Origin of the sequence: Pseudomonas sp. NFACC05-1 (assembly GCF_900100135.1) — a bacterium.
GTDB lineage: Bacteria > Pseudomonadota > Gammaproteobacteria > Pseudomonadales > Pseudomonadaceae > Aquipseudomonas > Aquipseudomonas fluorescens_Q.
Genome location: NZ_FMTR01000006.1, coordinates 1 through 57,671 on the forward strand (window position 1 = coordinate 1; position 57,671 = coordinate 57,671).

The 57,671-nt window shown below is 61.5% G+C and carries 52 protein-coding genes (1 of these 52 running past the window's edge); 25 read left to right on the top strand and 27 right to left on the bottom strand.

What is annotated here, in order from left to right:
* Positions 1-253: 253 nt before the first annotated feature.
* Positions 254-2,668, bottom strand: coding sequence for a glucose/quinate/shikimate family membrane-bound PQQ-dependent dehydrogenase (locus BLO97_RS11425; RefSeq protein ID WP_092345935.1), 2,415 nt, complete (start codon positions 2,666-2,668; stop codon positions 254-256).
* Between the two features lie 495 nt (positions 2,669-3,163).
* Between BLO97_RS11425 and BLO97_RS11430 the strand changes: the two genes are divergently transcribed.
* Together BLO97_RS11430 and BLO97_RS11435 are read left to right on the top strand one after the other, a co-directional pair.
* On the top strand, positions 3,164-3,394 hold the full coding sequence (locus BLO97_RS11430) for a VF530 family protein (protein ID WP_003205228.1): 231 nt from the start codon (positions 3,164-3,166) through the stop codon (positions 3,392-3,394).
* A 3-nt stretch (positions 3,395-3,397) separates the two neighbouring features.
* Positions 3,398-4,066: a Pr6Pr family membrane protein gene (locus BLO97_RS11435; RefSeq protein WP_092345937.1), complete on the top strand. Its 669-nt coding sequence runs from the start codon at positions 3,398-3,400 to the stop codon at positions 4,064-4,066.
* Between the two features lie 159 nt (positions 4,067-4,225).
* Here the strand turns inward: BLO97_RS11435 and BLO97_RS11440 are convergent, their stop codons facing one another.
* The 3 genes from BLO97_RS11440 to BLO97_RS11450 are packed head-to-tail and all read right to left on the bottom strand — an operon-like array spanning position 4,226 to position 5,572.
* Positions 4,226-4,435, bottom strand: coding sequence for a DUF1289 domain-containing protein (locus BLO97_RS11440; protein WP_092345939.1), 210 nt, complete (start codon positions 4,433-4,435; stop codon positions 4,226-4,228).
* On the bottom strand, positions 4,432-4,956 hold the full coding sequence (locus BLO97_RS11445; RefSeq protein ID WP_092345941.1) for a gamma carbonic anhydrase family protein: 525 nt from the start codon (positions 4,954-4,956) through the stop codon (positions 4,432-4,434). The genes BLO97_RS11440 and BLO97_RS11445 overlap by 4 nt, the downstream gene beginning before the upstream one ends.
* A gap of 16 nt (positions 4,957-4,972) precedes the next feature.
* Positions 4,973-5,572 carry a CoA pyrophosphatase gene (locus tag BLO97_RS11450; RefSeq protein ID WP_092146908.1) on the bottom strand — a complete coding sequence of 200 codons (600 nt, stop codon included), beginning with the start codon at positions 5,570-5,572 and terminating at the stop codon, positions 4,973-4,975.
* 145 nt (positions 5,573-5,717) lie between these two features.
* Between BLO97_RS11450 and BLO97_RS11455 the strand changes: the two genes are divergently transcribed.
* The 3 genes from BLO97_RS11455 to BLO97_RS11465 all read left to right on the top strand — a co-directional run bounded on the left by BLO97_RS11455 (position 5,718) and on the right by BLO97_RS11465 (position 8,253).
* Positions 5,718-6,269 carry an NUDIX hydrolase gene (locus tag BLO97_RS11455; RefSeq protein ID WP_092146906.1) on the top strand — a complete coding sequence of 184 codons (552 nt, stop codon included), beginning with the start codon at positions 5,718-5,720 and terminating at the stop codon, positions 6,267-6,269.
* 43 nt (positions 6,270-6,312) lie between these two features.
* A complete protein-coding gene (locus BLO97_RS11460) occupies positions 6,313-6,819 on the top strand; it encodes a L,D-transpeptidase family protein (RefSeq protein ID WP_092345943.1) in 507 nt (168 codons plus the stop codon).
* Between the two features lie 297 nt (positions 6,820-7,116).
* Positions 7,117-8,253 carry a scabin-related ADP-ribosyltransferase gene (locus BLO97_RS11465; RefSeq protein ID WP_139197677.1) on the top strand — a complete coding sequence of 379 codons (1,137 nt, stop codon included), beginning with the start codon at positions 7,117-7,119 and terminating at the stop codon, positions 8,251-8,253.
* A gap of 415 nt (positions 8,254-8,668) precedes the next feature.
* Here the strand turns inward: BLO97_RS11465 and BLO97_RS11470 are convergent, their stop codons facing one another.
* From BLO97_RS11470 to BLO97_RS11480, 3 genes are all read right to left on the bottom strand, one after another.
* The gene (locus BLO97_RS11470; protein ID WP_092345947.1) at positions 8,669-9,022 is read right to left on the bottom strand and encodes a DUF6124 family protein; all 354 of its coding nucleotides are present in this window, start codon (positions 9,020-9,022) and stop codon (positions 8,669-8,671) included.
* A gap of 249 nt (positions 9,023-9,271) precedes the next feature.
* Positions 9,272-9,724: a hypothetical protein gene (locus BLO97_RS11475; protein WP_092345949.1), complete on the bottom strand. Its 453-nt coding sequence runs from the start codon at positions 9,722-9,724 to the stop codon at positions 9,272-9,274.
* Positions 9,708-10,331: a DUF6036 family nucleotidyltransferase gene (locus tag BLO97_RS11480; protein ID WP_256571812.1), complete on the bottom strand. Its 624-nt coding sequence runs from the start codon at positions 10,329-10,331 to the stop codon at positions 9,708-9,710. Before BLO97_RS11480 ends, BLO97_RS11475 begins: the two co-directional genes overlap by 17 nt.
* Before the next feature lie 656 nt (positions 10,332-10,987).
* Here BLO97_RS11480 and BLO97_RS11485 point away from each other — a divergent pair.
* Genes BLO97_RS11485 through nagE form a run of 5 tightly spaced genes read left to right on the top strand, consistent with a single transcriptional unit; the run spans position 10,988 to position 18,152 of the window.
* Entirely contained in the window at positions 10,988-11,719 is a 732-nt protein-coding gene (locus BLO97_RS11485; protein WP_092146894.1) for a GntR family transcriptional regulator, read from the top strand.
* 17 nt (positions 11,720-11,736) lie between these two features.
* Positions 11,737-12,843 (top strand): N-acetylglucosamine-6-phosphate deacetylase, encoded by a 1,107-nt coding sequence (nagA, locus tag BLO97_RS11490; protein WP_092345951.1) that lies wholly within the window; start codon positions 11,737-11,739, stop codon positions 12,841-12,843.
* Complete coding sequence (locus tag BLO97_RS11495) at positions 12,824-13,846, top strand: SIS domain-containing protein (RefSeq protein ID WP_092223645.1); 1,023 nt, start codon at positions 12,824-12,826, stop codon at positions 13,844-13,846. The genes nagA and BLO97_RS11495 overlap by 20 nt, the downstream gene beginning before the upstream one ends.
* A gap of 43 nt (positions 13,847-13,889) precedes the next feature.
* The gene (gene ptsP / locus BLO97_RS11500; protein WP_092345953.1) at positions 13,890-16,403 is read left to right on the top strand and encodes a phosphoenolpyruvate--protein phosphotransferase; all 2,514 of its coding nucleotides are present in this window, start codon (positions 13,890-13,892) and stop codon (positions 16,401-16,403) included.
* A gap of 33 nt (positions 16,404-16,436) precedes the next feature.
* The gene (gene nagE / locus BLO97_RS11505) at positions 16,437-18,152 is read left to right on the top strand and encodes an N-acetylglucosamine-specific PTS transporter subunit IIBC (RefSeq protein WP_092146886.1); all 1,716 of its coding nucleotides are present in this window, start codon (positions 16,437-16,439) and stop codon (positions 18,150-18,152) included.
* Positions 18,153-18,488: 336 nt separating this feature from the next.
* Here the strand turns inward: nagE and BLO97_RS11510 are convergent, their stop codons facing one another.
* Together BLO97_RS11510 and purL are read right to left on the bottom strand one after the other, a co-directional pair.
* Positions 18,489-18,800, bottom strand: coding sequence for a YqfO family protein (locus BLO97_RS11510; protein ID WP_092345955.1), 312 nt, complete (start codon positions 18,798-18,800; stop codon positions 18,489-18,491).
* A gap of 4 nt (positions 18,801-18,804) precedes the next feature.
* Positions 18,805-22,701, bottom strand: a complete 3,897-nt coding sequence (gene purL, locus BLO97_RS11515; RefSeq protein WP_092345957.1) for a phosphoribosylformylglycinamidine synthase — start codon at positions 22,699-22,701, stop codon at positions 18,805-18,807.
* A gap of 288 nt (positions 22,702-22,989) precedes the next feature.
* Between purL and mltF the strand changes: the two genes are divergently transcribed.
* Positions 22,990-24,450 (top strand): membrane-bound lytic murein transglycosylase MltF, encoded by a 1,461-nt coding sequence (gene mltF / locus BLO97_RS11520; protein ID WP_092146880.1) that lies wholly within the window; start codon positions 22,990-22,992, stop codon positions 24,448-24,450.
* Positions 24,451-24,773: 323 nt separating this feature from the next.
* Here the strand turns inward: mltF and pdxJ are convergent, their stop codons facing one another.
* The 8 genes from pdxJ to lptF form a co-directional block, all read right to left on the bottom strand.
* A complete protein-coding gene (gene pdxJ / locus BLO97_RS11525; RefSeq protein ID WP_063324536.1) occupies positions 24,774-25,517 on the bottom strand; it encodes a pyridoxine 5'-phosphate synthase in 744 nt (247 codons plus the stop codon).
* Between the two features lie 49 nt (positions 25,518-25,566).
* The gene (recO, locus tag BLO97_RS11530; protein ID WP_063324535.1) at positions 25,567-26,256 is read right to left on the bottom strand and encodes a DNA repair protein RecO; all 690 of its coding nucleotides are present in this window, start codon (positions 26,254-26,256) and stop codon (positions 25,567-25,569) included.
* A 191-nt stretch (positions 26,257-26,447) separates the two neighbouring features.
* Positions 26,448-27,350, bottom strand: coding sequence for a GTPase Era (gene era / locus BLO97_RS11535; protein WP_063324534.1), 903 nt, complete (start codon positions 27,348-27,350; stop codon positions 26,448-26,450).
* Positions 27,343-28,032 carry a ribonuclease III gene (gene rnc, locus BLO97_RS11540; RefSeq protein ID WP_057448995.1) on the bottom strand — a complete coding sequence of 230 codons (690 nt, stop codon included), beginning with the start codon at positions 28,030-28,032 and terminating at the stop codon, positions 27,343-27,345. Before rnc ends, era begins: the two co-directional genes overlap by 8 nt.
* A 183-nt stretch (positions 28,033-28,215) precedes the next feature.
* Positions 28,216-29,070 carry a signal peptidase I gene (lepB, locus tag BLO97_RS11545; protein WP_063324533.1) on the bottom strand — a complete coding sequence of 285 codons (855 nt, stop codon included), beginning with the start codon at positions 29,068-29,070 and terminating at the stop codon, positions 28,216-28,218.
* 5 nt (positions 29,071-29,075) lie between these two features.
* The gene (lepA, locus tag BLO97_RS11550; RefSeq protein ID WP_063324532.1) at positions 29,076-30,875 is read right to left on the bottom strand and encodes a translation elongation factor 4; all 1,800 of its coding nucleotides are present in this window, start codon (positions 30,873-30,875) and stop codon (positions 29,076-29,078) included.
* 246 nt (positions 30,876-31,121) lie between these two features.
* Complete coding sequence (gene lptG, locus BLO97_RS11555) at positions 31,122-32,183, bottom strand: LPS export ABC transporter permease LptG (RefSeq protein WP_092146878.1); 1,062 nt, start codon at positions 32,181-32,183, stop codon at positions 31,122-31,124.
* Complete coding sequence (lptF, locus tag BLO97_RS11560; RefSeq protein WP_063324530.1) at positions 32,176-33,297, bottom strand: LPS export ABC transporter permease LptF; 1,122 nt, start codon at positions 33,295-33,297, stop codon at positions 32,176-32,178. The genes lptG and lptF overlap by 8 nt, the downstream gene beginning before the upstream one ends.
* Positions 33,298-33,827: 530 nt before the next feature.
* Between lptF and BLO97_RS11565 the strand changes: the two genes are divergently transcribed.
* The 5 genes from BLO97_RS11565 (at position 33,828) to rlmF (ending at position 40,567) form a co-directional block, all read left to right on the top strand.
* Positions 33,828-35,318 (top strand): leucyl aminopeptidase, encoded by a 1,491-nt coding sequence (locus tag BLO97_RS11565; RefSeq protein WP_092146875.1) that lies wholly within the window; start codon positions 33,828-33,830, stop codon positions 35,316-35,318.
* Positions 35,319-35,378: 60 nt separating this feature from the next.
* Complete coding sequence (locus tag BLO97_RS11570) at positions 35,379-35,807, top strand: DNA polymerase III subunit chi (protein WP_092345959.1); 429 nt, start codon at positions 35,379-35,381, stop codon at positions 35,805-35,807.
* An 8-nt stretch (positions 35,808-35,815) separates the two neighbouring features.
* Entirely contained in the window at positions 35,816-36,181 is a 366-nt protein-coding gene (locus tag BLO97_RS11575; RefSeq protein WP_092345961.1) for a DNA polymerase III subunit chi, read from the top strand.
* Positions 36,182-36,442: 261 nt separating this feature from the next.
* Complete coding sequence (locus BLO97_RS11580) at positions 36,443-39,289, top strand: valine--tRNA ligase (RefSeq protein WP_092223654.1); 2,847 nt, start codon at positions 36,443-36,445, stop codon at positions 39,287-39,289.
* 252 nt (positions 39,290-39,541) lie between these two features.
* A complete protein-coding gene (gene rlmF / locus BLO97_RS11585; protein WP_063324526.1) occupies positions 39,542-40,567 on the top strand; it encodes a 23S rRNA (adenine(1618)-N(6))-methyltransferase RlmF in 1,026 nt (341 codons plus the stop codon).
* Positions 40,568-41,172: 605 nt separating this feature from the next.
* On the opposite strand, the gene BLO97_RS11590 is transcribed toward rlmF, so the two are convergent.
* Complete coding sequence (locus BLO97_RS11590; protein WP_003205289.1) at positions 41,173-41,454, bottom strand: HU family DNA-binding protein; 282 nt, start codon at positions 41,452-41,454, stop codon at positions 41,173-41,175.
* A 396-nt stretch (positions 41,455-41,850) separates the two neighbouring features.
* Between BLO97_RS11590 and yejK the strand changes: the two genes are divergently transcribed.
* Positions 41,851-42,855 (top strand): nucleoid-associated protein YejK, encoded by a 1,005-nt coding sequence (gene yejK, locus BLO97_RS11595; protein ID WP_014340016.1) that lies wholly within the window; start codon positions 41,851-41,853, stop codon positions 42,853-42,855.
* Positions 42,855-43,211, top strand: coding sequence for a glutaredoxin family protein (locus BLO97_RS11600; protein ID WP_063324525.1), 357 nt, complete (start codon positions 42,855-42,857; stop codon positions 43,209-43,211). The genes yejK and BLO97_RS11600 overlap by 1 nt, the downstream gene beginning before the upstream one ends.
* Before the next feature lie 121 nt (positions 43,212-43,332).
* Here the strand turns inward: BLO97_RS11600 and BLO97_RS11605 are convergent, their stop codons facing one another.
* The 5 genes from BLO97_RS11605 to BLO97_RS11625 all read right to left on the bottom strand — a co-directional run bounded on the left by BLO97_RS11605 (position 43,333) and on the right by BLO97_RS11625 (position 47,270).
* Positions 43,333-44,268 (bottom strand): glutathione S-transferase family protein, encoded by a 936-nt coding sequence (locus BLO97_RS11605; RefSeq protein ID WP_063324524.1) that lies wholly within the window; start codon positions 44,266-44,268, stop codon positions 43,333-43,335.
* A 79-nt stretch (positions 44,269-44,347) separates the two neighbouring features.
* A complete protein-coding gene (locus BLO97_RS11610; protein WP_092345963.1) occupies positions 44,348-44,671 on the bottom strand; it encodes a GIY-YIG nuclease family protein in 324 nt (107 codons plus the stop codon).
* A gap of 40 nt (positions 44,672-44,711) precedes the next feature.
* The gene (locus tag BLO97_RS11615; protein ID WP_092345965.1) at positions 44,712-45,182 is read right to left on the bottom strand and encodes a nuclear transport factor 2 family protein; all 471 of its coding nucleotides are present in this window, start codon (positions 45,180-45,182) and stop codon (positions 44,712-44,714) included.
* 87 nt (positions 45,183-45,269) lie between these two features.
* The gene (locus tag BLO97_RS11620; RefSeq protein ID WP_092146871.1) at positions 45,270-46,574 is read right to left on the bottom strand and encodes a CynX/NimT family MFS transporter; all 1,305 of its coding nucleotides are present in this window, start codon (positions 46,572-46,574) and stop codon (positions 45,270-45,272) included.
* 36 nt (positions 46,575-46,610) lie between these two features.
* Positions 46,611-47,270 carry a FadR/GntR family transcriptional regulator gene (locus BLO97_RS11625; protein ID WP_092146869.1) on the bottom strand — a complete coding sequence of 220 codons (660 nt, stop codon included), beginning with the start codon at positions 47,268-47,270 and terminating at the stop codon, positions 46,611-46,613.
* Positions 47,271-47,434: 164 nt separating this feature from the next.
* Here BLO97_RS11625 and BLO97_RS11630 point away from each other — a divergent pair, with 164 nt between their 5' ends.
* Together BLO97_RS11630 and BLO97_RS11635 are read left to right on the top strand one after the other, a co-directional pair.
* Positions 47,435-47,746, top strand: coding sequence for a type II toxin-antitoxin system MqsR family toxin (locus tag BLO97_RS11630; RefSeq protein WP_092146868.1), 312 nt, complete (start codon positions 47,435-47,437; stop codon positions 47,744-47,746).
* Positions 47,743-48,225, top strand: a complete 483-nt coding sequence (locus tag BLO97_RS11635) for a type II toxin-antitoxin system MqsA family antitoxin (RefSeq protein WP_003178333.1) — start codon at positions 47,743-47,745, stop codon at positions 48,223-48,225. The genes BLO97_RS11630 and BLO97_RS11635 overlap by 4 nt, the downstream gene beginning before the upstream one ends.
* A gap of 59 nt (positions 48,226-48,284) precedes the next feature.
* On the opposite strand, the gene BLO97_RS11640 is transcribed toward BLO97_RS11635, so the two are convergent.
* The 4 genes from BLO97_RS11640 to BLO97_RS11655 all read right to left on the bottom strand — a co-directional run bounded on the left by BLO97_RS11640 (position 48,285) and on the right by BLO97_RS11655 (position 52,447).
* Positions 48,285-49,049, bottom strand: coding sequence for an amino acid ABC transporter ATP-binding protein (locus tag BLO97_RS11640; protein WP_003178331.1), 765 nt, complete (start codon positions 49,047-49,049; stop codon positions 48,285-48,287).
* An 11-nt stretch (positions 49,050-49,060) separates the two neighbouring features.
* Entirely contained in the window at positions 49,061-50,158 is a 1,098-nt protein-coding gene (locus BLO97_RS11645) for an amino acid ABC transporter permease (protein WP_063324519.1), read from the bottom strand.
* A gap of 10 nt (positions 50,159-50,168) precedes the next feature.
* On the bottom strand, positions 50,169-51,350 hold the full coding sequence (locus BLO97_RS11650; RefSeq protein WP_063324518.1) for an amino acid ABC transporter permease: 1,182 nt from the start codon (positions 51,348-51,350) through the stop codon (positions 50,169-50,171).
* Positions 51,351-51,415: 65 nt separating this feature from the next.
* Complete coding sequence (locus tag BLO97_RS11655) at positions 51,416-52,447, bottom strand: amino acid ABC transporter substrate-binding protein (RefSeq protein WP_092146866.1); 1,032 nt, start codon at positions 52,445-52,447, stop codon at positions 51,416-51,418.
* Between the two features lie 473 nt (positions 52,448-52,920).
* On the opposite strand from BLO97_RS11655, the gene BLO97_RS11660 reads away from it, so the two are divergent.
* From BLO97_RS11660 to BLO97_RS11680, 5 genes are all read left to right on the top strand, one after another.
* Positions 52,921-53,577, top strand: a complete 657-nt coding sequence (locus BLO97_RS11660) for an alpha/beta hydrolase (RefSeq protein WP_063324517.1) — start codon at positions 52,921-52,923, stop codon at positions 53,575-53,577.
* Between the two features lie 97 nt (positions 53,578-53,674).
* Complete coding sequence (gene rhlB, locus BLO97_RS11665) at positions 53,675-55,150, top strand: ATP-dependent RNA helicase RhlB (protein ID WP_063324516.1); 1,476 nt, start codon at positions 53,675-53,677, stop codon at positions 55,148-55,150.
* A 137-nt stretch (positions 55,151-55,287) separates the two neighbouring features.
* Positions 55,288-56,238 (top strand): ornithine cyclodeaminase family protein, encoded by a 951-nt coding sequence (locus BLO97_RS11670; protein ID WP_092345967.1) that lies wholly within the window; start codon positions 55,288-55,290, stop codon positions 56,236-56,238.
* Between the two features lie 60 nt (positions 56,239-56,298).
* Positions 56,299-57,426 carry an NAD(P)/FAD-dependent oxidoreductase gene (locus BLO97_RS11675; protein WP_092345969.1) on the top strand — a complete coding sequence of 376 codons (1,128 nt, stop codon included), beginning with the start codon at positions 56,299-56,301 and terminating at the stop codon, positions 57,424-57,426.
* A gap of 89 nt (positions 57,427-57,515) precedes the next feature.
* Positions 57,516-57,671 carry the start of a helix-turn-helix transcriptional regulator gene (locus BLO97_RS11680; RefSeq protein ID WP_003205307.1) on the top strand. It continues 471 nt past the right edge of the window, so 156 of the gene's 627 nt are visible here — the first part of the coding sequence; it begins with the start codon at positions 57,516-57,518; the stop codon falls past the right edge of the window.

Below are 57,671 nucleotides of genomic sequence, written 5' to 3' on the forward strand. Positions count from 1 at the left end.
AAAACCCGGCGACACGGTAGATCAGGTTGATTGAGTGAGCTTGAGAGGGGGCTGCTGCGCAGCCCAGCGGGAGCAAGCTCCCTCGCCACAAAAGCCCAAAAACTCAAAAGCCCAAAAGCTCAAAAGCCCAAAAGCCCAAAAGCCCAAAAGCCCAAAAGCTCAAAAGCTCAAAAGCTCAAAAAGGCCTGTGTTCAAGCTACAAAAAAGGCGACACCCGCCAAGGTGTCGCCTTTTTCATTGCCGCCGGTTGGGCTTAATCCGGCAGCTTGTAGGCAATCACATAATCACCCTGCTTGGTCCCCAGGGAGCCATGACCACCCGCAACGACCAGCACATATTGCTTGCCGTCCTTGCCAGTGTAGGTCATCGGCGTGGTCTGGGCCCCCGCTGGCAGGCGACCTTCCCACAGTTGCTTGCCGTTTTTCACGTCATAGGCACGCAGGTACTGGTCGAGGGTGCCGCTGAGGAACGCCAGGCCGCTGGCAGTGGTGAAGGTGCCGCCCAGGCTCGGTACGCCCATGCTCAGCGGGATCGGTACCGGCGAGCTGTCACGCACGGTGCCGTTCTTGTGTTTCCACAAGGTCTTGTTGTTGGTCAGGTCCACCGCCGCCACATAACCCCAGGCCGGCGCCTGGCAAGGCAGGCCCATCGGCGAGAGCAGCGCTTCGAGGATCACCCCATACGGCGCGCCTTTGTTCGGCTGTACGCCTTCGGTTTCGCTCTTGCGCCCCGGACCGCCAGCCACTTCGGCTGCCGGCACCAATTTGGACTTGAACGCCATGTAGCTCGGGTTGACGAAGGCGATCTGGCGCACCGGGTCCACCGAAATACCGCCCCAGTCGAACACACCAAAGTTACCCGGGTAAACGATTGAGCCTTGCAGCGACGGCGGCGTGAACATGCCCTCATAACGCAGCGACTTGAAGTCGATCCGGCAGAGCATCTGGTCGAACGGGGTCACGCCCCACATGTCGCGTTCCTTGAGGACCGGCGGCACGAAGTTCAGGTCGGACATCGGTTGGGTCGGCGAGGTGTGGTCACCTTCCACCGCGCCTTGGGGCACCGGGATTTCCTTGATCGGGATGATCGGCTGGCCATTGCTGCGGTCCAGCACGTAGATGCTGCCCTGCTTGGTCGACGCCAATACAGCGGGTTTCACACCATCGGCGGTCTTCATGTCCATCAGGGTCGGTTGACCGCCGACGTCCATGTCCCATAGGTCGTGGTGGGTGAACTGGAAGTACCAGCGCACCTTGCCGGTGGCGATGTCCAGGGCGGTCAGTCCAGCTGAATATTTTTCCGATTCCGGCGTACGGAAACCACCAAACTGGTCGGGGGTCTGGTTGCCCATCGGCAGGTAGAGCATGCCGAGTTTTTCATCGACGCTGAACATGGACCACATGTTCGGCGAATTGCGGGTGTAGGTCTTGCCCTCGGCAATCGGCGCGGTGTCGTCCGGGTTGCCGCTGTCCCAGTTCCACACCAGCTTGCCGGTGTGCACGTCGTAGGCACGGATCACACCGCTTGGCTCGTCGGTGGAGACGTTATCGGTGACGTGGCCGCCGATCACCACCAGGTTCTGGGTGACCGCCGGTGGCGACGTGGAGTAGTAACCGCCGGCCGTGAAACCGCCGATGTTGGCAGTCAGGTCAACCTGGCCCTTGTCGCCGAAGTCTTCGCACATCTTGCCGGTGTCGGCGTTGAGGGCGATGAGGCGGGTGTCGGCGGTCGGCAGGAAGATCCGCCGCGGGCAGACGGTGCTGACGGGCGTGGTGCTGGCGGCGCCGGTCGGGCTCTGCTCGGCAGAGGCGTACGCGGCGTCATCGTGATAGGTCACGCCACGGCAGGTCATGTGGGCCCAACCCTTGAAGTTCTCCGCTTTTTGCGTGGAAAGCTTCGGATCGAAACGCCAGATTTCCTTGCCGGTTTCAGGTTCCAGGGCAATCACCTGGCTGTGGGGCGTGCACACATAAAGCATGCCGTTGACCTTCAGCGGGGTGTTTTCAGCGGTGGTCTCGCCAGGGTCGTTCGGCCCTGGCAGGTCGCCGGTACGATAGGTCCAGGCCGGCACCAGTTTGCTGACGTTCTCGGGGGTGATCTGCGCCAGCGGCGAATAGCGATCGCCATGGGCACTGCGCCCGTAGGAGTTCCAGTCGCCGTCCGGCATGGCCGGTGCGGTGTTGGCCATACCCGGCACGCTGTCACGATCCAGTTGGCCCTTGATCTCACCTGGGTTGGTGAACTGGCTGGCGAGGGCGGCGACACCGGCGATGACCACGGCGGCGCCCAATGCGCGGGTTCCGGTGGCCGAGGCATCGGCGGTCAACAGCGGGCGGCGGAACCACGGCAGCAACATGACGATGCCCAGGGCAAACAACAGCGCCAGGCGCGGCACCAGTTGCCACCAATCCAGGCCCACTTCCCACAACGCCCACACGGTGCTGGCGAACAGCACCAGCGCGTACAGGCCCAGGGCCGCGCGGCGGGCCATGATCAGCAGCACGCCAGTCAACGCCAGGCCGATACCGGCCAGCAGGTAATACCACGAGCCGCCAAGCGTGCTCAGCTTGACTCCCCCGGCCAACAGGGCCAGGCCCATCAATAGAAGCAGAATGCCGAGCAAACTCGGTAGCAGACGGCTTCGACTCAAAGCACCCTCAGTGCTCATAGTGTGTTTCTCCGTGACGTTTTAAGGAGTTCCGCGCAAGTAGTCACTGTAGATGACGATCTTGCAGGGGCATGGTTCAGTTGAAAAAAGGCAAATTCGGTTGCCGCGATCCCTTGTGGGAGCGAGCTTGCTCGCGATGCGGTGTGTCAGCCGGCTTCAATGTTGAATGTGCAATCGTTATCGCGAGCAAGCTCGCTCCTACAGAAATCCTGAAAGACAGCGCTGTCTTTCAAAATCTGAACACTGGGCGTTCTTTGATCTTTCAGCAGGATTGAGCTGGACGCAGAGACTTCGGCACGCCAGAAGAAGCGTTTCAGCAAGCGGGCAAGGATAATGTCCTGTTCTCAATAGAGAAAGGGCTTTTGCTGACATGAATCATCTCGGATTCGGTAACAGTGCGCTGGGCGCTGGCGGCCATGATGAAGGCTATGCTTCCACCAAAGGGGCACCTCGGCTAAGGTGCGCGGCTTTACACCTTTACCGCGAAGACCTCCCATGACCGAACCCAACAACAACCCGCTGCACGGCGTGACGCTGGAGCAGATTCTCAATGCCCTGGTGCAGCACTATGAATGGTCGGGGCTGGCCGAGCGCATCGACATCCGTTGCTTCAAGAGCGACCCGAGCATCAAGTCGAGCCTGACCTTCCTGCGCAAGACGCCATGGGCGCGGGAGAAAGTCGAGCGCCTGTACATCAAGTTGATGCGCACCAAGCGGCCGGTCTGAGCCGTGGGCAGTGATCAGGGTCGTCACCTCACGCTGCGACAGCGTTTTGTCTCGGTGACGGCACTGCTGGGCTGGGTGGGATTGAGCATCCAGTTGTATCTGATCCTGCTGGGTCGTTGGAAACTGGACGCGAGCCTGTTGGGCGGGCTGGTGAGTTTCTTCAGTTTCTTCACGGTCCTGACCAACACCCTGGTGGCCGTGGTGTTGACCTGGGAACTGACCCCTGGCGAATCGGCGGCCCGGCGCTGGTTCCTGCTGCCCAGTGTGCGCAGCGGCATCGCCGTGAGCATCGCCCTGGTCGGGCTGGCCTACAACCTGCTGCTGCGCCACCTCTGGCAACCCGAAGGTTGGCAGTTCGTAGCCGACGAGTTGCTGCACGACGTGGTGCCCTTGCTGTACATCGCCTATTGGTGGCTGTGGGTGCCCAAAGGTACCTTGCGCCTGGGCCACATCGGGCTGTGGGTAATCTACCCCTTGGTGTATTTCGCCTATGTCCTGCTGCGCGGGGATCTATTGGCGGCTTATCCCTACCCTTTCATCGATGTGGCGAACCTGGGTTATCCGCAGGTGTTCATCAATGCTGGGGGGATATTGCTGGGGTTTGTCGGGATTGCGCTGGTGGTGGTGGGGTTGGATCGGTGGGTTGGACGACGATCGACTAAAGCCTTGTGAGATGCCCTTGTGGCGAGGGAGCTTGCTCCCGCTGGGCTGCGCAGCAGCCCCCCCTTGGATCTGCCAGGCGCACCGAGTTGTCAGTGCGTTATTGGGGCTGCTTCACGCCCAGCGGGAGCAAGCTCCCTCGCCACAGGTTTTTGTGTTCGCAAGTGGACATCACCGCCTGGCCGGCAACATCCACACCAACCCACTGGCCTTGGCCCGTTCATGACACAACGCCAAAACCCCACGGCGTTCCTCGTTGTCCATCCGGCTCCAACGGGTGATCTCCGCCACGGTGCGCTGGCAACCGGTGCAGATGTCTTCATCGTCCAGCGCACAGATGTTCACGCAGGGCGAAGGCACCGGGCGTTCAGGGGCGCTCATGGTTCCTGCTCGAACAGGTCGCGGGCGTAGCGCTGGGAATTGTGCACATAGTGCGCCGCACTGGCCTCGAGCATTTTCTTCTGGGCCTCGGTCAGTTCACGCACCACCTTGCCGGGCGAGCCCATCACCAGCGAACCGTCGGAAATTTCCTTGCCCTCGCCGATCAGCGAGTTGGCGCCGATGATGCAATTCTTGCCGATCTTCGCGCCGTTGAGAATCACCGCGTTGATGCCGATGAGGCTGTAGTCGCCCACCGTACAGCCATGGAGCATGGCGTTGTGGCCGATGGTCACGCCGGTGCCGATAGTCAGCGGATAGCCCATGTCGGTGTGCATCACCGTGCCGTCCTGCACGTTGCTGTTCTTGCCGATCAGGATCAGTTCGTTGTCACCGCGCAGCACGGCGTTGAACCAGACGTTGGCGCCCTCTTCGAGGCGGACCTTGCCCACCAGCGTGGCGTTGGGCGCGACCCAGCTCTGTGGGTGGGTTTCGACACGGGCATCGCCCAGGCGATATTTCATGAGAGTCCTCGGGGCGTCAGGTATTGATGAAACTCTTGGGCGGTTTGTGCAGGTCGATTTCGGCGTCGTACAGCAGGTTGACCAATTCGACGATCATGATCGCCGTCAGTCCCCATATCTTGTATTCGCCAAAGCGATAACTGGGCACGTACCAACTGTGGCCCTGGTAATCGATGCGGTGCGTGTGTTCGCGTGGGTCCTTGCGGAAAAATTCCAGCGGCACGCTGAATACCGCAGCGATCTCGGCATCGTTGGCCTGGTATTCGACGTAGTCCGGAATCACTCCGACATAAGGCGTGACCTTGATGCCGTGCAACGAGATCAGCGGGCTGAGGGGGCCAATCACTTCCACCAGGCCGGGCGGCAGGCCGATTTCTTCCTCGGCTTCGCGCAGGGCGGTGAAGATCAGGTCCGGGTCTTCCGGGTCGCGGCGCCCGCCGGGGAACGCCACCTCGCCGCCATGGGTCGAGAGCCCGCTGGCGCGCAGGGTCAGTACCAGCTCCGGTTCATCGCTGCGGGTAATCGGCACCAGCACCGCGGCTTCAGGGAAACGTCGGTCAGCCTGCAGATCGTGCGGGGTATGGTTGCTTACTCGATGCAGTAGCTCGTCCAGCATGAGACTTCTCGATTTATTCGCTACCTTGCATCATGCACCAATCGTTCAAGCGGCCCAACCCCCGCACCGCGTCGTGTCGCGAAACGACAACTTGCCGCACCGGCCCACGCACGCCAAGATAGGCGCAGCATTCAGGAATCCAAGCATGAAATTCTGCAGCCAGTGCGGTAACCCGGTGACCCAGCGCATACCCGAAGGCGACTCGCGCCTGCGTTTTGTTTGCGACACCTGTCACACCATTCATTACCAGAACCCCAACATCGTCGCCGGTTGCGTACCGACCTGGGGCAGTAAAGTCTTGTTGTGCCGACGCGCCATCGAGCCAAGGCGTGGTTACTGGACGCTGCCGGCGGGCTTCATGGAAAACGGCGAGACGGTCGAACAGGCCGCCGTGCGCGAAACCGCCGAGGAAGCCTGCGCCCGTGTGCGAAATTTGAGCATCTATACGCTGATTGACGTACCGCATATCAGCCAGGTACATGTATTCTTCCGCGCCGAACTGGTGGATGAGGATTTCGCCGCCGGGCCCGAGAGCCTGGAAGTGAAGTTGTTCGAAGAAGCGGACATTCCCTGGAATGAACTGGCGTTCCGCACGGTGGGCCGCACCCTGGAATATTTCTATGCGGACCGCCGGGCCGAAGATTACCCCGTGCGATCCGAATCGATCCCGCCACTGGCCCAGCCTGCCAATACATAAAAAACCCATTAATAGCCGCGACACCTCTAGGGATATCGTTTCAATGCGCTGGTTGCTTGTCCTGTTCTGCTTGTCGTTCACCGCTGTGTCCCAGGCTTCCGCGCCGGGAACCTACAACGGCAAGACCATCGAAAAAGTGCTGGTGCTCAAGTCCGCCCATCAATTGCAATTGATCAACGACGGCAAGCCGCTCAAGACCTATCGCATCTCCCTGGGCAAGGGCGCCAAGAAAGGCCCCAAGCTGATCGAAGGCGACAAGCGCACCCCCGAGGGTTTCTACTGGATCGACTGGCGCAAGACCAGCGACCGCTTCTACCTGTCGATGCACATTTCCTACCCCAACATCAGCGACGCCGCCCGCGCCCGCCGTGAAGGCGTGGAACCGGGGGGCATGATCATGATCCACGGCACGCCGGATTCGGAAGAGAACCCTGAGCAGTTGTTCCATACGCTGGACTGGACCGATGGCTGTATTGCCATGCGCAACGTCGACATGCGCGAAGTCTGGAACCTGGTGCCGGATGGCACCATGATTGAGATTCGTCCGTAGCCCCGAAGCAGCTCCTGTGGCGAGGGAGCTTGCTCCCGCTGGGCTGCGCAGCAGACCCAAGGCAGCCAACTCAAATTTACCTGACACACCGCGTTGCCGGAATCAGGGCCGCTTCGCGCCCCAACGGGGATAAATCCCCTCACCACAAGGGACGGTGTCGATCTCACATCTTGCTACAAGTCCCGGAAGCGGAGCGCAACCGCCTTATCAGCTTTGATCTACCCTCAAAACTGATGCGGTGGCGCGACGCCCCGCAGAATTCATAGTGAGACGTGTCACGTCGAAGCATAGGCAGTCATGACGTATGTGATTCGACAGGGCTTCACCGTTCCAGATGGACATCAAATCATGACAACTCATAACAGTTTTATACGGACGACCGCGGTTGCGGTGGTGGCGTTGGCGGGTGTTTGGCAGTCGGGTGCCGATGCGTGGGGGGCCGGGGCGCCTGCGGAGGGTAAAGAGGAGCCGTGGTATCAAGCCTGGCTTCAGGTTACGGCGGATCCGAGCGTGGATATTCACAAAACCACGCCATTGTTGCGCTGGCGTACCGACATGGACACGCTCTATCGGGGAGATACGACGGGTCAGGGCCTCGATGCCTTCGAGAAGGGGATGTTGCCCAAAGCTGTGGGCGTCCCTGAAAACGAATGGATATATGACTGGATCACCCACGCGAGTGGAAGCGCGGGAACGGTGTTCAGCAGTACAACGCGTAGCCTGGCCTGGGCCCAAAACTATGCCAAAGAATGGGTGTACGAGTTCACTGCCCCCCACGGAATCGATCAGGTGCCATCGGGGGGGCCCTTTCCAAGAGACCAGGAAATCAGCTTCCCGGGCGGGGTCAAGGGACACTTCATCAAGCAGGCCTGTCACAAAGACGATCTTGCCAAATGCAGGCCGAACCCAAACTACCGAGCCCCCACCGGCCGCGAGTCGATGCAGGACGTCGCCGCGATTTCCATCAATTGGAGCCGGCTGACGCCTCCAGAGGGGCTGGCATGGGTAACGACCAAGCAATCCGTTTGGGCCGTCGGCTCTACGACGATCAACCCAGTGCAGGGAGCGGATGCGCTTAGCAACGGGCTACGGGGCTGGAACTCTTTGCCACCAAGTTTGAGATCGGCGCGCTGGCTGGAGGACTCCACGGCCCGATCGCTCGTTGTAGCGTTTCGCGATTATAGCGAAGCCAAGCTCTGGGCAACCCAGGAAGCAAAAAATGGCGGCTGGGTATATGAGGTCAGGCCCAACAGCGTGGCGGTTGATTTGTCGATACCTAGCGCTGGCTCGCGTGAAGGCGCCTACGCATTCATCGGCGGTATCAAAGGCGGTCTATTGATGAATGCACGCCGTTTCGAGAAAGGCGTGAGCCAACCGGTCGAGTGCATTGGCATCGAAAAAGAAGTGTGCCGGCTTGAGAACCTCCACCAATAGTTCTCAAGGGATGAATCCCCTCGCCACAAAACACCATTCCCCGTGGCGAGGGAGCTTGCTCCCGCTGGGCTGCGCAGCAGCCCCAAGGCAGGCCACTCAATTTACCTGACACATCGGGGTGTCAGGGTTTGGGGCCGCTTCGCGCCCCAGCGGGGCGGTACGACGTTTCGCTAAATTCCCTCGCCACAACACCATTCCCCGTGGCGAGGGAGCTTGCTCCCGCTGGGCTGCGCAGCAGCCCCAAGGCAGGCCACTCAATTTACCTGACATATCGGGGTGTCAAGGTTTGGGGCCGCTTCGCGCCCCAGCGGGAGCAAGCTCCCTCGCCACAGGAGTTTGGTGTCGATGGGTATATTTGTGAACGACTCAAATCCACTGTGGGAGCGAGCTCGCGATGAGGCCGGCACTTATTGCATCAAGCCCGAAGCTCTACCCGGTCCAAAGCCTTGTTCGCCAACAAAGCCCCCAACTCAATCATCTGCGCCACCCCCAACGCCACATGCCGCCGCGAGCCTTCCAGGTCGAAGGCAAGGTCGCTGAGCATTGCGTTGGCTGACGCCAGGGTTTCGCTGAGGTTGGCTAACAGGGCTTCAGTATCGACACTGTCCACTACGGTGAAAAATTGCGCCGGTGGTTTGGCTTCTGATGCGCTGTCCTCAGGCTTGAGGTAATGGTCCATCGCGCGGTCGGCCGCTTCTTTCAGTCTTTCGGGAGCGTAATCGCCGTAGGGAAAGGTCGAGGCGGGTTTGGGAATGTCAGAATTTTTCAATGGAAGCTCCTTTATCTAATGGAGCCCAGGACAAAACGTCCGGGCCTGTTGCCCTGTGATTTTTCGGACGGTCAAACCCGGTCGCTGAATTGGCAGCGACACCCAAAGGCTAGAGCCCGCGCTTCCGAGGGACAACCCTAAAAACATGTCGGAAACTTCGGTGCGTCTGACAGACCACCCCGCCACATGAGGATCATTCATACAACAAAAAACCCGGCCTAAGCCGGGTTTCGATCACAACATTTGGATTCAAACAAATGCTGCGCGCTGCTCAGCCTCATAATGCCGAGTCTGAAAAGGCATGAGGACCTGTACCTTCAAACCAAGACCTTCACTCACCCCCCACGAGAGGGCGAGTTCATCACGACGACTGCGAAGCGTAACAGCGGCTTGTGAAGTCACTTCGTGCTTAGGTGCCGAACGCCAGAATAGCTCAAGCGCCTTGAAGACTTCCGACACCCGGCTATCGGTTACACATGAAAAACGGGTGAATCGCTCGAGCAAATACCCTGCGCGACGAACCTCGACCTCATCAGTGTGCCTACTTAGAAAAGCCTGAGCGACACTCATCAGGTCCGAATTTGAATACCAGATAGCCTTGGCTGCACTCACAAGCGCGGCGTCATCTGCCTGCTTTAATGGGCGTTTGACCAGAGTGTCCAGCGCGGATGAGAGGACGTGGCCGTTAGCAGGCTTCGCCATCTGTATTCTCCAAATAACTTTGCAAAATATAGGTAAGGACCGAGGTTGGGGGCTCTTTGTTGCCAACATATACATCAATCGCCTGCAATGCCAGTCGGCGCAGCTCGGCGGTCAATATGAAGCCTGCTCTCAGGAGGGCCATGATATCGCCAATGTCCTGATCCGTTGCCCTACCCAGTTTTGAAATTGCAATATCCACAGGTGCAGCAATGTGAACGTGGAGAGGGGACTCTAGCGGAAACTCTTCAAGGGGGAGACTTCGGGCCCAATAGTCCTCGTGAATCGGACCAAAGCTTGTGTTGTATTGCAGGTCGTAGTTTAGCTCCATTAACCGGCCAGACCTCTCATCGACAAATCGCTCGGGTACCTCTGCGAGTAACGTTCGAAGATGGAAGTCTTCCGGGAGGCTGGCCTCATAAATTTCGGCGTCAACATCCGTAGAAACACGATGATTTGTATAAAGGTGCACTGCGCACCCACCGAACACGATGACTTTAACCGCCCCTGGTTTTGCATTTTCAACCGTCAGCTCCGCTTCGACGGACTTGAACATTGAAACCAAAGCCTGACCCAGAGCGGTTTTCGTATTAAGACGGGGGATGATCATGTCCGGCAATTCCATATTGACCTCAGATGCTGATGTTGCTCCTTGGAGCGCAGAGCGGCCACCCTGCCTTGCCACCGGCCAGTGAGTGACTGCTTACGCCTGGAGATGTTGGGGGCTCATGCCCGAGGGACCGCGAGTTCTGAAAGCTAGAGCCCCCACTTCCGAGGGACAACCTTAAAAACCTGTCGGAAACTTCGGTGCGCCTGACAGACCGCAGTTTCTGTGGCGAGGGGATTTATCCCCGCTGGGCTGCGCAGCAGCCCCAAGGCCGTTAACTCAATTTGCCTGATACACCGCGTTGTCAGGTTTTGGGGCCGCTTCGCGCCCCAGCGGGAGCAAGCTCCCTCGCCACAACAGCCCGTTAGCCCAAGGCTCGGGTGACCGCCCGTCAGCATCGAAAAATAAAATCAAAAAAATCGCAAAGTCAGAAATTACCTACAGATGAATACCAGTTCACCCAGCGGCCGTTGTCGCAGGCTGCGATCTTTGCTTTCGAACCCCCAACCTCTAATACCACTTCAATCCCACCCCACCAAAACCCTCCAATAACCCCTCTACACCCAGGGCAAGCGGCGTTGACATGGTATTCAAGTGGTATTAGCTTCCACCTCACTTACCGGGCGACAAACAACTCAATAACCGCATCGGACACCCACATGAACGACATCCTGGCCCTGCGCCCCGACGACACCCAACCCACGCCGCTGTACCTGCAATTGGCGCGTAACCTGGAGACGGCGATTCATGCCGGCCAGTGGAAAGCCGAGCAGGCGATGCCGTCCGAGCGCAGCTTGAGCGAGCAACTGGGCATTTCCCGGGTGACCGCGCGCAAGGCGTTGGAAGTGTTGTTCGAACAAGGATTGATCCGCCGTAACCAGGGTTCGGGGACGTTCATCACACCGCGCCTGGAACAACCGCTGTCACGCCTGAGCGGCTTCAGCGAGATGCTCCGCCTCAAGGGTTTTGTCCCGGGCTCCCAATGGCTGGAGCGGGACATCACCCCGCCAACCCACGAAGAACTGATCCGCCTGGGCCTGTCGCCCACCGACAAAGTCGCGCGGCTCAAGCGCTTGCGCAAGGCCGACGACACGGTCATGGCCATCGAGATGAGCACCCTGCCCGCCTCGATCATTCCCAAGCCACAGGCAGTGGGCGATTCGCTCTATGAATTTCTCGACAGCATCGGCAAGCCGGTGGTGCGCGCCCTGCAACACATCCAGGCCATCAACGCCTCGGACGAGTTCGCCGCCCTGGTGGGCATCGCCCCCGGCACCGCGATGTTGCTGATGACCCGGGTCGGCTACCTGGAAGACAACACCCCCATCGAAGTCACCGACACCTATTGCCGCAACGACTACTACGACTTTGTCGCAGAGCTGCGGCGTTAGACGACCAGAGAGTCCCCATGTCCGAAGACAATATCCTCACCGCCAATGGCTGGGTTCGCGGCCGCCTGATCCATGGGCACGGCAAAGTCGTGTCCATCGAAGGCCACCCCTGCGACCCGGCCAGCAATGACCTGCCCTACCTGCTGCCCGGTTTCATCGACCTGCACGTCCATGGCGGTGGTGGCAAGGACATCATGCAAGGCGCCTCGGCGTTCGAAACCATCGCCCGCACCCACGTGCGCTTCGGCACGACCGCGCTGCTGGCCACGACCATGACCGCACCCAGCGAAGAAATCGTCAGCGTGCTCCAGGCCCTCGGCGAGTTCTGTGAACAACGCCCGACTGGCAGCGCTCGGGTCCTGGGCGTGCATTTGGAAGGCCCTTACATCAACCCCGGAAAACTCGGCGCGCAACCGAATTTCGCCCACACCGCGCTGATGGCCGAGGTGGAGAGTTACCTGGCCCTGGCGCCGATCCGCGTGATTACCATCGCCCCGGAAATCGCCGGTCACGATACCTTGATCCGCGCCCTCAGCGCCCGGGGCGTGCGCATGCAGATCGGTCATACCCTGGGCAGTTATGAAGAAGGCGTCGCGGCGTTGGCCGCCGGGGCCAGCAGTTTCACCCATTTGTATAACGCCATGAGCCCGTTGCATCACCGCGAGCCAGGCATCGTCGGCGCGGCGCTGGCCCATGCTCAATATGCCGAGTTAATTCCGGACTTGCTCCACGTACACCCCGGTGCGATGCGCGTGGCCTTGCGTTCGATTCCGTGCCTGTATTGCGTCACCGACTCCACCGCCGCCGCGGGCATGCCCGATGGCGAATACAAGCTGGGTAGCCACACCGTGACCAAGTGCCTGGGCGGCGTGCGCCTGGCCGATGGCACTTTGGCCGGCAGCACCCTGACCATGGACCAGGCCCTGCGCAACCTGGTGAAAATCGGCTTGCCCATCGCCGAAGCCTCCCAGCGCCTGTCGCAATTTCCCGCCGATTACCTCGGCCTGCCCGAGCGCGGCCGCTTGCAACCCGGCGCCTGGGCCGACTGCGTGCGCCTTGACCGCTCCCTGACCCTGACCGACGTGATGGTCGAAGGAGAAGCCATTGACTTCAAAAATGCTTGAAGAGGCCTTGGCCTCGTGGGAAGCCGTCGAGCGCCAGTTGCAGCAACTGGACCCGGCCTTCGAGGAAATCGCCGGACGCCTGCGCCGTCAGCCACCGCAAGTGGCGATGACCGTCGCCCGCGGCAGTTCCGACCACGCCGCCAGCTACTTCGCCTACCTGACCATGCAGCAACTGGGCATCCCGGTGGCCTCGTTGCCGATGTCGGTGGTGACCATGCAACAGGCGCCGCTGAAGGTCAGTGGCCAGGTAGCATTCGCGTTTTCCCAATCGGGACAGAGCCCGGACCTGGTGAACAGCCTGCGCCTGTTGCGCAAGCGTGGCGCCTTGAGCGTGGCCCTGGTCAACGCCACCGATTCGCCCCTGGAAGCCGCCTGTGAATTCAGCGTGCCGCTGTGTGCCGGCGTCGAAAACAGCGTCGCCGCCACCAAGAGTTTCATCGCCACCCTCAGCGCCAGTGCTCGGCTGGTGGCGCACTGGAAGGACGACGCCGAGTTGCTGGAAGCCGGCAGCGCCCTGCCCGAAGGTTTGCAAGAAGCCGCCCGCCAGGATTGGCGTGCTGCCGTCGAGGCCCTGCGCGATTGCCAGCGGTTGATGGTCATTGGCCGTGGCGCCGGATTCGCCATCGCCCAGGAAGCGGCGCTCAAATTCAAGGAAACCTCGGCGATCCAGGCCGAAGCCTTCAGCAGTGCCGAGGTTCGTCATGGGCCGATGGCGCTGATCGATGAAAACTACCCGTTGCTGGTGTTTGCCCCTCGCGGTGCCGAGCAGGCCGGCGTGTTGAGCCTGGCCGCCGACATGCGCCAGCGCGGCGCCCGGGTGTTGCTGGCGGCGCCGGATGACATCGCCGAACGCGACCTGACGCTGACCCGCGCCGAACACCCGTCCCTGGACCCGATCCTGGCGATCCAGAGCTTTTATGGGATGGCCGCGAGCCTGGCCGTGGCCCGAGGCCTGGATCCGGACCAGCCACGGTACTTGAGCAAGGTCACCCGTACGCACTGAACCGACGGTTTTCTTTTTATAGAGAGTCTGATGAGAGCGCCCCATGCCCAACAATAATAAAGAGCTGACCCTCAGCGCCCCGCTCAGCGGCCCGGTGCTCACCCTCGCCAACGTCCCGGACGCGGTGTTCGCCAGCGGCGCCATGGGCGACGGGATCGCCATCGACCCGCTGAACGACACCCTCTACGCGCCCTGCGCTGGTGAAGTGATTCACGTCGCCCGCACTGGCCACGCCGTGACCCTGCGGGCCGACAACGGCGCCGAACTGTTGCTGCACCTGGGCCTGGACACGGTCGAGCTGCAGGGCGACGGGTTTTCCATGCTGGTCAAGGAAGGGGCGCGGGTCAGCAATGGTCAGCCGCTGCTGCGTTACGACGTGGACAAAGTGGCACTGCGCTGCAAGAGCCTGGTCAGCCTGTTGGTCATCACCAACGGCGAACACTTCCAGGCGCGGCCCATCACGCTCAAGGGGGTGAAGGTCGGCGAACCACTGCTGCATATCATCGCCAAGGCCCCGGGCGAAACGTCACACGATGACCAGGAGATCGGCCACGAAGTCTTCGGCCAGGTCCGCATCGCCCATCGCGGCGGCCTGCATGCCCGGCCGGCGGCACTGATTCGCCAGACCGCCCAGGGCTTCAAGAGCCGCTCGCACCTGCATTTTCAAGGCAAGTCGGCCTCTTGCGACAGCGTGATGGGGATGATGGGCCTGGCCATCACCGAACAAGCGCAAGTGCACGTCAGTTGCCAGGGCAGCGATGCCGAGGCGGCGCTGCAAGCCTTGCTGGCGACCTTATCCACAGCCCTGGCGGAAGAAGCCCATGCCGTGGCGCCGGCCATCAAGCCGCAACGCCCTGCCGCCGAAAACGGTGTGCTCCATGGCGTGTGTGCCGCCCCCGGCCTGGTGACCGGGCCGCTGGTTCGGCTGAATGGCATTCAATTGCCCCAGGACACTGGCGGCCATGACGTCGAAGAGCAGCGACACCGCTTGGACAATGCCTTGGCTCAGGTCAGTGGCGAAATCCGCCTCACCCTGGAAAACGCCAAGGCCCGACGCCACCGCGACGAAGAAGCGATCTTCAGCGCTCATCTGGCGTTGCTCGAAGACCCAGTGTTGCTGGATGCCGCCTACCTCTTTATCGAACAAGGCAGCGCCGCGACCCACGCCTGGAGCCATTCCATCGATGGGCAATGCCAGGTGCTGCAACAACTGGGCAGCACATTGCTGGCCGAGCGCGCCAATGATTTGCGCGACCTGCGCCAACGGGTCCTGCGGGTGTTGCTGGGTGAGGCCTGGCAATTCGACGTGGCGCCCGGCGCCATCGTCGCCGCCCAGGAACTGACCCCGTCGGACCTGCTGCAACTCAGCGCCCAAGGCGTGGCCGGCGTGTGCATGGTCGAGGGCGGCGCAACCTCCCATGTGGCGATCCTGGCCCGGGGCAAAGGCTTGCCGTGCCTGGTGGCGCTGGGTGACGAGCTGCTTGCCCAGGCGCTGGGGCAAGGGGTGGTGCTGGATGCAGACGACGGTCGCCTCGAACTTAGGCCCAGCGCCGAGCGCCTGGCCCAGGTGCATCAAGAGCAGCTCCGGCAGACCAGCCGACGCGCCCAACAACAAGCGCTCGCCCACACCCCGGCCCAGACCCTTGACGGCGTCACCGTGGAAGTGGCGGCCAACGTCGCCTCCAGCGACGATGCAGCCCAGGCCTGGGCAAACGGTGCCGACGGTGTTGGCTTGCTGCGCACCGAATTTCTGTTCGTCGACCGTCATACCGCGCCCGACGAAGAGGAACAACGCCAGGCCTACCAAGCCGTGCTCGAGGCCATGGGCGACAAGCCGGTGATCATCCGCACCATCGACGTGGGCGGTGACAAGCAGCTGGATTACCTGCCGCTGCCGACCGAAGCCAACCCGGTGCTGGGCCTGCGCGGCATTCGCCTGGCCCAGGTGCGACCGGATCTGCTGGACCAGCAACTGCGGGCCTTGCTGCAAACCCGTCCGCTGCGGCGCTGCCGGATCCTGTTGCCCATGGTCACCGAAGTCGACGAACTGCTGCACATCCGCCAACGCCTAGATGCCCTCGGCACCGAACTGGGCCTGGGCGAACGCCCGCAGTTGGGAGTGATGATCGAAGTGCCGGCCGCCGCGTTGCTGGCCGAACAATTGGCCGAGCATGCGGACTTCCTGTCCATCGGCACCAACGACCTGTCGCAATACACCCTGGCCATGGACCGCGACCACGCCGGCCTCGCCGCCCGGGTCGATGCCCTGCACCCGGCGCTGCTGCGGCTGATCGCCCAGACCTGTGCCGGCGCGGCGAAACATGGTCGCTGGGTGGGTGTATGCGGCGCCCTGGCCTCCGATCCACTGGCGATGCCGGTGCTGATCGGGCTGGGTGTACGTGAACTGTCGGTCAGTCCGCCGCAGATCGGCGCAATCAAGGACCGCGTGCGGCACCTCGACGCCGCCCAGTGCGCCCGCCTCAGCGGCGAGCTGCTGAACCTGGGCAGTGCCGCCGCCGTGCGCCAGGCCTGTCATCAACACTGGCCCCTGGGCTGAGCCACGTCGAAGAACAATAAAGGGAGAGACGCCATGTACCAGCATTTCATCGAAGGACTGCAACGCCTCGGCCGGGCACTGATGCTGCCCATCGCGATCCTGCCCATCGCCGGCCTGTTGCTGCGCCTGGGCGACACCGACCTGTTGAACATCGCCATCATCCACGATGCCGGCCAGGCGATTTTTGCCAACCTGCCGCTGATCTTCTCCATCGGCATCGCCGTGGGCTTCGCCCGGGACAACAACGGGACGGCGGGGTTGGCCGGGGCCATCGGTTACCTGGTGATGATCGCGACCTTGAAGGTGCTCGATGCCAGCATCAACATGGGCATGCTCGCCGGGATCATCAGTGGCCTGCTGGCCGGCGCGCTGTACAACCGTTTCAAGGACATCAAGCTGCCGGAATACCTGGCGTTCTTCGGTGGTCGGCGCTTCGTGCCGATTGTCACCGGTTTCAGCGCCGTGGGCCTGGGGGTGGTGTTCGGCCTGATCTGGCCGCCGATCCAGCAGGGCATCAACAGTTTCGGCGCCTTGCTGATGGAAAGCGGCAGTTTCGGTGCCTTCGTGTTCGGCGTGTTCAACCGGCTGCTGATCGTCACCGGCCTGCACCACATTCTCAATAATATGGCCTGGTTCATCTTCGGCAGCTTCACCGATCCGCAAACCGGCGCGGTGGTCACCGGCGACCTGACCCGCTACTTTGCCGGCGACCCGAATAGCGGCCAGTTCATGACCGGCATGTTCCCGGTGATGCTCTTCGGCCTGCCCGCTGCGTGCCTGGCGATGTACCGCAATGCCCTGCCCCAGCGGCGCAAAGTCATGGGGGGGATCCTGCTGTCCATGGCGCTGACGTCGTTTCTCACGGGTGTCACCGAACCGATCGAGTTCGCCTTCATGTTCCTTGCGCCGCTGCTGTTCCTGTTGCATGCCTTGCTCACCGGGCTGTCGATGGCGATCACCGATTGGCTGAACATCCGCTTGGGCTTTACCTTCTCCGGCGGCTTCATCGACATGGTGCTCGGCTGGGGCAAGTCGAATAACGGCTGGCTGGTGGTGCCGGTGGGACTGGTCTATGCCGTGATCTATTACACGGTGTTCGACTTCTGCATTCGCCGCTTCGACCTGAAAACCCCAGGGCGTGAAGAAGTGCCCGCCGGTGACAAACCGGTCATCGCCCAGAACCAACGAGCCGGGGCCTACATCGAAGCACTCGGCGGTGCCGACAACCTGATCACCGTCGGCGCCTGCACCACTCGGCTGCGGTTGGACATGGTGGATCGCAACAAGGCCTCCGACGCGCAACTCAAGGCCCTGGGCGCCATGGCCGTGGTGCGTCCCGGCAATGGCGGGAGTTTGCAGGTGGTGGTCGGGCCGATGGCCGACAGCATCGCCGATGAAATCCGCCTGGCCCTGCCTTCCTCCGACCGCCCTGCCGCTGCGCCCGTGGCCACGGTGGTTGAACCGGTTACCGCGACCAGCGTGTCCGGGGTCGAAGCGCAACAGTGGCTGGATGCACTGGGTGGCGGTGGCAATGTGTTGCAGCTCGATTGCGTGGCGATGAGCCGGTTGCGGGTGCGCCTGGCCGATGGCAAAAGACTGTCGGAAAGCGGCCTCAGGGCACTGGGATGCCAGGGGGTCAGCCCGTTGGAAGGCGGTGTCTGGCACCTGTTGCTGGGGGAGAAAGCGCCGGGGTTGTGGCAAGTGTTGGAGGGAATGGTGCTGAGCCGTCAGGCCGATGTGAAAGCCTAGTCCCCCAATCTCTGTGGTTCCGTTTACACCGGTGAATCGCTATCGCGAGCAAGCTCCCACAGAGAATTTGTGTTGTTCGACCGGTGATCCACACCACTCTCTCTGGAAAAGTACAATCCCCGTGGCGAGGGAGCTTGCTCCCGCTGGGGTGCGAAGCAGCCCCTTGGATCTGCCAGACACACCGAGTTGCCAGAGTGTTATGGGGCTGCTGCGCAGCCCAGCGGGAGCAAGCTCCCTCGCCACAGGGGTCGTGTACATAGATAAATCGGCTTCAAATAGCGCCCAATAAAAAACCCGCTGATTCATCAGCGGGTTTTTCATTTCAACGGCCCGGGATCAAAAATCCTCCAACCGCCACACTTCATACGCCGGTGTCTCGTAGGGATGGCTCTGTTTCAACGCCTCCACTACCCCACGAATCAGCTCATCGGCAACGACAAGCTCCACTTTCCATTCCTCGACCTGCTCGACCTGTCCCGCCTCGCCGATGAACGGCTGGCTGCCGTCCAACGGGCGAAACTGGCCCAGGCCCAACACTTGCCAGGCACAATGGTCATAGTCGCCGATTCGCCCGCCACCGGCAGTGAATACGGCGCTTTTGACCACGTCCAGATGGCTGGCCGGAACGAAGAAGCAGAGCTTGTACACCGCCTTAGTTCACCCAGACGCGCGCGTTGCGGAACATGCGCATCCATGGCGCGTCCTCGTTCCAGTCGTCCGAACGCCACGAGTTCTGCACCGCGCGGAACACCCGCTCCGGGTGCGGCATCATGATCGTGACGCGGCCGTCGCGGCTGGTCAGGCCGGTGATCCCGCGCGGCGAGCCGTTCGGGTTGGCCGGGTAGGTTTCGGTGACCTTGCCGTGGTTGTCGACGAACCGCAGCGACACGCAACCGGACAGATCCGCTTCGAGCAGCGCCTCTTCGCTTTCGAATTCCGCATGGCCTTCGCCGTGGGCGATGGCGATCGGCATGCGCGAACCGGCCATGCCCTGCAGGAAGATCGAGTTCGATTCCTGCACCTGGACCATCGCCACGCGCGCTTCGAACTGCTCGGAACGGTTACGCACGAAGTGCGGCCAGAACTCGCTGCCCGGGATCAGTTCGTGCAGGTTGGACATCATCTGGCAACCGTTGCACACGCCGAGGGTGAAGCTGTCGGTACGTTCGAAGAAGCCCTGGAACGCATCGCGGGCACGGCTGTTGAACAGCGCCGACTTGGCCCAGCCTTCACCGGCACCCAGCACGTCACCGTAGGAGAAACCGCCACAGGCGACCATGCCCTTGAAGTCATTCAGGTCGACACGACCGGCCAGGATGTCGCTCATGTGCACGTCGATCGCGTTGAAACCGGCACGGTCGAATGCCGCCGCCATTTCCACCTGACCGTTGACGCCCTGCTCGCGCAGGACCGCCACTTGTGGGCGAATGCCTTTCTTGATGTAGGGCGCGGCCACGTCGTGGTTGACGTCGTAGCTGAGCTTGGCGCTCAGGCCCGGGTTGTCTTCTTCCAGCAGTGCATCGAATTCCTGCTCGGCGCAGTCGGCGTTGTCCCGCAGGCGCTGGATCTGGTAGCTGGTTTCCGCCCACTGGCGCTGCAACAGGCTGCGCTGGCCTTCGAAGACGGTGTCGCCGTTGAAGGTGATGTTGATGTGGGCGTTGTTGATCGGCTGGCCGATCACCGAAACGCAGTCGGCCAGGCCAGCCGCGCTGAACTGGGCGAGGATGTCCGGGGTGGCGTCCTGGCGAACCTGGATCACCGCACCCAGCTCTTCGTTGAACAAGATGGCCGGGATTTCAGCCATGGACTCGGCCACGCTGTCGAGGGTCAGGCTCAGGCCGCAGTGACCGGCAAAGGCCATTTCCACCACGGTGGTCAACAAGCCGCCGTCGGAACGATCGTGATAGGCCAGCAGGTGACCATCGGCGTTGAGGCCCTGGATCACGGCGAAGAACGCTTTCAGGTCTTCGGCATCGTCGACGTCCGGCGCTTGCGAGCCGAGCTTGCCGTGCACCTGGGCCAGGATCGAGGCGCCCATGCGGTTTTGGCCACGGCCCAGATCGATCAGGATCAGATCGGTGGTGCCCTTGTCCATGCGCAGTTGCGGGGTCAGGGTCTGGCGGATGTCGGTGACCGGGGCGAAACCGGTCACGATCAGCGACAGCGGCGAGGTCACGCTCTTGTCCACGCCTTCGTCGCTCCAGCGCGTGGCCATGGACATGGAGTCCTTGCCCACCGGAATGGTGATGCCCAGCTCCGGGCACAGCTCCATGCCGACGGCCTTGACGGTGTCGTACAGGCGGGCATCTTCACCCGGGTGACCGGCGGCGGACATCCAGTTGGCCGACAACTTGATGTCGGAAATCTTGCCAATGCGCGAAGCCGCGATGTTGGTCAAGGTCTCGCCGATCGCCATGCGGCCCGACGCCGGGGCGTCCAGCAGCGCCAGCGGAGTACGCTCGCCCATCGCCATGGCTTCGCCGGTGTAGACGTCGAAGCTAGTGGCGGTCACGGCCACGTCGGCCACCGGCACCTGCCATGGGCCGACCATCTGGTCACGGGCCACGAGGCCGGTGATAGTGCGGTCGCCGATGGTGATCAGGAAGCTCTTGCTCGCCACGGCCGGGTGATGCAGTACACGCTCGATGGAGTCGGCGATGTCGAGTGTCGATGGATCGAAATCATCGCCCAGCTCCGCTTCGCGAACGGCCGAACGGTGCATGCGCGGGGCTTTGCCCAGCAGCACTTCCAGCGGCATGTCCACCGGGCTGTTGCCGAAATGGCTGTCGGTGACGGTCAGTTGCGGCTCGGCGGTGGCTTCACCGACCACGGCGAACGGGCAACGCTCGCGCTCGCAAATGGCCTGGAAACGTTCGAAGTCGGCCGGACCGACCGCCAGGACGTAACGCTCCTGGGATTCGTTGCTCCAGATTTCGTGCGGGGCCATGCCCGGCTCGTCGTTTGGAATGTTGCGCAGTTCGAAGCGGCCACCACGGCCGCCGTCGTTGACCAGTTCCGGGAAGGCGTTGGACAGGCCGCCCGCGCCGACGTCGTGGATGAAGCTGATGGGGTTGTGTTCACCCAACTGCCAGCAACGGTCGATGACTTCCTGGCAACGGCGTTCCATTTCCGGGTTTTCCCGCTGGACCGACGCAAAGTCCAGGTCGGCCGAGCTGGTGCCGGTGGCCATGGAGGAAGCGGCGCCGCCACCCAGGCCGATCAGCATGGCCGGGCCACCGAGGACGATCAGCTTGGAGCCGACCAGGATCTCGCCTTTCTGCACGTGGTCGGCGCGGATGTTGCCCATGCCGCCAGCCAACATGATCGGCTTGTGGTAACCACGGACTTCCTCACCGCGCGGGGTGGTGATGGACTGTTCGAAGGTACGGAAATAGCCGGTCAGGGCCGGACGGCCGAATTCGTTGTTGAACGCCGCGCCCCCCAGGGGGCCTTCGATCATGATGTCCAGGGCGTTGACGATGCGCTCAGGCTTGCCGTACGGCTTTTCCCACGGCTGTTCAAAACCCGGGATCTGCAGGTTCGACACGGTGAAGCCGGTCAGGCCGGCCTTGGGCTTGGCACCACGCCCGGTGGCGCCTTCGTCGCGGATCTCGCCACCGGAACCGGTGGACGCGCCCGGGAACGGGGCGATGGCGGTCGGGTGGTTGTGGGTCTCGACCTTCATGAGGATGTGCACCGGCTCCTGGACCGCACCGTACTGGCGGGTCTCAGGGTTCGGGTAGAAACGACCGGCAACGTTGCCGACGATCACCGCGGCGTTGTCCTTGTAGGCCGAGAGCACACCTTCGTTGTGCATCTGGTAGGTGTTCTTGATCATGCCAAACAGGCTTTTTTCCTGGCTCTGGCCGTCAATGTCCCAACTGGCGTTGAAGATCTTGTGGCGGCAGTGCTCGGAGTTGGCCTGGGCGAACATCATCAATTCGATGTCGTGCGGGTTGCGCTTCAAGCCCTGGAAAGCGTTGACCAGGTAATCGATCTCGTCTTCGGCCAGGGCCAGGCCCAGTTCGCCGTTGGCTTTTTCCAGCGCGGCACGGCCGCCGCCCAGTACGTCGATGGCGGTCAGTGGCTTGGGTTCGGCGTGGCTGAACAGGCCGGCGGCCTGCTCCAGGTTGCCCAGCACGACCTGGGTCATGCGGTCATGCAGGCCGTCGGCGATCAGTTGGGCCTCGGCCTCGCTGAACTCACCGGCGACATAAAAGGCAATGCCGCGCTCCAGGCGCTGGACTTTCGCCAGGCCGCAGTTGCGGGCGATGTCGCTGGCCTTGCTCGACCACGGCGAAATGGTGCCGAAACGCGGCAGTACCAGGAACAGGCGACCGGCCGGCTCCTGGACAGGAACACTGGGACCGTACTTCAGAAGGCGCGCAAGCACCTGCTGTTCGTCGCCGGTCAAACCGCCGGTGACTTCGGCGAAGTGAGCGAATTCAGCATACAAGCCACTGACAGCCGGAACCTTCTGGCTCAGTTGCTCAAGGAGTTTGCTGTGGCGAAAGGCAGAAAGGGCAGGAGCGCCGCGCAGGATCAACATCTTCGGGACAGCCTCGGGAAGGGGGTGTGCTTTGAGGCCGTGCATTCTAGCCTAAACCGCCGGCAACGGCACCCGAAACGGCACGCGCAGTGCTGGCCGAATGTCGGTCTTTGCGTGCGCGACGGTATCGGACACCCGCGCCAAGGCTGCCGAAGAGATATTTTTCAGCGATGCAAAGCCCTGCGCGCCCCGGCCGGCCTGTGTTGCGGACATGTTTTGCAATGGCTAGCAGACTGGCCTTTTGCTGTCGAGATATGGCGGTAGGGGCCGTTTGCGTATACTGCGCAGATGTTTTCCCCAACGGCTTTGCGTCCGCGATATGCCAGATGGCTGATCGCAACCGGACTCTTCCTGGTGCTCAGTGGTTGTGTTGAGAAACCCAACACACTGGAGCGCGTAAAGGAGGATGGCGTGCTGCGGGTGGTTACCCGAAACAGCCCCGCCACCTACTTTGAGGATCGTAACGGTGAAACCGGCTTCGAGTACGAGCTGGTGAAGCGCTTCGCCGACGATTTGGGGGTGGAACTGAAGATAGAGACCGCCGACAACCTCGACGATCTGTTCAGCCAGATCGGCAAGCCCAACGGTCCGGTATTGGCGGCCGCGGGCCTGGTCAGCAGCGAACAGCGCAAGAAGCAGGTACGGTTTTCCCGCTCCTACCTGGAAGTCACCCCGCAGATCATCTACCGCAACGGCCAGTCACGCCCCACCGACGCCGCCGCTTTGGCCGGCAAAAAAATCATGGTGCTCAAGGGCAGCACTCACGCCGAACAACTGGCACAGCTTAAACAGCAATACCCGGGCATCGAATACGAAGAGTCCGACGCGGTTGAAGTGGTCGACCTGCTACGCATGGTGGATGAGGGCCAGATCGACCTGACCCTGGTGGACTCCAACGAAGTGGCGATGAACCAGGTGTACTTCCCCAACGTGCGCGTGGCGTTCGACCTGGGTGATGCCCGCAGCCAGAGTTGGGCGGTCGCCCCCGGTGAAGACAACAGCCTGCTCAACGAGATCAACAGCTACCTGGACAAAGTGCAGAAGAACGGCACCCTGCAGCGCCTCAAAGACCGCTATTACGGGCACGTCGATGTCCTCGGCTACATGGGCGCCACCACCTTCGCCCAGCATTTGCAGCAACGGCTGCCCAAATACGAACAGCACTTCAAGGCCTACGCCAAGAAAGAGAAAGTCGACTGGCGCCTGCTGGCCGCCATTGGCTATCAGGAATCGCTGTGGCAACCGGCGGTCACGTCCAAGACCGGCGTGCGCGGCCTGATGATGCTGACCCAGAACACCGCCCAGGCCATGGGCGTGTCCAACCGCCTGGATCCGAAGCAGAGCATCATGGGCGGCGCCAAGTACCTGGCCTACATGAAGGATCAACTGGACGAAAGCATCCAGGAGCCCGACCGCACCTGGTTCGCCCTCGCCGCCTATAACGTGGGCAGCGGTCACCTGGACGATGCGCGCAAACTGGCGGCCAAGGAAGGGCTGAACCCGAACAAGTGGCTGGATGTGAAGAAGATCCTGCCGCGCCTGTCGCAGAAACAGTGGTACAGCAAGACCCGCTATGGCTACGCCCGGGGCGGCGAGCCGGTGCATTTCGTGGCGAACATCCGTCGCTACTACGACATCCTGACCTGGGTGACGCAGCCGCAGCTCGAAGGCAACCAGGTGGCCGAGGGCAATCTGCACGTGCCGGGAGTCGACAAGAGCAAGCCTAACCAGGAAAGCCCGCAGCTCTGACAGCTGTACACCATCCCGATGCAGTGATGAATCTGTGGCGAGGGAGCTTGCTCCCGCTGGGGCGCGAAGCGGCCCTAGTAACTCCCTGGCAACCCGGTGTGTCTGGCAGATCCAAGAAGCTGCTGCGCAGCCCTGATGCAGTGATGAACCATTGTGGCGAGGGAGCTTGCTCCCGCTGGGGCGCGAAGCGGCCCTAGTAACTCCCTGGCAACCCGGTGTGTCTGGCAGATCCAAGGGGCTGCTGCGCAGCCCAGCGGGAGCAAGCTCCCTCGCCACAATGAATCAGGCAAGCCCTAAGTGAGCAGCCAGTCTTATGGCCGCGGTCAGGACTTGGCGGCAGCCAGGATCAGCGCCTTCATTTCCGATACAGCCGACTTGAACCCGACGAACAACGCATGGGCCACCAACGCGTGGCCGATGTTCAGCTCGTTGATGCCCTTGATCGCCGCGACGGCTTCGACGTTGTGGTAGTGCAGGCCATGGCCGGCGTTGACGATCAGGCCCTTGGCCAGGCCGAAGGCGACACCGTCAGCGACTCGCTGCAGCTCATCGGCCACATCCGTGGGAGTCTCGGCATCAGCGTAACGGCCCGTGTGCAGCTCGATGGCCGGCGCGCCAACACGCTTGGAAGCCTCGATCTGCCGTTCGTCGGCATCAATGAACAGCGATACCTCGGCGCCAATCTTCGACAAGCGCTCCACTGCCAAGCTGATCCGCGCCTCCTGCCCCGCCACGTCGAGACCGCCTTCGGTGGTCAGCTCCTGGCGAGTCTCCGGCACCAGGCAGATGTGCGCCGGGCGGATGAGCTCAGCGAACGCCATCATCTCTTCGGTCACGCCCATTTCGAAGTTCATGCGGGTTTGCAGCACGTCCTTGAGCAGCAGCACATCTCGCTCCTGGATGTGACGACGGTCTTCACGCAAGTGTACGGTGATGCCGTCGGCACCCGCCTCTTCCGCGTCCAATGCGGCCTTGACCGGATCCGGGTAACGCGTACCCCGGGCCTGGCGCAGGGTGGCGACATGGTCGATGTTCACGCCGAGAAGAATGCGATTGCTGGTGCTCACAAAAAGGCTCCTGAATGGACGAATAGTCGGCCCACAGCATACGGGTTGATCAGGGCTTGCGAAACAACTCGCGACTGACCAGTGGCCGCCCGCCCAGGTGCACAGCCAGGGCCTGGCGCATCAGCCGCTTGGCTGCCGACAAGGCGCCTGGCGCACTCCAGTCGGCCTCGGCCATCGCCAGCAGCTCAGCCCCATTGAACAGCCCCGGTTGCAACAGGTAGACCTGCTCCAGGCCAGCATCCACCTGTAAGCGGTAAAGACCGTCCGCCGCGACGGGTTCGCCGTGCAGATCAGTGTTCAGAGCGAAGCCGTAGCCCAGGTCATCCAGTAGCCGCCACTCAAAGGAGCGCAGCAGCGGCTCCAGCGGCCGCCCTTCAGCCAGGGCCAGTAGCGTGGCGGCGTAGTGGTCGAAGACGGCCGGGTGGGGATCTTCGGCCGGCAGCAGGCGGATCAACAGTTCATTGAGGTACAAGCCGCTGAACAGCGCCTCACCGTTGAGCCACGCCGCGACGCCATTGCTTTCCATGCGCCCGACATTTTTCAACTCGCCTCGACCACGGAACTCGACTTCCAGCGGCACGAACGGCCGCGCCAGTGTCCCGGCCTTGCCCCGCGCTCCACGCAACACCGCCCGCAGCCGCCCTTGCGGCGTGAGGAAGTCCACCAGGGCGCTGCTTTCGCGGTAGGCGCGGCTGTGGAGGACGTAGGCGGGTTGGGCGATGGGTTGGCTTGGGGACATCAGGGGCCTGAATATCAGAAGATATCGACTATGAAAGAGAGCCTTGTGGCGAGGGAGCAAGCTCGCGCTGGGCTGCGAAGCTGCCCCTTGGATCTACCAGACACACCGAGTTGCCTGATTTTACGACTGCTTCGCAGCCGAGCGGGAGCAAGCTCCCTCGCCACAAGAGCCCGCCCACCATGATCCTGGGATTACAGGTCGCCGTAACCCAACGACCGCAGCGCCCGCTCGTCGTCGGACCAGCCACCCTTCACCTTGACCCACAGGTTGAGCATGATCTTGGAGTCGAACAGCAGTTCCATGTCCTTGCGCGCCTCGGTGCCGATGCGCTTGATGCGCTCGCCCTTGTCGCCAATGATGATTTTCTTCTGGCCGTCACGTTCGACGAGGATCAAGGCATGAATGTGCAGGGTCTTGCCCTGTTGCTTGAACTCTTCGATCTCGACCGTGATCTGGTAGGGCAACTCGGCCCCCATCTGACGCATGATTTTCTCGCGCACCAGCTCGGCGGCGAGGAAACGGCTGCTGCGGTCGGTGATCTGGTCTTCGGGGAAGAAATGATCATTTTCCGGCAGATGTTCGGCAATGACCCGCTCCAACGCGTCGAGGTTATGGCCGTGCTGGGCAGAGATCGGAATGATCTGGGCGTTCGGCAACTGTTCCTGCAACCAGGACAGGTGCGGCATCAGTTCCGCCTTGTCTTCGATCCGATCGGTCTTGTTCAGCGCCACGATCAGCGGGCCGGTGACGTATTGGACGCGCTCGAGGACCATCTGGTCTTCGTCGGTCCACTTGGTGCGATCGACCACGAAGATCACCACGTCGACGTCTTTCAACGCCGCCGAAGCAGTCTTGTTCATGTAGCGGTTCAGGGCCTTTTCGCCGCCCTTGTGCATGCCTGGGGTGTCGACGTAGATCGCCTGGACGGCGCCTTCGGTCTTGATGCCCAGCATGTTGTGGCGGGTCGTCTGGGGCTTGCGCGAGGTGATCGCCAGCTTCTGGCCCAGGATGTGGTTCAGCAGCGTGGATTTACCCACGTTCGGCCGACCGACAATGGCGACATAGCCGCAGCGGGTGACGGTTGTATCAGTCATTGCCATTCTCCACACCCAGGGCAATCAATGCTGCGGCGGCCGCTACCTGTTCGGCAATACGACGACTCACACCCTGACCCCGGCTTTTTTCATTCAATAGGACCACTTCGCATTCGACGAAGAAGGTACGGCAATGCGGCTCACCCTGGATATCCACGACTTCGTAGCGCGGCAGCTCGCAACTGCGCGATTGCAGGAATTCCTGCAAACGGGTCTTCGGATCCTTGTTGGTGTCCACCAGCGTCAGGCTGTCGATCTCGGACGTCAGCCAGGCCAGCACGCGTTCACGCGCCATTTCCATGCCTGAGTCCAGATAGATCGCGCCGATCAAGGCTTCCAGGGCATCGGCCAGGATAGATTCGCGACGGAAACCGCCACTTTTCAGCTCGCCGGAGCCCAGGCGCAGGTAGTCGCCCAGGTCAAAACCACGGGCCAGTACGGCCAGGGTCTCACCTTTTACCAAGCGCGCGCGCAAACGCGACAATTGGCCTTCGCGGGCCAGCGGGAAACGCTCGAACAGCGCCTCACCGGCCACGAAGTTGAGGATGGCATCACCGAGGAATTCCAGGCGTTCGTTGTTGCGCCCGGCAAAACTGCGGTGAGTGAGGGCCAGGAGCATCAGGTCCTGGTCCTTGAAGGTGTAGCCGAGCTGACGCTCGAGACGGCTTAGAGAAACGCTCACGGTTTACCCACGCTGAGTTCGTGGCTGGATTCCACCGCCACGGCGGCAAGGCGCCGTTGGCTTGGGACAATTAACGCTGTGTTCAAAAATACGTCCTGACTATCGTTGGCTTCATGCCTTCGGGCAACCTTGCGCAGGCTCCAGAAAAGCATTCGGCGCTGTGTTCAACAGCGCCGTGGGTGATTACTTGATCAGGCCAACCCGCGAGAAATTCGGCAGGTGACTGAGTTTGGGTTCCGGCCAGCTCATCCAGACCGCAAAGGCCTTGCCGACGATGTTCCGGTCCGGGACCATGCCCAGCAGGTCCTTGGGAATGTTCGGATCATCCCAGTACCGGCTGTCGTTGGAGTTGTCGCGGTTGTCTCCCATCATGAAGTAGTGCCCCGCCGGCACGGTCCACGAATGGTCCGGTGTCGCGCGGTAGCGGCTCATTTCCTTGCGGATCAGGTGCTCGGCCTCGCCGAGTTTTTCCCGGTAGAGCTCGGCACTGCCCAGCGTACCCGGCTCGGAGCCGAGCAACTGTTCGGCCACGGATTCGCCATTGACGAACAGGCGCTTGTCGGCGGTGTAGCGAACCGTGTCGCCCGGCAGGCCGACGACACGCTTGATGTAGTTGACGTTCGGGTCGCTCGGGAAGCGGAACACCATGACATCGCCGCGTTGCGGATCACCGACTTCGATGACTTTCTTGTCGATCACCGGCAGGCGGATCCCGTAGGAAAACTTGTTCACCAGGATGAAATCGCCCACGTCCAGGGTCGGCTTCATCGAGCCGGAGGGAATCTGGAAGGGTTCCACCAGGAACGAGCGCAGCACCAGCACGATGAACAACACCGGGAAGAACGACTTGCCGTATTCGACCAGCAGCGGTTCCTTGTTGAGCTTTTCGATCACCACACCATCAGGCTGGCTGACGCTGCCCTGATAAGAGGCGATGGCCGCCCGGCGCCGAGGCGCCAGGAACAACAGATCAAGCAACGCCAACAGGCCGCAGACAAACACGGCGATAACCAGCAACAGCGGGAAATTTAGCGACATAGGACCTAACTATCCAACCTGAGCACCGCAAGGAAGGCTTCCTGTGGAATTTCCACGTTACCGACCTGCTTCATGCGTTTTTTACCGGCCTTCTGCTTTTCCAACAGCTTGCGCTTACGGCTGACGTCGCCACCGTAGCATTTGGCCAATACGTTCTTTCTGAGCGCCTTGACGGTTGTACGCGCCACAATCTGCCCGCCAATGGCGGCCTGGATTGCCACGTCGAACATCTGCCGCGGAATCAGTTCCTTCATCTTCTCGGTCAATGCACGACCTTTGTAGTGCGCGTTGTCACGGTGCACGATCAATGCCAGGGCATCGACTTTCTCACCGTTGATCAGCACATCCAGCTTCACCAGATTAGCCGATTGGTAACGATCGAAATGATAGTCCAGCGAAGCATAGCCGCGACTGGTGGATTTGAGGCGGTCGAAGAAGTCCAGTACCACCTCGTTCATCGGCAGGTCGTAGGTCACCTGGACCTGCGTGCCGAGGAACAGCATGTCGTGTTGTACGCCACGCTTCTCGATGCACAACGTAATGACGTTGCCCAGGTGCTCCTGAGGCACAAGGATGTTGGCCCGCACGATCGGTTCGCGCATGTCTTCGATGGCCGACAGGTCCGGCAGCTTGGACGGGTTGTCGACGTAGAGGGTCTCGCCGTTCTTGAGCAACAGCTCGAAAATAACCGTCGGTGCCGTGGTGATCAGGTCCAGGTCGTATTCGCGCTCCAGGCGCTCCTGGATGATTTCCATGTGCAACATGCCCAGGAATCCGCACCGGAAACCGAAGCCCAGGGCATCGGAGCTTTCCGGGGTGTATTGCAGGGACGAGTCGTTCAGGGTCAGCTTCTGCAGGGCTTCGCGGAAATCCTCGAAGTCGTCGGAGCTGACCGGGAACAGGCCGGCATAGACCTGCGGCTGGATGCGTTTGAAACCTGGCAGCACATCGACGTCGGGGGTGGAACTCAAGGTCAGGGTATCGCCGACCGGCGCCCCGTGGATGTCCTTGATACCGGCGATGATGAAGCCCACTTCACCGGCCTTCAGGTCTACGGTAGCGGTGTGTTTCGGGTTGAATACACCGACGCTGTCCACCAGGTGGATCTTGCCGGTGGACTTGACCAGGATCTTGTCGCCCTTCTTCACGCGGCCATGGCGCACGCGAACCAGGGACACCACGCCCAGGTAGTTGTCGAACCAGGAGTCGATGATCAACGCTTGCAGCGGATCTTCGATGTTGCCGGTCGGCGCGGGAATGGTGTGCACCAGGCGCTCGAGCACTTCGTCCACGCCCAGGCCGGTCTTGGCGCTGCAGGTGACCGCGTCGGTGGCGTCGATGCCGATGATTTTCTCGATTTCTTCCTTCACGCGATCCGGATCGGCCTGGGGCAGGTCGATCTTGTTCAGCACCGGCATGACTTCCAGGCCCTGCTCGATGGCCGTGTAGCAGTTGGCAACCGACTGGGCTTCGACGCCCTGGCCGGCATCGACCACCAGCAGCGCACCTTCACAGGCCGCCAGCGACCGGCTGACTTCATAGGTGAAGTCGACGTGGCCCGGGGTATCGATGAAGTTCAGCTGATAGGTGATGCCGTCGCGGGCCTTGTAGTAGAGGGTAACGCTGTGGGCCTTGATGGTGATCCCGCGTTCACGTTCGAGGTCCATGGAGTCCAGGACCTGGGCTTCCATTTCACGCTCGGCCAGGCCGCCGCACATCTGGATGAAGCGATCGGCCAGCGTCGACTTGCCATGGTCAATGTGGGCGATGATGGAGAAATTGCGGATATGACTCAAATCACTCACGGATCAACACTCAAAAAGGCTGCAGGCATAGCCCGCCGAAAAATAGCCGGGAATTGTACCTGATACAGACGCCATTGTGGCGAGGGGATTTATCCCCGCTGGGTTGCGAAGCAGCCCCACGATCCATCAGCCATCGCGATGTGCCAGGCAGGGCGCAGGGGGCTGCTTCGCAGCCCAGCGGGGATAAATCCCCTCGCCACAGCAAGCTCCCTCGCCACAGAAGCCCGCTCGCCACAAGAATCGGGGTCAACCCGCCCGACGCAACAGCCAAAGCCCGGCCAACGCGCAGACACCGGCCGGCACCAGCACCGCAAACAGCGGTGAGAAGCCGAACACCAGGCTCGACGGCCCCAGCAGATCCTGGGCAATGCGGAAAGTGAAGCCCACCAGTACACCGGTAAACACCCGCTGGCCAAGGGTCACCGAACGCAGCGGACCAAAAATGAAGGAAATCGCCATCAACACCAGGGCGGCGGTGACCAACGGCTGCAACACCTTGACCCAAAAAGCCAGCCAATAGCGGCCGTTATTCAAGCCCTGGTCCGCCAGATAGTGGATATACCCCCACAAGCCGGTAATCGACAGGGATTCGGGCGCCATCACCACGGTGCTGAGCAGTTGCGGGCTGATCGACACGTCCCAACGCTCCCGCGGGGCGGCGACCACCTCGGTGCGCTTGTCATGGAACAAGGTGGTAGTGACACCGATCAACTGCCAGTGGTCCTCGGCGAATTTGGCGCGCTTGGCGAAGCTCGACGACAGCATGTGCCGCTGGTCGTCGAAGCGATAACGGGTCACCCCGTACAGAATGCCGTTGGGCTGGACCGAGTTGATATGGATGAACTCGTCGCCCTGGCGGTGCCACAGGCCGTGCTTGGCGCTTTGCGCATCGCCGCCGCCCTGGGCCAGGGAACGGTTGGCCTGGGCAGTATTTTCGGTGGCTGGGGCGATGTATTCGCCGATCAGCACACCCACCAGCATCAACACCAGCATGGGCTTCATCACCGCCCAGACGATCCGACCAATGGACACGCCGGCGGCGCGCATGATGGTCAGCTCGCTGTTGCTGGCCAGGCTGCCCAGGCCGATCAGGCAACCGATCAGCGCGGCCATCGGCAGCATGTCGTACAAACGCCGTGGTGCCGTCAGCAGCACGTAGCTCGCCACGTCCGTCAGCGTATAGGTGTCGCTGACATCGCTCATTTCATCGATGAAGGCAAACAGGGTCGCCAGACCGAGGATGATCCCCAGCACCGCAAGGATCGCCATGAACACGCTGCTGCCGATGTACCGATCGAGTTTAACCACGGGCCACCTCCAGCGCGCTGCGACGACTGGCCAGCTTCAGGCGTAGCGGCTCCCAATAGAGCAGCCCCAGGCCGATGGCCAGGAAGATCGAGTGCACCCACCACAGGCCCAAGGCGGGCGGGATCTTGCCTTTCTCCAACGCACTGCGAGCGGAAATCAGGATGGTCAGGTAAGCCATATACAGAAGAATCGCCGGCAGCAGCTTGAGGAAACGCCCCTGGCGCGGGTTGACCCGCGACAGCGGGACCGCCATGAGGGTCACGATGAACACCAGCAGCGGCAAGGACAGGCGCCATTGCAGCTCGGTACGGGCACGAATGTCCTTGTTGCCCAGCAGGCTGGCAGTCGGCATCGCGTCGCGATCAGTGACTTCGTCGCTGACCTCGGGCTTGGGCAACAGCACGCCATAGGTGTCGTACTTGATGGCCCGGTAATCGGCCTGTCCCGGCTTGCCGTCATAGCGATAGCCGTTTTCCAGGATCAGGTAGCGGTTGCCGTCGGGGTTGATTTCCTGCCGGCCCTTCTCGGCCACTAGCACGGAAATGCCACGGTCCTTCTTGGTATCCGAAGACAGGTTCTTTTGGGTAATGAAGACGCCGGCCAGGTCGATCCGGTCGTCCGAGAGCTGTTCGGTGTAGGTCACCCGCGTGCCGTCGCGCAGGGCCTGGAAACGCCCTGGCACCAGGGTGTCGAACTCGGTCATGGCGTCCTGCTGGTTGATCAGCAACTGGAACTGGTTGGCGCCTTGGGGGGCCAGGCTCAGGCTCAGCCAGGCCACCACCAACGCCACCAACGTGGCCGGGAACAGCGTCATGCGAAACAGGCGCTGTTGGCTCATACCAGTGGCCGACAGCACGGTCATTTCGCTGTCCAGGTACAAGCGCCCGTAGGCCAGCAGGATGCCGAGGAACAACCCCAGCGGCAGGATCAATTGCAAGAAGCCCGGCAGGCGGAACCCCATGATCAGGAACAGCGAGCCCGGGTCCAGGGCGCCGGAAGCCGCCTGGGCGAGGTATTTGATGAAGCGCCCGCTCATGATGATGACCAGCAGCACGGCGCTGACGGCGCTCAGGGTCAGCAGGACTTCACGGGATAAATAACGAAAGACGATCACACCAGACACTCCAGGGCTGTCAGGCTGGGTTTTGTATGAAAAGTGCCTGCGCGACGATCATGCTGCGTTGAAAACAGGCTCGGAATGCTCATTGACAGCCAGTCAACTCCGCTTCCTCGCCTGTTTTCGCCTTGCCTGATCGCCGTTCGGCGACTTTGCATAAAAACCCTTAAGGCGGCCAAACAAGCAAACGTATCGAGTCGGCCCGCCAACGCGAGCCGCCGAAAAAAGAGCCGCATTATCCTGTGATTGGAGGCGCCTGTCACTTCGCACGCTTTAAGCCGGTGCTTAAAGCCAAAAGTTAGCGCCGTCGAGGGTTGTCAGGCTCGGGCGCCGAGGTTCAAACTGCGGCCTTTGTCGCCGGCGCGACCGTGACCGTTTCACTCAGGACTTGTGGCGAGGGAGCTTGCTCCCGCTGGGCTGCGTAGCAGACCCCGCTTTTTTGCGGTTGCTGCGCAACCGAGCGGGAGCAAGCTCCCTCACCACAAGTCAGCGCCTGGCATCTTGACCATTGACTCAGGGATCCGGACATGGAACTGGTTGTAAAAAGCGTCAGCCCAGAAACGTTGAAAACCGCCACGCTGGTGGTTGCCGTCGGTGAAAACCGCAAGCTCGGCGTGGTCGCCACCCAGCTCGATACCCTGAGCGGCGGGGCCATCAGCGCCGTACTCAAGCGCGGCGACCTGGCCGGCAAGGTCGGCCAGAGCCTGTTACTGCACAACCTGCCCAACCTCAAGGCCGAGCGCGTGCTGCTGGTGGGCGTGGGCAAGGACGCTGAACTGGGCGATCGTCCGTTCCGTAAACTCATCGCCGGCGTGCTGGGCACCCTCAACGGCCTTGGCGGCGCTGATGCCGCCCTGGCGTTGGACGAGTTGGTGATCAAGGGCCGCGATAGCTACGGCAAGAACCGCTTGCTGGCCGAAACCCTGGTAGACGGCGAATACCGGTTCGACCAGTTCAAGAGCCAGAAAGCCGAACCCCGCACCCTGAAAAAAATCACCGTGCTGACCATCAAAGCCGCCCAGGCTGAAGTCCAGCGCGCCGTGACCCACGCCACCGCGATTGCCAACGGCATGGCGTTTACCCGCGACCTGGGCAACCTGCCACCGAATATCTGCCACCCGACGTTCCTCGGCGAACAGGCCAAGGCACTGGGCAAGGAATTCAAGGGCCTGAAGGTCGAAGTCTTCGACGAGAAAAAGATCAAGGACCTGGGCATGGGCTCGTTCTACGCCGTTGGCCAGGGCAGCGCCCAGCCACCGCGCCTGATCGTCATGCAATACAACGGCGGCAAGAAATCCGAGAAGCCGTACGCCCTGGTCGGCAAGGGCATCACCTTCGACACTGGCGGCATCAGCCTCAAGCCGGGCGCTGGCATGGATGAGATGAAGTACGACATGGGCGGCGCCGCGAGCGTGTTCGGCACCCTGCGCGCCGTGCTCGAACTGCAACTGCCGATCAACCTGGTGTGCATCCTGGCCTGCGCCGAGAACATGCCCAGCGGCACGGCCTCGCGTCCGGGCGACATCGTCACCACCATGAGCGGCCAGACCGTTGAAATCCTCAACACCGACGCCGAAGGCCGCCTGGTGTTGTGCGACGCCCTCACCTACTCCGAGCGCTTCAAGCCGCAAGCGGTGATCGACATCGCGACCCTGACCGGCGCCTGCATCGTCGCCCTGGGCTCCCACACCTCGGGCCTGCTGGGCAACAACGACGAGCTGATCGGCCAACTGCTCAGCGCCGGCCAACAAGCCGACGACCGCGCCTGGCAGCTGCCGCTGTTCGACGAATACCAGGAACAACTGGACAGCCCGTTCGCCGACATCGCCAACATCGGTGGCCCGAAAGCCGGGACCATCACCGCGGCGTGCTTCCTGTCGCGCTTTACCAAGAACCTGAACTGGGCGCACCTGGACATCGCCGGCACGGCGTGGACCAGCGGCGGCAAGGACAAGGGCGCCACCGGTCGTCCGGTGCCCCTGCTGACCCAGTACCTGCTGGACCGCGCCAAGGCCTGACACCAATGACCGTCGTTGGCCTCACCCTCGGGTGGGGTCATCGGCGGCTCAGGAACCGCAATGACCAAAGTCGATTTCTATATCCTGCCCAGCGCCGACCCGTCGGCGCGGCTGGATTTCGCCTGCAAGCTCACCGAAAAGGCCTGGCGCATGGGCCACCGCATCTACCTGCATTGCAGCGATGCCGCCCAGCGCGAGGACCTGGACGCACGCCTGTGGGCTTTCAAGGGCGAGAGCTTCGTGCCCCACGGCCCGGCCGAAAGCGAACCCGAGGGGGTGATCGTGCTGGGACTGGGGAACGACTGCGGCCAGCACCAGGACCTGCTGGTCAATCTCGACCTGAAAGTACCGGCCTTTGCCCAGCGCTTCGCCCGTGTGGCGGAAGTGGTGGTCGAAGACCCGGCCATCCGACAAGCCGCGCGGGAGAGTTTCCGTTTCTACCGCGAACAGGGCTATCCTCTGCAAGACCACCGTTTACAGCGACTCTGAGCCCTACGATGGACACTCCAAAACCGCCACAAAAACCCGCGCACCTGCTGGATGACCTCGAGTCGATCCGCCAACTGCTCGGCGACGACAATCTGCAACCGCCACTGCTGACCGACACGGTCGTGCACGAGCCAGTGCATGACGAACAGATCCCCCTGCTGTTCGACCCGATCAACGGCCAGCCGGAACCCAAGCCTGCTGCCAAGATCGAAGCCAAAGGGCCCGACGCCCTGTTGCACCTGGACCGCGAACTGCGTGCTGCTGCGCAGTTGATCATGCAAGACGTCATCGACGACTTCGCCCCGCACATCGAGACCGAGATCAAGCGTCGGCTGGATGCACGGATGGAGCGCTTGCTCAGTCAGTACGAATAAAAGCACTCCCCCGCTTTTTGTGGCGAGGGAGCTTGCTCCCGCTCGGCTGCAAAGCAGCCGTAACACTGGCGAGCAGCCCCCTCTCACTCACCTTGACACTTTTGGGGGCCGCTTCGCGCCCCAGCGGGAGCAAGCTCCCTCGCCACAGGATTTGTTGCGCCTGTTAATACGCGCTCACTGCGTACTGGCTCGCCCTGCGTCCTTCGCCCCGCTATACTTCCCGGCTTTTCCTGAATAAATGCCAATAGGGTCCCGCCGCGCATGGATAAGACCTACCAGCCGCACGCCATTGAAACTTCCTGGTACAACACCTGGGAGTCCGAGAATTATTTCGCTCCGCAAGGCGCGGGCGATTCCTACACCATCATGATCCCGCCGCCGAACGTCACCGGCAGCCTGCACATGGGCCACGGTTTCAACAACGCGATCATGGACGCCCTGATCCGTTTCCGCCGCATGCAAGGCCGCAACACCCTGTGGCAACCGGGTACCGACCACGCCGGTATCGCCACGCAGATGCTGGTGGAGCGTCGCCTCGAAGCCCAGGGCCAGAATCGCCATGACCTGGGTCGCGAAAAATTCCTGGAGAAAGTCTGGGAATGGAAAGACGAGTCCGGTGGCAACATCAGCCGCCAGATCCGTCGCCTCGGCTCGTCGGTAGACTGGAGCCGCGAGCGCTTCACCATGGACGATGGCCTCTCCGAAGCGGTGAAAGAAGCCTTTGTACGCCTGCACGAAGACGGGCTGATCTATCGCGGCAAGCGCCTGGTCAACTGGGACACCAAGTTGCACACGGCCATTTCCGACCTCGAAGTGGAGAACCATGACGAGAAAGGTTTCCTGTGGAACCTGAAGTACCCACTGGCCGACGGCGCCAAGACCGCCGAAGGCAAGGATTACCTGATCGTCGCCACCACGCGTCCGGAAACCATGTTGGGCGACTCGGCCGTGGCGGTGAACCCGAACGATGAACGCTACCAGGCGCTGATCGGCAAGTTCGTCGAGCTGCCCCTGGTTGGCCGTCGTATCCCGATCATCGGCGACGACTACTGCGACCCGGAATTCGGCACCGGCTGTGTGAAAATCACCCCGGCCCACGACTTCAACGACTACGAAGTCGGCAAGCGCCACAACCTGCCGCTGCTGAACATCTTCGACAAGAACGCCAACGTCCTACCGGCAGCCCAGGTGTTCAACCTGGACGGCACGCTGAACGAGAGCATCGACGGCCAGATCCCGGCTGAATACGCCGGCCTGGACCGTTTCGAGGCGCGCAAGCAGATCGTCGCGGCGTTCGACGCCGCCGGCCTGCTGGTCAGCGTCGACGATCATGCCCTGAAAGTTCCGAAAGGCGACCGCTCCGGCACCATCATCGAGCCGTGGTTGACCGACCAGTGGTACGTGTCCACCAAGCCGCTGGCTGAACCTGCGATTGCCGCCGTGGAAGATGGCCGCATCCAGTTCGTGCCCAAGCAATACGAAAACATGTACTTCTCGTGGATGCGTGACATCCAGGATTGGTGCATCAGCCGCCAGCTGTGGTGGGGCCATCGCATCCCGGCCTGGTACGACGAGTCGGGCAAGGTCTACGTCGGCCGCGATGAAGCCGAAGTCCGCGCCAAGCACAACCTCGGTCCGGACGTCACGTTGCAGCAGGACAACGACGTCCTCGACACCTGGTTCAGTTCGGGCCTGTGGACCTTCTCGACCCTGGGCTGGCCGCAACAGACCGAGTTCCTGAAGAAATTCCACTCCACCGACGTGCTGGTCACCGGTTTCGACATCATTTTCTTCTGGGTCGCCCGGATGATCATGCTGACCATGCACCTGGTGAAGAACGAAGACGGCACACCGCAAGTGCCGTTCAAGACGGTCTATGTCCACGGCCTGGTGCGCGATGGCCAGGGCCAGAAGATGTCCAAGTCCAAGGGCAACGTCCTCGACCCGTTGGACATCATCGACGGCATCGACCTGGAAACCCTGGTGCAGAAACGCACCTCCGGCCTGATGCAGCCAAAACTGGCGAAGAAGATCGAGAAGGCCACCCGCGAAGAGTTCGCCGAGGGCATCGCCAGCTACGGCACCGACGCCCTGCGCTTCACCTTCTGCTCGCTGGCGTCCACCGGTCGCGACATCAAGTTCGACATGGGTCGCGTCGAAGGCTACCGCAACTTCTGCAACAAGATCTGGAACGCCGCGCGCTACGTGCTGGATAAAGGTGAAGACTGCGGCCAGAACGGCGAAGCCTTCGAGCTGACCCTGGCTGATCGCTGGATCATCTCCCAGCTGCAACGCACCGAGGCCGAAGTGACCCGCCAGTTGGATCAGTTCCGTTTCGACCTGGCCGCACAAGCCTTGTACGAGTTCATCTGGAACCAGTACTGCGACTGGTACCTGGAGCTGTCCAAGCCAGTGCTGTGGGACGAAAACGCCCCGGTCGAGCGCCAGCGCGGCACCCGTCGCACCCTGGTGCGCGTATTGGAAGTGGCCCTGCGCCTGGCGCATCCGTTCATGCCGTTCATCACCGAGGAAATCTGGCAGCGCATCGCACCGCTGGCCGGCGCCCAAGGCAAGACGATCATGCTGCAACCTTGGCCTGTGGCCAACGAAAGCCGCATCGATCCGGCGGCCGAAGACGACATCGAATGGCTCAAGACCTTCATGCTCGGCCTGCGTAACATCCGCGCCGAAATGAACATCGGCCCGGGCAAGCCGCTAACCCTGTTCCTGAAGAATGCCAGCGCCGAAGACCTGCGCCGCCTCAACGAGAACGAGGCGCTGCTCAAGAAACTGGCGAAGCTGGAATCGGTGACCGTCCTGGCTGCCGGCGAAGAAGCACCATTGTCGGCCACCGCCCTGGTCGGCGAGATGGAAGTGCTGGTGCCAATGGCGGGCCTGATCGACAAGGCCGCGGAACTGGCGCGCCTGGACAAGGAAATCCTGCGCCTCAAAGGCGAAGTGCAGCGGGTCGGCGGCAAGCTGTCCAACGCCGGCTTCGTCGACAAGGCGCCGGCCGAAGTCATCGAGAAAGAACGGGCCAAACTGGCCGAGGCGGAACAGGCCTTGGGCAAACTGGCCGAGCAGCACGCGCGGATCTCCAGTCTGTAACGAGGGTTCGTCGCTGAAGGAGGAGGCCCTGGTGGCCTCCTTCTTTTTGCCTGGCACTTTCTCACTCATGCTGAGCCCCTGTGGGAGCGAGCTTGCTCGCGATAGCGGTGGGTCAGCTTGCATCAATGCTGGATGTGTCGCCGCCATCGCGAGCAAGCCCGCCCCCACATTTAATCGGCACAAGCCTCAAGACCAGGCCGGATGTGGGACAATGCCCGCCACTTTTTGAGCCATCCCCGAATCGACCCGCCCATGACCGCCCCCCGCACACCCAAACCAGCCCGCCAGAAGCCCAAGTCCACCCCAGAGGCTAAAACCGTGGCGCCGCGTGAGAAGGCCAGCCTGCATCCGCGCAACCGCCACCAGGGCCGCTATGACTTCCCAGCGTTGATCAAGAGCACGCCGGAACTGGCGAAGTTCGTGATCATCAACCCCTACGGTAAAGAAAGCATCGACTTTGCCAGCCCCGAAGCCGTACGGGTGTTCAACCGGGCGCTGCTCAAAGCTTTCTATGGCATCGCCCACTGGGATATCCCGGCCGATTACCTGTGCCCGCCGGTGCCAGGTCGGGCGGACTATGTGCACTTCCTCGCCGATTTGCTCGCCAGCCACAACGCCGGTGAAATCCCCCGCGGGGCAGCAGTCAAGGTGCTGGACATTGGCACCGGCGCCAACTGCGTCTATCCGTTGATCGGCTACAGCGACTACCGCTGGCACTTCCTCGGTTCGGAGATCGACCCGACGGCCATCGCCTCGGCCAAGGCCATCGTCCAGTCCAATGGCTTGAACAAAGCCATCCAGTTGCGCCAGCAAGCCAACCGCAAGCAGATTCTCCTGGGCCTGCTGGAAGACACCGAACGGTTCGACCTGACGATGTGCAACCCGCCGTTCCATGCGTCCCTGGAGGAAGCCACCAAGGGCAGCCAGCGCAAGTGGCGGGCACTGGGCAAGGCCGATCCGAAGCGCAAGCTGCCGGTGCTGAATTTCGGCGGGCAGGCTGCGGAGCTGTGGTGCGAAGGTGGGGAAGCCCGGTTCGTGACGCAACTGATCGGCGAAAGCGCGCAGTTGGCCGGGCAAGTGCTGTGGTTCAGCACCCTGGTCTCAAAAGCATCGAACCTGCCGGCGATTCAAACCGCTCTGAAAAAGGCCGGGGCGCTGCACAGCCAGGTGGTGGAGATGTCCCAGGGCCAGAAGCAGAGTCGCTTCGTGGCCTGGACCTTCCAGACCGAGGCCCAGCAACAGGCCTGGCGCCAGGCGCGCTGGGTCCGTAAGGACTGAATCGGGGTCGCCACGCCTGTGGCGAGGGAGCTTGCTCCCGCTGGGGCGCGCAGCGGCCCTGGAGCCCGGCGACGCGGTGGATCAGGTCGATTGAGTGAGCTTGAGAGGGGCTGCTGCGCAGCCCAGCGGGAGCAAGCTCCCTCGCCACAAAAGCTCAAAAGCTCAAAAGCTCAAAAGCCCAAAAGCCCAAAAGCTCAAAAGCTCAAAAGCTCAAAAGCCCAAAAGCCCAAAAGCCCAAAAGCCCAAAAGCTCAAAAGCTCAAAAGCTCAAAAGCCCAAAAGCCCAAAAGCCCAAAAGCCCAAAAGCTCAAAAGCTCAAAAGCATCCCGGTCGACCAACCGATTTGCTCGTGAAACTGACACTGATTCGAGGCATTCCCCTAACCCGCGCCATGCCCAATACCTGTGGCGAGGGAGCTTGCTCCCGCTGGGGCGCGCAGCGGCCCTGGAGCCCGGCGACGCGGTGGATCAGGTCGATTGAGTGAGCTTGAGAGGGGGCTGCTGCGCAGCCCAGCGGGAGCAAGCTCCCTCGCCACAGGTCACTTTTTTCGAGGCAACAAAAAACCGTGCCCGGATCGCTCCGAGGCACGGTTTTTTTACTGCGGTCTTACTTGTTGACCGCGTCGGTCAGGCCTTTGGCCACAACCAGCTTGATCACTTTCTTGGCAGCGATTTCGATGGCAGCGCCAGTCGAAGGGTTGCGGCCGGTACGGGCAGGACGCTCGGTGACTTTCAGCTTGCCAACACCTGGCAGAGTGATTTCGCCGCCATTTTCCAGCTGATCGGCAACGACTTGGCCCAGTTGGTCCAGCAGCGAACGCACGGTAGCTTTTGGTGCGTCTACAGATTCAGCCAAATCAGCGATCAGTTGGTCTTTAGTAAGAGCCATGTAGTGTTCCTTCCCTATCAAATTCATATGGATTGCAGAGTGCAGTGTCAGCCATCGAGCCCGATCTCTCTTGATCAGGCACCCTCGGCAATCACCACGACGGATCGGGGTAATAGATGCCGAAAACCGGGATTGGTTCGACCTGACAGATGCTGAATGCACGCTTAACGCAGTGACTTCGCGTAAGACCGGGCAAAACTAGCACAACGCCTCTGAAATATCCGCCTCTAGCTACCCATTTGGTCAGCTTTCTTGCGCTAAAACGTTAAAAAAATGCATATAGGATGTCGGACGGGTCTGAAAGGGCCTTTGCCGGGTTCCAAAACCAGTGATTGCGGTACACTGGGCCCCTTTTCGGGGAGCGCGCCCTCCTCTCTTTCAACAACCGAGAAATCCATGCCGATCCGTCATTGCATCGTCCACCTGATCGACAAAAAACCCGACGGCACCCCTGCTGTGCTCCATGCCCGCGACTCCGAACTGGCAGAGTCCACGGCCATCGAGAATATGCTCGCCGACCTCAACGAGAGTTATAACGCCAAGCAAGGCAAGGCCTGGGGTTTTTTCCATGCCGAGTCCGGGGCGCATCCGTTCAGCGGCTGGCTGAAGGAGTACCTGGACGGCGGCAAGGACTTCACCGCCTTCAGTCGCGTGGCGGTGGAACACCTGCAGAAACTGATGGAAGAGTCCAACCTGTCGGTGGGCGGCCACGTGCTGTTCGCGCATTACCAACAAGGCATGACCGACTACCTGGCCATCGCCCTGCTGCACCACAGCGAAGGTGTAGCAGTGACCGATGAGCTGGACGTGACCCCGTCCCGCCACCTGGACCTGGGCCAGTTGCACCTGGCGGCACGGATCAATGTGTCGGAATGGCAGAACAACAAGCAATCGAAGCAATACATCTCGTTCATCAAGGGCAAGAACGGCAAGAAGGTCTCGGAATATTTCCGTGATTTCATCGGCTGCCAGGAAGGTGTCGACGGCCCCGGTGAGACCCGCACCCTGCTCAAGGCCTTCAGTGACTTCGTCGAAAGTGAAGACCTGCCGGAAGACGATGCCCGGGAAAAGACCAAGACCCTGGTCGACTACGCCAGCAGCCAGGCCAAGCTCGGCGAGCCGATGGGCCTGGAAGAACTGTCCGAGCTGATCGACGAAGATCGACCGAAAGCCTTCTACGATCACATCCGCAACAAGGACTACGGGTTGTCGCCGGAAATCCCGGCGGATAAACGCACCCTCAACCAGTTCCGCCGCTTCACTGGTCGCGCCGAGGGCTTGTCCATCAGCTTCGAAGCGCACTTGCTGGGCTCCAAGATCGAGTACGACGAAGAGGCTGGCACGCTGATCATCAAGGGCCTGCCCACGTCGCTGACCGACCAGCTCAAGCGGCGTAATTGATGCTCGGTAGGGTGCTGAAGAAATTCCTGCTGATTCTGCTGGTGGTGGTGGCCTACCAGAACTGGGGCAAGATCGAGCGGGTATTCAACCCGTCACAGATGGTTTCCGAGCAGATTCGCAGCAACGCCCGCGTCGTGCTGTATGCCACCGACTGGTGCGGCTACTGCAAGGCCACCCGGCGGTTTCTGGATGAGAAAGGCGTGCCGTTTCGCGAGTTCGATATCGAGAAAGATGCCGAAGCGCGCAAGGCCTACGAGGCGTTGGGAGGCCGGGGGATTCCGATCCTCGATGTGAATGGCACGTTGATGCGTGGGTATGAGCCGGAGCATATTCTCAAGGCGTTATCTGCCATCTAGTCATCGCCGCAAATCCCCTGTGGGAGCGAGCTTGCTCGCGATAGCGGTGGGTCAGCTTGCATCAATGCTGGATGTGTCGCCGCCATCGCGAGCAAGCTCGCTCCCACAGGTCATTCGTTGCTCAGCGCGCCTCGATCCGAAACCCGAACCGCGGAAAGTGCACATGCACCACCCCACCACGCTCATCTTCGCGACGCAGGATCAATTCTTCGCGGCCAGCAAACAGTAACTCCCCAACCACCGGATCAACGCCATAGTCCGTCGCGGCTATGCTTACCTGCTGCCCTGCGGTGAACCCGTTCGGCTCTTCGAACGACTCATCCGGCAGCGCTTGCGGCGTCGCGTTGCGGGCAACGTCCAAGGCTTCTTCGGCACTCATCTGGCTCGAGGCACCATGGCCGAAACCCAACACCCGCGCCAACCAGGCCGAGACAGCCGGATAGGCATCCACCAGCGACGAGGTGACCGGAGTACCCTTGAGGAACCACAGTGGATGGGCCATGGCGAAGTCGGCAATCGACGGATCACCCAACAGGAAATCGCCCTCCTCGCGCTGCAACTGTTGCTCGAGACGCGCCATGATCGTCGGCCATTGGTGCTTGGCCTGCTCGGCGGCCAAGCGTGTAGTCGTGCCGCCACTGAACAGCCCGGCGCGATCGCTGATGAACGCCTTGATCGCTTCGGGCGATAGCTTGGCGAACCGCACCGCCACCGATTCCGGCTGGAACACCAGGCTCACCGCATGCTGGAACACCACCGAATCGGCCCACGCAGCAAAGGATGCGGCAAGCATTTCCCGGCCTTCGGGGAACAGCGCCGGCGAGGCTTTTTCCTGCTCCAGGCGGCGGGCCATCAGCGACGTATCGCAATAGATATCCGCGCCGACCTGCAACACCGGCGTCTTGCGGTAGCCACCCGTCAGCGCCGTCAGGTCAGGCTTGGGCATCATCGGCGGGATGCTCACCGAACGCCAGGACAGCCCCTTGAAGCCCAGCAGCAGCCGGGCCTTTTCCGCGAAAGGAGACGTAGGGTAATGATGAAGGATCAGCTCTGACATGAGATTAGCCACTGCAGGAATGAAGTCCTACAGCTTAGCGCGCCTGATCGGGACAGCCTACCGGCCTGATAAAGGCCTATCAGCCCGGCTGATCGAGCGACAGCGCACTGGCCACCAGGCATTCCTTGGCGCTTTTCTTGAGTTTTTTGATCAGCCGCTCCTGGCGCAGGGCCTCGCCCTTGTCGCGACAGGCCTCGGTGTACACCAAAGCCACTGCCGGGCTGGAAAGGAAGAAACGTGCACCCTTGCCACTTTGATGCTTGGTGAAACGCCGCACCGGGTCATCGCTGATGCCGCAGTACAGCGAACCGTTGGCCGCCCGCACCAGGTAGACGAACCAGGGTTTGTCCGGTTCGGCGGGGCCTTGTGCTGGCAGATCGGGAGAGGGGGTGGCGATCGTCACTAGATGTTCAACAGGTCGGCAAAGACAAGCCGCGATCTTATCAGCGACTGGCCTGGAACGCCCGCAGCCCCTTGAGCGCCTGGGCCCTGACAGCGTTACGTACCAGTGGTGTCCAGCCCAGCAACAGGCCCTTGGCACCCAATGCCTGGCGAGACCAGCGCCACAGATCGAAGCTGTCGTGGTGCTCGCAGATCTTGCCGTCGCGAAAAACGAAGCGTGCCTGAATGTCATTGATCACCACGTTGCCGGTCTGGCTGAACAAGTACGTCGCCACCCAATGAGCACCACCGGTACGCTCATCACTGCGCACGTTATCGAAGGTCAGGGAAAAGTCCTTGGCCCGGGTCGTCAGCATGCGCCACATGTCGCCGGCATCGCGCCCGCGCAGCTCACCGAACGCCGGATCGCTGAACAGCACGTCGTCGGTGTAGCAAGCGCTCATGGCTTCGGCGTCCAGGCGTTGGAAGGCCTGGTAAAAACGGCTGATCAAGGCGTTATAGGCATCACTCATGGACAGGCTCCGAAAAACGTTTCAGTAGGCCAGCACGATAATCTGCCGCCGCCGGGAAGACTATCGTCATTCGCCATGAAAATGATATCAACGAAGATCAGCGACCCTTTCGCTGCTGACCCCGACGTACAACGCCCGGCCTGCGCCGATGCCGGCGATGATCGCCCCCAGGCCAACCAGGCCGAAGATCCAGCCCAGGGCGTTCCAGCCGCCGGTCAAGTCGTGGACCACACCCACCGCGAACGGCCCCAGCGACGCCAGCGTATAACCGAAACCCTGGGCCATGCCGGAAAGGTTGGCGGCCACGTGGGCGTCCCGCGAACGCAGCACGATCAGTGTGAGCGCCAGGCTGAATGATCCGCCCTGTCCCAAGCCCAGCAGGATCGCCCAGCCCCACAAGCCATCGAGCGGAGCGTAGAGGCTACCGAACAACCCGCCCAGGACCATGAGCATGACGATCACGATGGCCAGGCGCTGGTCCTTGCCACGTGTTGCCAACCAGGGCGCCGCGAGGGAACTGATCAACTGCACGATGACCGAACCGGATAGCACGAGCCCGGCCTGGGTCGGCGTCAGGCCACGTCCAATCAGGATCGACGGCAGCCAGCCAAAGACGATGTAGGCCAGGGACGATTGCAGCCCCATGTACAACGTCACTTGCCAGGCCAGGGGATCACGCAGCAAGCCGCGGACTCGATAAGCCACTTGGTGGGCACCGTGTTTCTCGCCCACTTGCGGTAACCAGAACACCGAGGCCAGCAGCGCCGGGACCACCCAGAAACCCAGGCCCAAGGCCCAGCTGTGGCCAAGCTGCTCGCTCAGCGGCACGGTCGCCCCGGCCGCCATCGCCGCGCCCAGGCACAAAGCCATGGTGTAGACGCCGGTCATGGTGCCGGCCTGCTTGGCGAAGTCGCGCTTGACGATGCCCGGCAACAGCACGCCGATCACACCAATACTCGCGCCGGCCAGGATACTGCCGACAAACAGCCCGACCTGGCCGAAGGCGCTGCGCAAGACAATCCCGCCCGCCAGCGTCAACAAGATCCCCAGCACCACGCGCTCGGCACCGAAGCGCCGCGCCAGCACCGGCGCCAGCGGCGCGAACAGGCCCAGGCAAAGCACAGGCAATGTGGTCAGCAAACCGGCCTGGGCAGCCGACAGGTCGAGGCTTCTTGACACTTCGCTGAGCAACGGCGCCATGCTCGACAATGCCGGACGCAGGTTCAGCGCCACCAGGATCAGCCCGAGCAGCAACAGCCAGGGCCGGCGCACCAACGGAGGGCGCTGCTGGGCCTGCTCATCGTCGGCCTCGGCGTCGATCAACAGTTCTTCAAGTTCGGCGGCGCGTTTGGGCGCCGTCGAAGTGGCAGGGTCAAGCAGGTCGCGGGACATGGAAAGCTCGGGTTCGGGGCTCAGGGTTTCAAGCGCTCAGGGTTCATTGATCAACTGGCGACACAGGGACTTGGCCCGTTGCGGGTCCTGTTGCTCGACGGCGTCCAGGATTTCGACGTGCAGGTCGAAGACATGTTGATGACGCGGGGCGATATTGAGGCTCTGGCGCAACTGTGCGCCGATGACGCTGGAGAAGTAGCGATAGAGTTCACTGAGCGCAGGGTTGTGCGCGGCATCTACCAAGAGGCGGTGGAACACCAGGTCGCAGGCGATGTACTGCTCCAGGTCGCCGTGATAATGCTCACCGCTGTCTTGCAGCGCCCGGCGCAAGGCAAGTAAATCCTCATCGGTGCGCCGCACCGCCGCCAGGCCAATGGCCTCCACCTCCAGGATATGCCGGGTTTCCCGGGCCTGTTCCAGCGAACAACGGGATAGCACCTTGAGCGTATCCAGCGGATCAACCACCGCCCGCACGTAGCTGCCATCGCCCTGGCGGATCTCGATCAACCCGGAAAACGCCAGCACGCGCATGGCTTCCCGCACGGTGTTGCGGCTGATACCCAGCTCCGCCACCAACTCCGGCTCGGTGGGCAAGCGCTGGCCGACGCCCCACACACCATCGCTGATACGCCGACGCAATTGTTCCAAGGCCTGGTCGACCAGGGAGCGTTTCATCAATGGAGAAATAGCTGACATAGAATTCGCCCTTTCATCCAATCATAGGATGAATTTTCTGACATGTTAGTCAGCTTCGCGTAGGACGGCAACCGCCTAGGGTCAACGGGAGGTAAAGAAACGAGATTTTCAATTAGTCAAAATTACCCTTTGAGGGTAATTTTAAGGACAAGGCACGCCGTTTCATGGAAAAGAACACACCCCACTACGCCTTGGCGGCGATACAGGCAGATGTCAGGCGACTTAAAGGGAAAGCGTTCACCAGCACTGCGAAGAACACTGCTCGGACGCTCGGTTTAAACGTCTCGGACATGCAGCAGGTCATTCATGGGCTTGAGCGAAAACAGTTCTACAAATCGATGACCACCTATGACGATCATCGAGTCTGGCATGACGCCTACCACGCCAATTCACACGGTCTGCAGATTTACCTGAAGGTGACGTACCGCCCCAGCGGAGGCCCACCGGTAATTTCCTTCAAGGAGAGAAACTCATGAAACACCAGCAATGCTTCAGCTGTGGTGCCCCGGAAGGCATGTTGCATTTCGAAGGTCGCGGCGAAACCATGAGCGTCAAGGGACTGGAACGCCGGGTCGATGACTTGTCTGGCTGGGAATGTCAGATGTGCGGCGAAGTCGAGCTCGATTCAAGCTGCTCGGATCGCTACGACCATGCAGGTGATGAGCTGGTCAACGCGGCCAGGCGAATGATCGGCGAAGAGATCAAACGTGTCCGGCGCAAACTGCATCTATCGCAAAAGGAAGCGGTACTGCTGCTATCGGGCGGTGGACACAATGCGTTTTCCCGCTACGAGCGCGGCGAGGTAGTGCCACCCAAGGCGTTGATCTTGCTGATGCGCCTGCTTGATCGCTATCCGCATTTGCTTGCCGATGTCCATGCCTTCGCTGAAGACGCAGACTTGCGGCAATTCAAAACGACGGTGCACAAGGAACACGAGACCCTCACGGCTTGCTGAGCGGCCCATTAAAAACAAACCCGGACAAGTCCGGGTTTATTTCACTGCCTAAGGCCGGATCAATGCAGGATCTGGCTCAGGAACAGCTTGGTGCGGTCGTTCTGTGGGTTGTCGAAGAAGTCGTTCGGCGCGGCCTGTTCGACGATTTCACCCTTGTCCATGAAGATCACGCGGTTGGCCACGGTGCGGGCAAAGCCCATTTCGTGGGTCACGCAGAGCATGGTCATGCCGTCTTCGGCCAAGCCGATCATGGTGTCGAGTACTTCCTTCACCATTTCCGGGTCGAGAGCCGAGGTCGGCTCGTCGAACAGCATGATTTTCGGCTTCATGCACAGGGCACGGGCGATAGCCACACGTTGCTGCTGACCGCCGGAGAGCTGGCCCGGATACTTGTGCGCCTGCTCTGGAATGCGTACGCGCTCCAGGTAATGCATGGCGATTTCCTCGGCCTTGCGCTTGGGCATCTTGCGTACCCACATCGGCGCCAGGGTGCAGTTCTGCAGGATGGTCAGGTGCGGGAACAGGTTGAAGTGCTGGAACACCATGCCGACTTCACGGCGGATCGCTTCGATCTGCTTGAGGTCGTTGGTCAGTTCCACACCGTCGACCACGATGCGACCCTGCTGGTGCTCTTCCAGGCGGTTGAGGCAGCGGATGGTGGTGGACTTGCCGGAGCCCGACGGGCCGCACAGCACGATACGCTCGCCCTGCTTGACGTTCAGGTTGATGTCTTTCAACACATGGAACTGGCCGTACCACTTATTGACGCCCTGCATCTGAATAATGCCTTCAGGGCTCACAGGCTGTTTGATCGCTTCACTCATAAACTACGCTCCTAACGCTTGTGGCCAGTGTCCAGCTTGCGTTCCAAATGCATGGAATAGCGGGACATACCAAAACAGAAAATCCAGAACACCAGGGCGGCGAACACATAGCCTTCGGTGGCCATGCCCAGCCATTTCGGGTCGGCGGCAGCTTGTTTCACGCTGTTGAGCAGGTCGAACAGGCCGATGATGATCACCAGGCTCGTGTCCTTGAACAAAGCAATGAAGGTGTTGACGATACCCGGGATCACCAGCTTCAGGGCTTGCGGCAGAATCACCAGGCCCATGCTGCGCCAGTAACCCAGGCCCATCGCTGCGGCCGCCTCGTATTGCCCCTTGGGAATGGCTTGCAGGCCACCACGCACCACTTCGGCAATGTAGGCCGACTGGAACAGGATCACCCCGATCAGCGCCCGCAGCAGCTTGTCGAAGTTCATGCCTTCAGGCAGGAACAGCGGCAGCATCACCGAGGACATGAACAGCACTGTGATCAACGGCACGCCGCGCCAGAACTCGATGAAGGTCACGCAGACCACGCGGATCGCCGGCATGTTCGAACGTCGCCCCAGCGCCAGGACGATGCCCAGTGGCAAGGCGCCGACAATACCCACGGTCGCGATCACCAGGGTCAGCATCAGCCCCCCCCATTGGCTGGTCGCCACGGCGTCCAGGCCGAACACGCCGCCGTGCAGCAGGCACCAGGCGCTGATCGGATACAGCACCAGGAAACTCAGGCCGTAGATTGCCTTGCGCGGGAAGCGCGAGATGAACAACGGCGCCACACCGATCACTGCCAGCCACACGGTCAGGTCGACGCGCCAGCGCAGGTCTGCCGGGTAGTAGCCGTACATGAACTGCCCGAAGCGCTGCTGGATGAAGACCCAGCAGGCGCCTTCCTTGGTGCAGTCGGCACGGGTGGTACCGACCCAGTTGGCATCGAGGATCGCCCATTGCACCAGGGGCGGCACGATCAGGTAGATCAGGTAGAACGCGAACAGGGTCAGCAGCGTGTTGATCCAGCTGGAGAACATGTTGGCGCGCATCCACGCCACCACGCCGATGCTGCTGCCCGGCGGGGGCATGTCTGGTTTGAAAGTATGAGTCGTCATGCGCGTTTCCTCACCGCTCGATCAGCGCAATGCGCTTGTTGTACCAGTTCATCAGCAACGAAATGCTGATACTGATCGCCAGGTACACACTCATGGTGATCGCAATCACCTCGATGGCCTGGCCCGTCTGGTTCAACACTGTGCCGGCAAACAGCGAAACCATTTCCGGGTAGCCGATACCGGCCGCCAGGGAGGAGTTTTTCGCCAGGTTCAGGTATTGGCTGGTCAACGGCGGAATGATCACACGCAGGGCCTGCGGGATGATCACTTTGCGCAGGGTCGGACCGTTGCGCAGTCCCAGGGAACGGGCGGCTTCAGTCTGACCGTGGCTGACCGACTTGATGCCCGAGCGCACGATCTCGGCGATAAACGCCGCGGTGTACACGGTCAAGGCCAGGGTCAAGGCCAGCAGTTCCGGGATCAGCACCCAGCCACCGACGAAGTTGAAGCCCTTGAGCTCCGGCATTTCCCAATGCACCGGCGCACCAAAAAGCAGCGCGCTCAACGCAGGGATCACCAGGAACAACGCCAGGCCGACCCAGAACTTATGAAACGGCTCGCCTGTCGCTTCGAAACGCTTGTTGGCCCAACGCGTCATCAGCACGATGGCGACGATCGCCAGCACTACGCTTATCACGAATGGCCAGAACCCTTCGGCCACCAGCGCGGCAGGCATGTTCAGACCCCGGCTGCTGACAAAGAAGGTGTCGCCGAAGTTATGGGCGGCCCGCGGTCCTGGCATGCTCAGGAATACCGCGAAGTACCAGAACAGGATTTGCAGCAGTGGCGGGATATTACGGAAAACCTCGACATAAACGGTTGCCAGCTTGGAAATGATCCAGTTCTGCGACAGCCGTGCCACGCCGATGATGAACCCCAGGATGGTTGCCAGGATCACGCCGATGAACGTGACCAGCAGCGTGTTGAGCAACCCGATGAGAAAGACCCGGGCATAGCTGTCCGCTTCGGTGTAGTCGATCAGGTGTTGGGCGATGCCGAAACCGGCACTGCGCTCCAGGAAGCCGAAACCGGAGGTGATGCCTCGGTGCTGAAGATTGGTTTGTGTGTTATCGAACAGAAACCAGCCCAGCGCGATAACCGCCACGACAGTGACGACTTGAAATACCCACGCACGCACTCGTGGATCGCTGAGGCTGAGCCTCTGCTTAGGTGCGCCGATTGAATTTTGCATGAAGTGCCCCGCAAAGAATGGAACAGAACATCACCCGGTGGTTGGCCCACCGGGTGATAGAACCATCAGCGCACTGGTGGTGCGTATTGAATGCCGCCAGCGTTCCACAGAGCGTTCAAGCCGCGATCGATTTCCAGCGGAGTGCCCTTGCCGAGGTTGCGCTCGAACATTTCACCGTAGTTGCCGACCTGCTTGACGATCTGCACAACCCAGTCTTTCGGCAGTTTCAAGTCTTTGCCGTATTCACCGTCAGCGCCCAGCATACGAGCGACGTCAGGGTTCTTGGTGGACTTGGCTTCGGCCTCGACGTTCTTCGAGGTCACACCCGCTTCTTCAGCGTTGAGCAAGGCGTAGCCAGTCCAACGGACAATGGCCAGCCACTCGTCGTCGCCGTTACGCACGACTGGGCCCAGGGGCTCCTTGGAAATGGTTTCCGGCAGAACCACGTAGTCCTTTGGCGAAGCCAGCTTGCTGCGCTGAGCGAACAGCTGGGATTTGTCCGAGGTCAGCACGTCGCAACGACCGGATTCCAGCGACTTGGCGCTTTCATCGGAGGTGTCGAAAGTGATCGGGGTGTACTTCAGGCCGTTGGCGCGGAAGTAGTCGGAAACGTTCAGCTCGGTGGTGGTACCGGCCTGGATGCAGATGGTTGCACCGTCCAGTTCCTTGGCGCTCTTGACGCCCAGCTTGTTGTTCGCCAGGAAGCCGATGCCGTCGTAGTAGGTGATGAAGCCTGGGAATTTCAAGCCCATGCCCGCGTCACGGGAGCTGGTCATGGTGGAGTTGCGCGAGAGCATGTCGATTTCGCCCGATTGCAGCGCGGTGAAGCGCTCCTTGGCGTTCAACTGGCTGAATTTGACCTTGGTCGCATCGCCAAATACAGCAGCGGCCACGGCACGGCAGAAGTCAGCGTCGATACCGACGATCTTGCCGTTCGAATCAGGCACCGAGAAACCCGGCAGGCCATCACTCACACCACATTGCACAAAACCTTTTTTCTGCACGGCATCCAGAGTTGCACCCGCCTGAGCGAACCCGCTGACACCAAGGACTGCTGCTGCAGTCATGACGGCCAGGGTGGATTTCAGTAACTTCATTCAAACCTCCAGTTTTGCTCTTGTTGTGTCGGAGCTCGAGTCCTGTCGCACCCTTTTGAGGCATTGCCGACCCTTGTTGGCTTTTTTTAGGGTCAACCGACGTCTGGACCTTCGCTATGAGTCTAATAATGAGGATGTCCGTAAACAGCGGTCATGCCCATCTCTCACCAATCGGCCGAACGGGCTGTAGCCCTTCACGTTCGCGAAGCCCGTAGCGGCTGCTGGCGAACATTCATCACCGGATTTCTGATATCCCATGCGTAGCGGTGAACTGATAGTGTTACCGCACAGCGTAAGAATCATCACTCAGGTACACCCATAGCAAAGCCCGTACCAGACCGCTGCGCTTAGCCCTTGTAAAACACGTCAAGACAAAAACTTTCAACTTTGCGACATCTAATTAACTGAGACACCGGACACGCACTGTAATCACGCACTGATTGGGCGCGCCCGCACAGATTTGGAGCACAACCATGACCGACCCCCTGATTCTCGAGCCCAGCAGCACTGCCGACGCGTGCGTTATCTGGCTTCACGGCCTGGGCGCCGATCGTTTTGATTTCCTGCCAGTCGCCGAAATGTTGCAGCAAAGTTTGCTTACCACACGTTTCGTTCTGCCCCAGGCACCGACCCAACCAGTAACGATCAACGGCGGCTATGAGATGCCCAGTTGGTACGACATCCGCGCCTTGAGCCCCGCCCGGGCCATTGACGAACAGCAGCTCGAAGCTTCGGCACAACGGGTCATCGACCTGATCGAAACCCAGCGAGCCAGCGGAATAGACGCCTCGCGGATTTTCCTGGCGGGTTTCTCCCAAGGCGGCGCGGTGGTCTATCACACGGCATTCGTGAAATGGCAGGGCCCGCTGGGCGGCGTGGTCGCGCTGTCTACTTATGCCCCGACTTTCAGCGATGAGCTGCAATTGTCGGCCAGCCAGCAACGCATTCCGGTCCTGGCGCTGCACGGGCAATACGACGAAGTGGTACTCAACCCCATGGGGCGGACCGCGAAAGAGTATTTAAAGCAGCATGGTGTCACCGTGACATGGCAAGAATACCCAATGGGCCACGAAGTGTTACCCGAGGAGATTCGCGACATCGGCACCTGGCTGGCCGAGCGGTTGCGCTAAGAGGCTGATCGCCACTCCGTCCTTTGACGATCACACTACGCCGCGCCCGTTTCTTGCATTACACTGGCCGGCGTACATTCCTTAACCAATCGATGAGATGACCGTGCTCAAAGCACTCAAGAAGATGTTCGGTAAAAGCGAGGCCGAGCAACTCGCGCCTGGCTCCACTGCGCCGACCCACGGCCCGAGCCGCACCGATGCGCAACAACCGCACCGCACCGCACCTGTTGCAGGCGTGACAAAAGAGCCGATGACACCGCCAACCGCACAGCCTGTCACCGCCCCGGCAGCGGAAAAACCACGCAACGAAGCCCCCAAGCCACGCCGCGAACGCGCACCGAAACCGCCGGTCGTCGCCTGGAAGCTCGAGGACTTCGTCGTAGAACCCCAGGAAGGCAAGACCCGCTTCCACGATTTCAAGCTCGCCCCGGAACTGATGCATGCCATCCAGGACCTGGGTTTCCCCTATTGCACGCCGATCCAGGCGCAAGTGCTCGGTTACACCCTCGCCGGCAAAGACGCCATCGGTCGCGCCCAGACCGGCACCGGCAAGACGGCCGCGTTCCTGATTTCCATCATCACCCAGCTGCTCCAGACCCCACCGCCCAAGGAACGCTACATGGGCGAACCGCGGGCACTGATCATCGCGCCGACCCGCGAGCTGGTGGTGCAGATCGCCAAGGACGCCGCCGACCTGACCAAGTACACCGGCCTGAACGTCATGACGTTCGTGGGCGGCATGGATTTCGACAAGCAGCTCAAGCACCTCGAAGCCCGTCACTGCGACATCCTGGTCGCCACGCCGGGCCGCCTGCTGGACTTCAACCAGCGCGGCGACGTGCACCTGGACATGGTCGAAGTGATGGTGCTGGACGAAGCCGACCGCATGCTCGACATGGGCTTCATCCCGCAAGTGCGCCAGATCATTCGCCAGACTCCACCGAAAAGCGAACGCCAGACCCTGCTGTTCTCCGCCACCTTCACCGAGGACGTGATGAACCTGGCCAAGCAGTGGACCACCGACCCGGCCATCGTCGAGATCGAAGCCGAGAACGTCGCCAGCGAAAACGTCGAACAACATATCTACGCAGTCGCCGGTGCCGACAAGTACAAGCTGCTCTACAACCTGGTCAACGACAACGGTTGGGAGCGCGTGATGGTGTTCGCCAACCGCAAGGACGAAGTGCGACGCATCGAAGAACGCCTGGTGCGCGATGGCGTCAACGCGGCCCAGCTCTCGGGCGACGTGCCCCAGCACAAGCGCATCAAGACCCTCGAAGGCTTCCGCGAAGGCAAGATCCGCGTACTGGTCGCCACTGACGTGGCCGGTCGCGGCATCCACATCGACGGCATCAGCCACGTGATCAACTTCACCCTGCCGGAAGTGCCGGACGACTACGTGCACCGCATCGGCCGTACCGGTCGTGCCGGGGCGGCCGGGGTTTCGATCAGCTTCGCTGGCGAAGATGACTCCTACCAGTTGCCGTCGATCGAAGCGTTGCTGGGCCGCAAGATCAGTTGCGAAATGCCCCCGACCCACCTGTTACGTCCGGTCGAGCGCAAGCGCCCTTAGCATCGAGACGGACGCAGAGCGTAGGAAGGATCAGCGCAGCCAAGACAGGCTGCGCTTTTTTTTGCCTCGGGATATTGCCCAAGTAAACTAAAAGTCCATAATGGACAAAATAGTTTACTCGAGCATCCGGAGCCCCCATGCCCAGCACGCCCTATGTGATGACCCAAGCCCAGGCACGAGAACTGCTCGGGCAAATCGACGTGCCGCACATCCTGCGCGAGCTGTTCCGCGATCTTGCCGCCGGACAGGCGGTGCAGCCACCCCAGCAACTGGTGGTGTTTCCCCAGGGCGCCGGGGACTTCATCAACTACCTGGGGGTGCTGGCTGAAGACCAGGTCTACGGGATCAAGACCTCGCCCTACATCGTGCGCGAGCAAGGCCCGCTGGTGACTGCCTGGACCTTGTTGATGTCGATGCAGACCGGCCAGCCGCTGCTGCTGTGCGATGCCGCCGAGCTGACCACCGCTCGCACCGCTGCCACCACGGCTGTTGCCGTCGATGCCCTCGCCCCGCACAACGCCCGGCGCCTGGTGGTCATTGGCAGCGGCCCCGTGGCGCGGGCACACGTGCAATACGTCAAGGGCCTGCGGGACTGGCAAGCGATCAGCCTCTATTCGCCAGGCCTGAAGACCAAATCGGCACAAGAACTTGCCTCCGTCACCGACCTGGACCCTCGCCTGCACATCGCCGACAGCCTTGAAGCGGCGCTGCACGACGCCGACGTGGTGATGCTCTGCACCTCGTCCGCCAAAGCGGTACTCGACCCGCAGACCCTGGGCAAACCGGCGCTGATCACCTCGATCAGTACCAACGCTCCGCAGGCCCATGAAGTCCCCCCTCAAAGCCTCAACGACATGGACGTGTTCTGCGACTATCGTCAGACCACCCCAGGCTCGGCCGGTGAAATGCTGATCGCCGGTGAACAGCATGGCTGGCAGGCGTCGAGGATCATCGGCGATTTGCCTGAATTGCTCAGCGAACAGGTGGCGCGTCCCGACTACCAACGCCACGTGTTCTTCCGCTCCATCGGCCTGGGGCTGGAGGATGTTGCACTGGCGAATGCCCTTTACCGATTGCACCACCACTGACACAACTCGACTCCCACAGGTTCCGCGAACGCCCGGCAATGTGCTCCACAGGAGAGCTTCATGACCTCAGCAGACTTCATCATCATCGGCGGCGGCATTGCCGGTGCATCCACCGGTTACTGGCTTGCCCCCCACGGCCGTGTGATTGTGCTCGAGCGCGAATCCCATCCGGCCTATCACTCCACCGGACGCTCGGCGGCACTGTATACCGCCGCCTACGGCACCCCTCAGGTGCGAGCGCTGACCCAGGCCAGCCGGGATTTTTTCGACGCCCCGCCGGCCGGTTTCTGCGAACACCCCTTGCTGACCCCTCGGGGCGAAATGACGGTGGATTTCACCGGTGACCCGGCCGAGTTGAACAACCAGTACCTCAGCGCCAAGGCCACGGTGCCGCAGATGCAACTGCTCAGCGCCGACGAGGCCTGTGCAAGGCTGCCGATCCTGCGACGGGACAAGGTCCACGGAGCGATCTACGACCCCACGGCCTGCGACATCGACACCGATGCGCTGCACCAGGGCTACTTGCGCGGTATTCGTCGCAATGGCGGTGAAGTGCACACCGACAGCGAAGTGCAGCAATTGAGCCGCGATGATCAGGGGCTGTGGCAAGTGAACACCGCCAACCAGACGTTCACAGCACCGGTCCTGATCAATGCAGCCGGCGCATGGGCCGATCACATTGCCCAGATGTCCGGCGCCCGGAAGCTGGGGTTGCAACCCAAGCGGCGTGCAGCATTCATTTTTGCCGGGCCCGAGGGCGTGGACATCCACGACTGGCCGATGCTGGTGAGCCTGGACGAATCCTTCTATATGAAGCCCGACGCCGGCATGTTCCTCGGCTCGCCGGCCAACGCCGACCCGGTGGAACCTCACGATGTACAGCCCGAAGAGCTGGACATCGCCATGGGCATCTACCAGATCGAAGAAGCCACCACCCTGACCATCCGCCGCCCGACCCGCACCTGGGCCGGCTTGCGCAGTTTCGTACACGATGGGGACCTGCTGTCCGGCTTCGATCCACAGGTGCCCGGACTGTACTGGGTCGCGGCCCAGGGTGGCTACGGCATCCAGACGTCGCCGGCCATGGGCCAGGCCAGCGCGGCGCTGGTGCGTGGCGAACCGCTACCCGAGGCCCTGGCCCGTTTCGGCCTGAGCATCGCCATGCTGTCACCCGAACGACTGGGCTGAACCACCTTGAGGTGACGCATCGCCGCGATTGCGGCACACTCCCCCGCGCCCCTGTTTCACGGGGCGCTGACGCTGCCTGGAGCCCTGTCATGACTGCTTCGCCACCCGATCCGGCGCTGGAAAACTTCCGCACCATCGCCGACGCTATCGCCACGCTGTTCTACCCCCACGCCGAAGTGGTGCTGCACGACCTGCGCACCCAAAAAGTCGATTACATCGCCAATAACCTGTCCAAGCGTGAAATT

Coding starts and splice junctions, on each gene's coding strand:
- BLO97_RS11650 (WP_063324518.1), bottom strand. CDS start 51,350: ATGCAAAATTCAATCGGCGCACCTAAGCAGAGGCTCAGCCTCAGCGAT.
- rhlB (WP_063324516.1), top strand. CDS start 53,675: ATGACCGTGCTCAAAGCACTCAAGAAGATGTTCGGTAAAAGCGAGGCC.
- BLO97_RS11440 (WP_092345939.1), bottom strand. CDS start 4,435: ATGAGCGCCCCTGAACGCCCGGTGCCTTCGCCCTGCGTGAACATCTGT.
- yejK (WP_014340016.1), top strand. CDS start 41,851: ATGCCGATCCGTCATTGCATCGTCCACCTGATCGACAAAAAACCCGAC.
- BLO97_RS11465 (WP_139197677.1), top strand. CDS start 7,117: ATGACGTATGTGATTCGACAGGGCTTCACCGTTCCAGATGGACATCAA.
- BLO97_RS11635 (WP_003178333.1), top strand. CDS start 47,743: ATGAAACACCAGCAATGCTTCAGCTGTGGTGCCCCGGAAGGCATGTTG.
- era (WP_063324534.1), bottom strand. CDS start 27,350: ATGACTGATACAACCGTCACCCGCTGCGGCTATGTCGCCATTGTCGGT.
- recO (WP_063324535.1), bottom strand. CDS start 26,256: ATGTCCCCAAGCCAACCCATCGCCCAACCCGCCTACGTCCTCCACAGC.
- BLO97_RS11450 (WP_092146908.1), bottom strand. CDS start 5,572: ATGCTGGACGAGCTACTGCATCGAGTAAGCAACCATACCCCGCACGAT.
- BLO97_RS11620 (WP_092146871.1), bottom strand. CDS start 46,574: ATGTCCCGCGACCTGCTTGACCCTGCCACTTCGACGGCGCCCAAACGC.
- BLO97_RS11430 (WP_003205228.1), top strand. CDS start 3,164: ATGACCGAACCCAACAACAACCCGCTGCACGGCGTGACGCTGGAGCAG.
- BLO97_RS11615 (WP_092345965.1), bottom strand. CDS start 45,182: ATGAGTGATGCCTATAACGCCTTGATCAGCCGTTTTTACCAGGCCTTC.
- BLO97_RS11670 (WP_092345967.1), top strand. CDS start 55,288: ATGCCCAGCACGCCCTATGTGATGACCCAAGCCCAGGCACGAGAACTG.
- BLO97_RS11660 (WP_063324517.1), top strand. CDS start 52,921: ATGACCGACCCCCTGATTCTCGAGCCCAGCAGCACTGCCGACGCGTGC.
- BLO97_RS11565 (WP_092146875.1), top strand. CDS start 33,828: ATGGAACTGGTTGTAAAAAGCGTCAGCCCAGAAACGTTGAAAACCGCC.
- BLO97_RS11445 (WP_092345941.1), bottom strand. CDS start 4,956: ATGAAATATCGCCTGGGCGATGCCCGTGTCGAAACCCACCCACAGAGC.
- BLO97_RS11455 (WP_092146906.1), top strand. CDS start 5,718: ATGAAATTCTGCAGCCAGTGCGGTAACCCGGTGACCCAGCGCATACCC.
- BLO97_RS11655 (WP_092146866.1), bottom strand. CDS start 52,447: ATGAAGTTACTGAAATCCACCCTGGCCGTCATGACTGCAGCAGCAGTC.
- BLO97_RS11480 (WP_256571812.1), bottom strand. CDS start 10,331: ATGATCATCCCCCGTCTTAATACGAAAACCGCTCTGGGTCAGGCTTTG.
- BLO97_RS11625 (WP_092146869.1), bottom strand. CDS start 47,270: ATGTCAGCTATTTCTCCATTGATGAAACGCTCCCTGGTCGACCAGGCC.
- BLO97_RS11485 (WP_092146894.1), top strand. CDS start 10,988: ATGAACGACATCCTGGCCCTGCGCCCCGACGACACCCAACCCACGCCG.
- BLO97_RS11575 (WP_092345961.1), top strand. CDS start 35,816: ATGGACACTCCAAAACCGCCACAAAAACCCGCGCACCTGCTGGATGAC.
- nagE (WP_092146886.1), top strand. CDS start 16,437: ATGTACCAGCATTTCATCGAAGGACTGCAACGCCTCGGCCGGGCACTG.
- BLO97_RS11590 (WP_003205289.1), bottom strand. CDS start 41,454: ATGGCTCTTACTAAAGACCAACTGATCGCTGATTTGGCTGAATCTGTA.
- BLO97_RS11605 (WP_063324524.1), bottom strand. CDS start 44,268: ATGTCAGAGCTGATCCTTCATCATTACCCTACGTCTCCTTTCGCGGAA.
- lepB (WP_063324533.1), bottom strand. CDS start 29,070: ATGTCGCTAAATTTCCCGCTGTTGCTGGTTATCGCCGTGTTTGTCTGC.
- BLO97_RS11475 (WP_092345949.1), bottom strand. CDS start 9,724: ATGGCGAAGCCTGCTAACGGCCACGTCCTCTCATCCGCGCTGGACACT.
- rlmF (WP_063324526.1), top strand. CDS start 39,542: ATGACCGCCCCCCGCACACCCAAACCAGCCCGCCAGAAGCCCAAGTCC.
- BLO97_RS11570 (WP_092345959.1), top strand. CDS start 35,379: ATGACCAAAGTCGATTTCTATATCCTGCCCAGCGCCGACCCGTCGGCG.
- BLO97_RS11600 (WP_063324525.1), top strand. CDS start 42,855: ATGCTCGGTAGGGTGCTGAAGAAATTCCTGCTGATTCTGCTGGTGGTG.
- BLO97_RS11425 (WP_092345935.1), bottom strand. CDS start 2,668: ATGAGCACTGAGGGTGCTTTGAGTCGAAGCCGTCTGCTACCGAGTTTG.
- BLO97_RS11640 (WP_003178331.1), bottom strand. CDS start 49,049: ATGAGTGAAGCGATCAAACAGCCTGTGAGCCCTGAAGGCATTATTCAG.
- BLO97_RS11630 (WP_092146868.1), top strand. CDS start 47,435: ATGGAAAAGAACACACCCCACTACGCCTTGGCGGCGATACAGGCAGAT.
- purL (WP_092345957.1), bottom strand. CDS start 22,701: ATGTTGATCCTGCGCGGCGCTCCTGCCCTTTCTGCCTTTCGCCACAGC.
- BLO97_RS11675 (WP_092345969.1), top strand. CDS start 56,299: ATGACCTCAGCAGACTTCATCATCATCGGCGGCGGCATTGCCGGTGCA.
- BLO97_RS11460 (WP_092345943.1), top strand. CDS start 6,313: ATGCGCTGGTTGCTTGTCCTGTTCTGCTTGTCGTTCACCGCTGTGTCC.
- nagA (WP_092345951.1), top strand. CDS start 11,737: ATGTCCGAAGACAATATCCTCACCGCCAATGGCTGGGTTCGCGGCCGC.
- BLO97_RS11645 (WP_063324519.1), bottom strand. CDS start 50,158: ATGACGACTCATACTTTCAAACCAGACATGCCCCCGCCGGGCAGCAGC.
- BLO97_RS11580 (WP_092223654.1), top strand. CDS start 36,443: ATGGATAAGACCTACCAGCCGCACGCCATTGAAACTTCCTGGTACAAC.
- mltF (WP_092146880.1), top strand. CDS start 22,990: ATGTTTTCCCCAACGGCTTTGCGTCCGCGATATGCCAGATGGCTGATC.
- ptsP (WP_092345953.1), top strand. CDS start 13,890: ATGCCCAACAATAATAAAGAGCTGACCCTCAGCGCCCCGCTCAGCGGC.